The 57,671-nt window shown below is 51.5% G+C and carries 52 protein-coding genes and 1 pseudogene (1 of these 53 running past the window's edge); 26 read left to right on the top strand and 27 right to left on the bottom strand.

Features of this window, described 5'->3' with window-relative positions; translation table 11 throughout:
• A protein-coding gene (locus tag BS639_RS01350) for an aromatic alcohol reductase (RefSeq protein ID WP_084982035.1) crosses the window boundary here: on the bottom strand, positions 1 to 122 show its start. The gene continues 817 nt to the left of window position 1, outside the view; the window shows 122 of its 939 coding nt (coding positions 1–122); its start codon is at positions 120 to 122; the stop codon falls past the left edge of the window.
• Positions 123 to 204: 82 nt separating this feature from the next.
• Here BS639_RS01350 and BS639_RS01345 point away from each other — a divergent pair, with 82 nt between their 5' ends.
• The 3 genes from BS639_RS01345 to map all read left to right on the top strand — a co-directional run bounded on the left by BS639_RS01345 (position 205) and on the right by map (position 1,749).
• Positions 205 to 609 (top strand): winged helix-turn-helix transcriptional regulator, encoded by a 405-nt coding sequence (locus tag BS639_RS01345; protein WP_084982034.1) that lies wholly within the window; start codon positions 205 to 207, stop codon positions 607 to 609.
• Between the two features lie 154 nt (positions 610 to 763).
• On the top strand, positions 764 to 976 hold the full coding sequence (locus BS639_RS01340) for a ParD-like family protein (protein ID WP_084982033.1): 213 nt from the start codon (positions 764 to 766) through the stop codon (positions 974 to 976).
• Positions 973 to 1,749, top strand: a complete 777-nt coding sequence (gene map, locus BS639_RS01335) for a type I methionyl aminopeptidase (protein WP_084982032.1) — start codon at positions 973 to 975, stop codon at positions 1,747 to 1,749. The genes BS639_RS01340 and map overlap by 4 nt, the downstream gene beginning before the upstream one ends.
• 205 nt (positions 1,750 to 1,954) lie before the next feature.
• On the opposite strand, the gene BS639_RS01330 is transcribed toward map, so the two are convergent.
• From BS639_RS01330 to BS639_RS01315, 4 genes are all read right to left on the bottom strand, one after another.
• Positions 1,955 to 2,704: an SDR family oxidoreductase gene (locus BS639_RS01330; RefSeq protein ID WP_055783361.1), complete on the bottom strand. Its 750-nt coding sequence runs from the start codon at positions 2,702 to 2,704 to the stop codon at positions 1,955 to 1,957.
• 152 nt (positions 2,705 to 2,856) lie between these two features.
• On the bottom strand, positions 2,857 to 3,903 hold the full coding sequence (locus tag BS639_RS01325) for a bifunctional transcriptional activator/DNA repair enzyme AdaA (RefSeq protein WP_055783357.1): 1,047 nt from the start codon (positions 3,901 to 3,903) through the stop codon (positions 2,857 to 2,859).
• A complete protein-coding gene (locus BS639_RS01320; RefSeq protein ID WP_055783355.1) occupies positions 3,887 to 4,663 on the bottom strand; it encodes an isocitrate lyase/PEP mutase family protein in 777 nt (258 codons plus the stop codon). The genes BS639_RS01325 and BS639_RS01320 overlap by 17 nt, the downstream gene beginning before the upstream one ends.
• A 138-nt stretch (positions 4,664 to 4,801) precedes the next feature.
• Positions 4,802 to 5,419, bottom strand: coding sequence for a dTMP kinase (locus tag BS639_RS01315; RefSeq protein WP_055783352.1), 618 nt, complete (start codon positions 5,417 to 5,419; stop codon positions 4,802 to 4,804).
• Between the two features lie 461 nt (positions 5,420 to 5,880).
• Here BS639_RS01315 and sbcB point away from each other — a divergent pair, with 461 nt between their 5' ends.
• The gene (gene sbcB / locus BS639_RS01310) at positions 5,881 to 7,311 is read left to right on the top strand and encodes an exodeoxyribonuclease I (protein ID WP_084982031.1); all 1,431 of its coding nucleotides are present in this window, start codon (positions 5,881 to 5,883) and stop codon (positions 7,309 to 7,311) included.
• 158 nt (positions 7,312 to 7,469) lie between these two features.
• Here the strand turns inward: sbcB and BS639_RS01305 are convergent, their stop codons facing one another.
• Together BS639_RS01305 and BS639_RS01295 are read right to left on the bottom strand one after the other, a co-directional pair.
• The gene (locus tag BS639_RS01305) at positions 7,470 to 8,840 is read right to left on the bottom strand and encodes an APC family permease (protein WP_055783345.1); all 1,371 of its coding nucleotides are present in this window, start codon (positions 8,838 to 8,840) and stop codon (positions 7,470 to 7,472) included.
• A gap of 499 nt (positions 8,841 to 9,339) precedes the next feature.
• The gene (locus tag BS639_RS01295) at positions 9,340 to 10,764 is read right to left on the bottom strand and encodes a glutamine synthetase family protein (RefSeq protein WP_173882055.1); all 1,425 of its coding nucleotides are present in this window, start codon (positions 10,762 to 10,764) and stop codon (positions 9,340 to 9,342) included.
• Positions 10,765 to 11,185: 421 nt separating this feature from the next.
• On the opposite strand from BS639_RS01295, the gene puuD reads away from it, so the two are divergent.
• Positions 11,186 to 12,007 (top strand): gamma-glutamyl-gamma-aminobutyrate hydrolase, encoded by an 822-nt coding sequence (gene puuD, locus BS639_RS01290; protein WP_084982030.1) that lies wholly within the window; start codon positions 11,186 to 11,188, stop codon positions 12,005 to 12,007.
• Positions 12,008 to 12,033: 26 nt separating this feature from the next.
• Here the strand turns inward: puuD and BS639_RS01285 are convergent, their stop codons facing one another.
• The 3 genes from BS639_RS01285 to BS639_RS01275 form a co-directional block, all read right to left on the bottom strand.
• Positions 12,034 to 12,492, bottom strand: a complete 459-nt coding sequence (locus tag BS639_RS01285; protein WP_084982029.1) for an RES family NAD+ phosphorylase — start codon at positions 12,490 to 12,492, stop codon at positions 12,034 to 12,036.
• Positions 12,489 to 12,932: a type II RES/Xre toxin-antitoxin system antitoxin gene (parS, locus tag BS639_RS01280; protein WP_055783329.1), complete on the bottom strand. Its 444-nt coding sequence runs from the start codon at positions 12,930 to 12,932 to the stop codon at positions 12,489 to 12,491. Before parS ends, BS639_RS01285 begins: the two co-directional genes overlap by 4 nt.
• A gap of 67 nt (positions 12,933 to 12,999) precedes the next feature.
• Positions 13,000 to 13,887, bottom strand: a complete 888-nt coding sequence (locus tag BS639_RS01275) for a LysR family transcriptional regulator (protein ID WP_055783325.1) — start codon at positions 13,885 to 13,887, stop codon at positions 13,000 to 13,002.
• Between the two features lie 148 nt (positions 13,888 to 14,035).
• Here BS639_RS01275 and BS639_RS01270 point away from each other — a divergent pair, with 148 nt between their 5' ends.
• The 3 genes from BS639_RS01270 (at position 14,036) to BS639_RS01260 (ending at position 17,452) form a co-directional block, all read left to right on the top strand.
• Positions 14,036 to 14,704 carry a peroxiredoxin-like family protein gene (locus BS639_RS01270; RefSeq protein ID WP_055783323.1) on the top strand — a complete coding sequence of 223 codons (669 nt, stop codon included), beginning with the start codon at positions 14,036 to 14,038 and terminating at the stop codon, positions 14,702 to 14,704.
• A 274-nt stretch (positions 14,705 to 14,978) separates the two neighbouring features.
• Positions 14,979 to 16,460, top strand: a complete 1,482-nt coding sequence (locus BS639_RS01265) for a sugar ABC transporter ATP-binding protein (protein ID WP_084982028.1) — start codon at positions 14,979 to 14,981, stop codon at positions 16,458 to 16,460.
• Entirely contained in the window at positions 16,457 to 17,452 is a 996-nt protein-coding gene (locus tag BS639_RS01260) for an ABC transporter permease (protein ID WP_055783320.1), read from the top strand. Before BS639_RS01265 ends, BS639_RS01260 begins: the two co-directional genes overlap by 4 nt.
• 42 nt (positions 17,453 to 17,494) lie before the next feature.
• Here the strand turns inward: BS639_RS01260 and BS639_RS01255 are convergent, their stop codons facing one another.
• The 4 genes from BS639_RS01255 to yieE form a co-directional block, all read right to left on the bottom strand.
• On the bottom strand, positions 17,495 to 18,310 hold the full coding sequence (locus BS639_RS01255; RefSeq protein ID WP_084982100.1) for an ABC transporter ATP-binding protein: 816 nt from the start codon (positions 18,308 to 18,310) through the stop codon (positions 17,495 to 17,497).
• 26 nt (positions 18,311 to 18,336) lie between these two features.
• Positions 18,337 to 19,434, bottom strand: coding sequence for a FecCD family ABC transporter permease (locus tag BS639_RS01250; protein WP_055783317.1), 1,098 nt, complete (start codon positions 19,432 to 19,434; stop codon positions 18,337 to 18,339).
• 223 nt (positions 19,435 to 19,657) lie between these two features.
• Positions 19,658 to 21,133 carry an amino acid permease gene (locus tag BS639_RS01245; protein ID WP_055783314.1) on the bottom strand — a complete coding sequence of 492 codons (1,476 nt, stop codon included), beginning with the start codon at positions 21,131 to 21,133 and terminating at the stop codon, positions 19,658 to 19,660.
• Between the two features lie 130 nt (positions 21,134 to 21,263).
• The gene (gene yieE, locus BS639_RS01240; RefSeq protein WP_055783310.1) at positions 21,264 to 22,136 is read right to left on the bottom strand and encodes a DNA-binding transcriptional regulator YeiE; all 873 of its coding nucleotides are present in this window, start codon (positions 22,134 to 22,136) and stop codon (positions 21,264 to 21,266) included.
• 267 nt (positions 22,137 to 22,403) lie between these two features.
• Here yieE and BS639_RS01235 point away from each other — a divergent pair, with 267 nt between their 5' ends.
• The 3 genes and pseudogenes from BS639_RS01235 (at position 22,404) to BS639_RS01225 (ending at position 25,124) form a co-directional block, all read left to right on the top strand.
• Entirely contained in the window at positions 22,404 to 23,513 is a 1,110-nt protein-coding gene (locus BS639_RS01235) for a YeiH family protein (protein WP_084982027.1), read from the top strand.
• 110 nt (positions 23,514 to 23,623) lie between these two features.
• Positions 23,624 to 24,490, top strand: a complete 867-nt coding sequence (gene nfo / locus BS639_RS01230) for a deoxyribonuclease IV (protein ID WP_084982026.1) — start codon at positions 23,624 to 23,626, stop codon at positions 24,488 to 24,490.
• Positions 24,491 to 24,817: 327 nt separating this feature from the next.
• A pseudogene (locus BS639_RS01225) lies at positions 24,818 to 25,124 on the top strand (DUF1471 domain-containing protein).
• 274 nt (positions 25,125 to 25,398) lie between these two features.
• Here BS639_RS01225 and BS639_RS01215 read toward each other — a convergent pair.
• The 4 genes from BS639_RS01215 to fruB all read right to left on the bottom strand — a co-directional run bounded on the left by BS639_RS01215 (position 25,399) and on the right by fruB (position 29,819).
• Complete coding sequence (locus tag BS639_RS01215) at positions 25,399 to 25,923, bottom strand: AAA family ATPase (RefSeq protein WP_084982024.1); 525 nt, start codon at positions 25,921 to 25,923, stop codon at positions 25,399 to 25,401.
• Positions 25,924 to 26,036: 113 nt separating this feature from the next.
• A complete protein-coding gene (fruA, locus tag BS639_RS01210) occupies positions 26,037 to 27,737 on the bottom strand; it encodes a PTS fructose transporter subunit IIBC (protein WP_084982023.1) in 1,701 nt (566 codons plus the stop codon).
• 16 nt (positions 27,738 to 27,753) lie between these two features.
• Positions 27,754 to 28,692, bottom strand: a complete 939-nt coding sequence (gene fruK, locus BS639_RS01205; RefSeq protein ID WP_055783287.1) for a 1-phosphofructokinase — start codon at positions 28,690 to 28,692, stop codon at positions 27,754 to 27,756.
• Positions 28,689 to 29,819, bottom strand: coding sequence for a fused PTS fructose transporter subunit IIA/HPr protein (gene fruB / locus BS639_RS01200; RefSeq protein WP_084982022.1), 1,131 nt, complete (start codon positions 29,817 to 29,819; stop codon positions 28,689 to 28,691). The genes fruK and fruB overlap by 4 nt, the downstream gene beginning before the upstream one ends.
• Positions 29,820 to 30,267: 448 nt before the next feature.
• On the opposite strand from fruB, the gene BS639_RS01190 reads away from it, so the two are divergent.
• On the top strand, positions 30,268 to 31,494 hold the full coding sequence (locus BS639_RS01190) for a sugar efflux transporter (RefSeq protein ID WP_084982020.1): 1,227 nt from the start codon (positions 30,268 to 30,270) through the stop codon (positions 31,492 to 31,494).
• Between the two features lie 9 nt (positions 31,495 to 31,503).
• On the opposite strand, the gene BS639_RS01185 is transcribed toward BS639_RS01190, so the two are convergent.
• Complete coding sequence (locus BS639_RS01185) at positions 31,504 to 32,505, bottom strand: LacI family DNA-binding transcriptional regulator (protein WP_084982099.1); 1,002 nt, start codon at positions 32,503 to 32,505, stop codon at positions 31,504 to 31,506.
• 44 nt (positions 32,506 to 32,549) lie between these two features.
• Complete coding sequence (locus tag BS639_RS01180) at positions 32,550 to 33,131, bottom strand: D-lyxose/D-mannose family sugar isomerase (RefSeq protein WP_084982019.1); 582 nt, start codon at positions 33,129 to 33,131, stop codon at positions 32,550 to 32,552.
• A 216-nt stretch (positions 33,132 to 33,347) separates the two neighbouring features.
• Between BS639_RS01180 and BS639_RS01175 the strand changes: the two genes are divergently transcribed.
• The 5 genes from BS639_RS01175 (at position 33,348) to BS639_RS01155 (ending at position 39,518) form a co-directional block, all read left to right on the top strand.
• Positions 33,348 to 34,382: an NAD(P)-dependent alcohol dehydrogenase gene (locus BS639_RS01175; RefSeq protein WP_084982018.1), complete on the top strand. Its 1,035-nt coding sequence runs from the start codon at positions 33,348 to 33,350 to the stop codon at positions 34,380 to 34,382.
• 4 nt (positions 34,383 to 34,386) lie between these two features.
• The gene (gene xylB / locus BS639_RS01170; protein WP_084982017.1) at positions 34,387 to 35,904 is read left to right on the top strand and encodes a xylulokinase; all 1,518 of its coding nucleotides are present in this window, start codon (positions 34,387 to 34,389) and stop codon (positions 35,902 to 35,904) included.
• Positions 35,901 to 37,406, top strand: a complete 1,506-nt coding sequence (locus tag BS639_RS01165; protein WP_055783266.1) for a sugar ABC transporter ATP-binding protein — start codon at positions 35,901 to 35,903, stop codon at positions 37,404 to 37,406. The genes xylB and BS639_RS01165 overlap by 4 nt, the downstream gene beginning before the upstream one ends.
• A 75-nt stretch (positions 37,407 to 37,481) precedes the next feature.
• Entirely contained in the window at positions 37,482 to 38,459 is a 978-nt protein-coding gene (locus tag BS639_RS01160; RefSeq protein ID WP_407690296.1) for an ABC transporter permease, read from the top strand.
• Positions 38,460 to 38,510: 51 nt separating this feature from the next.
• Positions 38,511 to 39,518 carry a substrate-binding domain-containing protein gene (locus BS639_RS01155; RefSeq protein ID WP_084982016.1) on the top strand — a complete coding sequence of 336 codons (1,008 nt, stop codon included), beginning with the start codon at positions 38,511 to 38,513 and terminating at the stop codon, positions 39,516 to 39,518.
• Between the two features lie 58 nt (positions 39,519 to 39,576).
• Here BS639_RS01155 and BS639_RS01150 read toward each other — a convergent pair whose 3' ends face one another.
• The 5 genes from BS639_RS01150 to BS639_RS01130 all read right to left on the bottom strand — a co-directional run bounded on the left by BS639_RS01150 (position 39,577) and on the right by BS639_RS01130 (position 44,766).
• Positions 39,577 to 40,728 carry an ROK family transcriptional regulator gene (locus tag BS639_RS01150; protein ID WP_233427601.1) on the bottom strand — a complete coding sequence of 384 codons (1,152 nt, stop codon included), beginning with the start codon at positions 40,726 to 40,728 and terminating at the stop codon, positions 39,577 to 39,579.
• Positions 40,729 to 40,781: 53 nt separating this feature from the next.
• Positions 40,782 to 41,939, bottom strand: coding sequence for an N-acetylglucosamine-6-phosphate deacetylase (locus BS639_RS01145; protein WP_084982015.1), 1,158 nt, complete (start codon positions 41,937 to 41,939; stop codon positions 40,782 to 40,784).
• The gene (locus BS639_RS01140; RefSeq protein WP_084982014.1) at positions 41,932 to 42,708 is read right to left on the bottom strand and encodes a glucosamine-6-phosphate deaminase; all 777 of its coding nucleotides are present in this window, start codon (positions 42,706 to 42,708) and stop codon (positions 41,932 to 41,934) included. Before BS639_RS01140 ends, BS639_RS01145 begins: the two co-directional genes overlap by 8 nt.
• Before the next feature lie 18 nt (positions 42,709 to 42,726).
• A complete protein-coding gene (locus BS639_RS01135) occupies positions 42,727 to 44,250 on the bottom strand; it encodes a sodium:solute symporter family protein (protein ID WP_084982013.1) in 1,524 nt (507 codons plus the stop codon).
• A 261-nt stretch (positions 44,251 to 44,511) separates the two neighbouring features.
• Positions 44,512 to 44,766, bottom strand: a complete 255-nt coding sequence (locus tag BS639_RS01130) for a YkgJ family cysteine cluster protein (RefSeq protein ID WP_055783251.1) — start codon at positions 44,764 to 44,766, stop codon at positions 44,512 to 44,514.
• Between the two features lie 209 nt (positions 44,767 to 44,975).
• Between BS639_RS01130 and yeiP the strand changes: the two genes are divergently transcribed.
• Both yeiP and BS639_RS01120 read left to right on the top strand, forming a co-directional pair.
• Positions 44,976 to 45,545 (top strand): elongation factor P-like protein YeiP, encoded by a 570-nt coding sequence (yeiP, locus tag BS639_RS01125; RefSeq protein ID WP_055783764.1) that lies wholly within the window; start codon positions 44,976 to 44,978, stop codon positions 45,543 to 45,545.
• A 267-nt stretch (positions 45,546 to 45,812) separates the two neighbouring features.
• Positions 45,813 to 47,282 (top strand): mannitol dehydrogenase family protein, encoded by a 1,470-nt coding sequence (locus BS639_RS01120; protein ID WP_084982012.1) that lies wholly within the window; start codon positions 45,813 to 45,815, stop codon positions 47,280 to 47,282.
• Between the two features lie 34 nt (positions 47,283 to 47,316).
• On the opposite strand, the gene BS639_RS01115 is transcribed toward BS639_RS01120, so the two are convergent.
• Complete coding sequence (locus BS639_RS01115; RefSeq protein ID WP_055783244.1) at positions 47,317 to 48,045, bottom strand: GntR family transcriptional regulator; 729 nt, start codon at positions 48,043 to 48,045, stop codon at positions 47,317 to 47,319.
• A gap of 303 nt (positions 48,046 to 48,348) precedes the next feature.
• Between BS639_RS01115 and BS639_RS01110 the strand changes: the two genes are divergently transcribed.
• From BS639_RS01110 to yejF, 7 genes are all read left to right on the top strand, one after another.
• The gene (locus BS639_RS01110; protein ID WP_084982011.1) at positions 48,349 to 49,323 is read left to right on the top strand and encodes a CobW family GTP-binding protein; all 975 of its coding nucleotides are present in this window, start codon (positions 48,349 to 48,351) and stop codon (positions 49,321 to 49,323) included.
• A gap of 58 nt (positions 49,324 to 49,381) precedes the next feature.
• Positions 49,382 to 50,083: a phosphatase PAP2 family protein gene (locus BS639_RS01105; protein WP_084982010.1), complete on the top strand. Its 702-nt coding sequence runs from the start codon at positions 49,382 to 49,384 to the stop codon at positions 50,081 to 50,083.
• Between the two features lie 455 nt (positions 50,084 to 50,538).
• A complete protein-coding gene (gene mepS / locus BS639_RS01100; RefSeq protein ID WP_055783234.1) occupies positions 50,539 to 51,159 on the top strand; it encodes a bifunctional murein DD-endopeptidase/murein LD-carboxypeptidase in 621 nt (206 codons plus the stop codon).
• Between the two features lie 259 nt (positions 51,160 to 51,418).
• Positions 51,419 to 53,227, top strand: coding sequence for an extracellular solute-binding protein (locus BS639_RS01095; RefSeq protein WP_084982009.1), 1,809 nt, complete (start codon positions 51,419 to 51,421; stop codon positions 53,225 to 53,227).
• A gap of 10 nt (positions 53,228 to 53,237) precedes the next feature.
• Complete coding sequence (locus tag BS639_RS01090; protein WP_084982008.1) at positions 53,238 to 54,332, top strand: microcin C ABC transporter permease YejB; 1,095 nt, start codon at positions 53,238 to 53,240, stop codon at positions 54,330 to 54,332.
• On the top strand, positions 54,332 to 55,354 hold the full coding sequence (locus BS639_RS01085) for an ABC transporter permease (protein WP_084982007.1): 1,023 nt from the start codon (positions 54,332 to 54,334) through the stop codon (positions 55,352 to 55,354). Before BS639_RS01090 ends, BS639_RS01085 begins: the two co-directional genes overlap by 1 nt.
• Before the next feature lie 11 nt (positions 55,355 to 55,365).
• Positions 55,366 to 56,973: a microcin C ABC transporter ATP-binding protein YejF gene (gene yejF, locus BS639_RS01080; RefSeq protein WP_084982006.1), complete on the top strand. Its 1,608-nt coding sequence runs from the start codon at positions 55,366 to 55,368 to the stop codon at positions 56,971 to 56,973.
• A gap of 13 nt (positions 56,974 to 56,986) precedes the next feature.
• On the opposite strand, the gene BS639_RS01075 is transcribed toward yejF, so the two are convergent.
• Positions 56,987 to 57,334 (bottom strand): YejG family protein, encoded by a 348-nt coding sequence (locus BS639_RS01075; RefSeq protein ID WP_055783217.1) that lies wholly within the window; start codon positions 57,332 to 57,334, stop codon positions 56,987 to 56,989.
• Positions 57,335 to 57,671 lie beyond the last annotated feature (337 nt).

Below are 57,671 nucleotides of genomic sequence, written 5' to 3'. Positions count from 1 at the left end.
CTGATTTTGGTTGATGTTTGATTTCGCGCTTGATAACTCATCGCGCGTAACACGGCGATGCCGAGCTCTCCCGCACCAATGACTAAAACAGTATTTACAGATTTTTCGATTGAGTACGTCATAATGATCCCCTTTGTATTGCATCAGTCTGACATGTAATAAAAGCGGGATTCAATTAGGCACACTGATGATACCGGAGGTGAAATGGAGTGGAATAAGGAAGACTTACTGCTGTTTTCAAAGGTGGTATGTGAAGGATTAAGCGACGACGACGACGGGCTAAAGCGAGAGATTCTTACCCATGCTGGCAACCGCTGGTCATTAGGTGTGGTACATATTCTGGGCACCAGTGGACCTCTTCGGCATGCGGAAATAAGCCGCCGTCTGGCCGGCGTCACGCAGAGGATGTTGACGCGCACGCTGCGCCAGCTTGAGCGCGACGGCCTGATTTCACGCTGTGATTACCAGGAAAAACATCCACGCGTGGTTTATTCGGTTACCGATTTGGGCAAAGAGATGCTGATTCAAATGATGCCTTTGTGGCATTGGATAATCACCTCGGCCGACGATTTTCGAACTGCCAGAACGCGTTATGATGAGGCCCAATAAAAGCATCATTCTGACGATAACCATGACTAAATTTTAACCTCAACGTCTCGCGCTGCTTAATGTAGCGTAGGAACCGATGGCCATAAGTCTTCTTGCTTTAACCTCCAAGTGGCGGCAATATATGCTTCATATACGAATCATATACTGAGTATTTATGGGCATTGTTAATATTGACGATGAGTTGCACGATCAGCTGCGCCGAGCTTCCGGGGTGTCACTGCGCTCCATTAATGCTCAGGCGAGCTTCTGGATTAAGATAGGCAAGTTGTGTGAAACCAATCCCACACTCAGTTTCAATGACATCATGAAACTTGAAATGCGTTCTGCCGGTGTTTCAGCCGAGCCGCGATTAGTGAACGAATTATGATCAAACAACCCCATGAACTGGCGCTGCTTGCCGAATCAGGACGACTGCTCGCCTCAGTGTTTGAGATGCTGGATAAGCTGCCATTACAGGGCATGTCTACGCTGGAAGTCGATTCTCTGGTAGATAAGTTTATCACCCATGACCTTCAGGCTCGACCGGCAAGTAAAGGCCAGTATAACTACCCCTTCGTTCTTAACGCTTCCATCGATAATGTTATTTGCCACGGCGTCCCTTCTCAAAGCGATATTCTGCGTGAGGGTGCCATTGTCAATTTTGACATTACCCTCGAAAAAGAGGGGTATATTGCGGATTCCAGTAAAACTTACCTCGTGGGGGATGTCAGTGTAGAGGCGAGGAGATTAGTGCGAACAACTTATGAAGCCATGTGGGAAGGAATTTACCGGGTTCGCCCCGGCGCTTTTCTGGGCGATATTGGATGGGCAATAGAAAAGCATGCCAAGCGAAGTGGTTTTTCTGTCGTGCGTGAATTTTGCGGCCACGGCATTGGCCGTGAGATGCATGAAGAGCCGCAGATTTTACACTATGGCAAACGCAATACAGGTCTTGTCATGCGTGAGGGGATGGTGTTCACCATTGAACCTATGCTGAATCAGGGCGGAAGAAGCATAAAACAACAGGACGACGGTTGGACGATAACCACCCGAGACGGATCGCTTTCCGCACAGTTCGAACATACCGTGTCTGTTACCGCTACCGGCTTCTCAGTGCTGACTTTAGGTTCTAATGAAAAAGGGATGCTTAACAGACGTTAAGTGCAAAGTTTGCATTTTTTACTCTCATAACATCCTTCTCCTGAATACATTTCATAAAAATTTGCGGAGATGCAATAGGGAAATCACAACAAAATTTTCAGCGGTTGTTCCGCAATATAAGATGACCTCACGCCTGAACGATGCTCATGGACAGGCATCAGAGGTGACTCGAATTGTAAGGGAAGCAGCATGAAATACCTGAAAATTAAACGCCACCGCATAAGTCTATAAAACTGCCCGTGACGAATGAAGCTTCATCACTGAGTAACCAAAGAATTGCATTAGCGACTTCTTCGGGTGTTCCCCCTCTTTGCATAGGAAAGTTCTTTGCAATGCGATCGACTCTAGAAGGCTCGCCACCATCAGCATGGATATCCGTGTAAATACCGCCTGGACGAACGCAGTTTACGCGGATGCCGTCGGCGGCGACTTCTTTGGACAGGCCGGTGGTAAAGGTGTCAACAGCCCCTTTCGAGGCGGCATAATCAATGTATTCAAAAGGTGAACCACTTTTCGCTGCTCCGGATGAAACGTTCACGATAGAACCGCCAAAGCCGCCTTTGGAAAGTGACATACGTTTTATCGCTTCACGTGAGCAATAAAAATGACTCATCACATTCGTTAATAGCACCTGTTGGAAGCGCTCTCCCTCCATATCAATTAGGGGCATTTTTTGCTTCAGGATCCCCACATTATTGACGAGGTGGGTAATAACGCCAAGTTGACGATCAATGTCGTCGAAAACTTTTGTTACTTGATGCTCATTTGAAACATCGGCACGGACAGCAATACACTTCCCGCCTAGATTTAAAATCTCATCCCGGATGCAAAAAGCAGATTTTTCATCATTTATATAATTTAAACATACAGCGTAACCTTGTTTTGCAGCCAGTAACGCGGTAGCCGCACCAATGCCTCGACTAGAGCCGGTCACTAATAAAACTTTTCCGTTCATAATTTCCCTATTGAGCAGTATTGATTGGCAAAATAATTGAAAAGAACCAAATGATGGACGGTGGCGAGCAGAAAAACCTAACGTCAGTAAATGATATAATTTACAATTATTTAGTTACTCGCTATGTTAGCTATATGCAAGTATCAGTTCTTTTAGCGTTGTTTTCGTTCATGTTCAATAAGCCATTCTTTACGCGCAATGCCTCCGCCGTAACCTTTCATAGCCCCCTCTTTGCCGATGATTCTGTGGCAAGGAATAACAATGGCTATTCGGTTTGCTCCGTTCGCCGCAGCCACCGCGCGTACTGCATTAGGTTTTCCAATCTGCCTGGAAAGAGCTTGGTAGTGTGACGTTTGGCCATAAGGAACCGCGCGTAACCCCTGCCAGACGGAGCGTTGAAAATCACTACCTGGAGCATCGAGCGTGAGAGCAAACTGTTGACGCGTTCCAGAAAAGTACTCACTGACCTCTTTTTCCGCTTGTCGTGTATGACTATTTTCCCCTGACATTATTCGAGCATTCAGCAAACGTTGGAGGTCACGAAATTCAGTCTCCAGCATTCGGCGGTCAGTAAATTCCAGCAGGCAAACTCCACGTTGCGTGGCACAGACGAACATTGGGCCCAGCATCGTTGTAAAGCGGTGAATTAAAATTACCTGAGTCTGTTCAGTGGGAGCAACACCCGTGAGTTGCTTATAGGTATAACCAAAACCACTTAATGATTCATAGCCATTATCAAAAGCCACATCGGTGGCAGCACGCCCACTTTTTAGCTCCTGAAATGCGATATTCACCCGCTGCATTCGTTGAAATGCCTGGAAAGTAACACCGTGGTTTTGTAGAAACCAGCGCCGTAACCGTTCGGGGCTGATATCATGCTTACGTAGTACACCATCGGTTATTCGTGTTTTAGGGTTAGCGCGCAGGAGTTCAAGTGCTTGCTCGATAATCAAAGGAGCTGTGTACGCATTTTCAGTGGGTCGACATACTTTGCAGGGGCGAAAACCTGCATCCAGAGCAGATTTAAAATTTTTATAAAACTCGACATTTTCGCGTTTCGGTTTCCGCGCCCGACATACCGAAATACAAAATACCCCTGTCGTTTTGACGCCAACGAAAAACACCCCCGTGTACTCCGAAGCCCGCGCAAGTAATGCCTGATACCAGACATTGCACAAGGCATTATCTAGAACTTTCATCAATAAAAACTCCTGCAAATGTCTGCTGAGACTGGATGAGTAGCATTAAATCTTTAAGCTTTGATTGAAGGGCTGAATGAACGAAATTTCCCATAGAAATGCGACTTACGCCGATTTCTCCCAGCCTTTCGAATGTTGGGAGACCAGGCATACACATTACGTTTAAGGGCATATTAAGCTCTTTGGTCAGGGTCTCAATATCTTTTACTAACGTCAAACAGGGTACAAAAATCCCGTCAGCCCCCGCTGCTTCATAAAGTCGGCCGCGTAATAGCGTTTCTTGCAAAGCAAGTTCATGATTAAGCAGGTATGTATCGATACGGATATTAAGAAATAGTTGATAACTCTCTTCGTTTAACGCCTTGCGTATCTTTTGTAATGTATGGGTGAATGCTGCCGCATCATCAAGTTGCCTGACACCGTTAACAACTCTACTGTCCTCAAGGTTTATCCCCACCACCCCAAGCTGCGCGAGACGTTTAAGATGAGTCGTTATCTCCTCAGCTGTGCTGCCAAATCCCGCCTCTACATCAACACTTAAGGGTAGGTTACTGACGGATTGGATACGTGTGACGATATAGAGCAATTCATCAAAAGACATTGCTTGTCCATCCTCGTAACCCAACATCGCGGCAATCGCGGCACTTGAAGTACCTATGGCCTGATAGCCCGACTGTTGCGCCATAATTGCACTCGCGGCATCCCAGACATTGGCGATGAGTAATGGTTTATTTTGATTGTGAAGTTCTGTGAAGTTCATGCCTATTTCCTTTAATAAAGACAGGATGAATCTAGAACATCTGATGAAAGCCTCACAACCGAAAATTGGACAACCATTTTTTTACCTGGCGTGTAGAGACAGAATTCCGGCATGATAAATGCTCAACGAAACAGACGCCTATGGACATCCTGGCGCTCTGTAGATCTCAGAAATCACCTGCATCGTTGCGTCTTCGATGGTTCCTTCATTACGGCATAAAACCCAGCCCTGATTTGCAATTTCTCGCTCGAATGCCTTAGTACACGCGACATGCTCTTCCAGCCTATGAATCACCGTACTACTTAGCCCACGCGGTCGGGCCGCGGCCCTCGCCCATGAAATATCAGGCGCAGTAACAACCCCGACATGCAGGTCTGGCGTTCGCACGTTTCGTTCAATGTTAAGCGGTAAAATCTCTGCAAAGGGAACACTGCGGCGAAACGCGGCATCAGACGGATACCAGCGATCCATCAAGATAATGCTGTCCGGTGGCTGTTTAATCAGCACGTGCTGGGAAATCCAAGCACGGCTATCAGCAAAGCGCTGACAAATCTCCCATTCCAAATCCAGGGCGGGATGTCTGGCAAGCTTGTTAACGAGGGCCATTGTTTCCCCCCTGTAGGGATCGCTTTTTTTCTCGCAAAGCCGAATCACCTTTTTGTTGTCTGCCCTTAATACTTTCGCCATGGCCTCCAACAACGTGGTTTTGCCGGCTCCCTTAGGCCCATCCAGAGAAACAAACAGCGGACGACTCATTCTTTAAATGACGATTGATATAGGGTTTTTGTAAAGCTCAAATCTGGCAAAAGCATCTTACTTCCTTCGTATGAATAGCTGAGCACCCTCTTCGTTTGTTGAAGCCGCTTGGCGCATCAGCGCGAACTATTAAAAAAGTCATGATGAACATTCAAGCCATTTTTCTAACTGACGGGTCTAAAAACCCAGGATTTCGGCCGTTTATAGTCATTGTTCATTTGTTATGACCTGTGCGGTGTAGTTTAAACGAACCGCAAATACAGGCAATACCGTGCCAGCGTCGGTAACGCCTGTACTTACCGGGAACTCATGCAGATTCGTTGTGCCTAATGCCTTGTCACGGCGGTAACAAAATTGGAAGGCCATCCTGCCCAGAGATGATATCCTTACACTCAAACCCTCGTTCTCACACCGACATGTTTTCATAGACATTTAAAACCAGATTAAGGCCATAACCCGCAATGCGAGACAAAAGCGTTCAGCCAACATTTTACGTTCATGACTATGAAACGTTTGGCACCCATCCCGCCTTGGACAGGCCCGCGCAGTTTGCTGGCGTGCGCACTGACGCTGATTTCAATATCATTGAAGAACCGCTGGTGATTTACTGCCGCCCTGCCGATGACTATTTGCCACAGCCAGAAGCCGTGATGATAACAGGCATTACCCCGCAGCTCGCGTTGTCAAAAGGGTTAAACGAAGCAGAGTTCAGTGCGCAAATTCATCAGGCATTTAGTGTGCCGGGGACTTGTATCCTCGGGTATAACAATATTCGCTTTGATGATGAAGTCAGTCGCAATATTTTCTATCGCAACTTCTACGACCCCTATGCCTACAGCTGGCAAAATGGCAATTCTCGCTGGGATCTACTTGACGTTATGCGTGCCTGCTACGCCCTGCGTCCAGAGGGGATCAACTGGCCAGAGAATGAAGACGGCTTTCCCAGTTTCCGACTTGAGCATTTGACCCGCGCCAATGGCGTTGAACATGAAAATGCCCACGATGCGATGGCCGACGTGTATGCCACTATCGCCATGGCAAAAAAGGTGAAGCAGGCACAGCCTCGACTGTTCGATTATCTGCTTGAGCACCGCAACAAGCACAAGATTAACGCGCTAATCGATATTCCGACCATGGCACCGTTGGTGCACGTTTCTGGCATGTTCGGGGCCGCGCGCGGTAATACCAGTTGGGTAGCGCCGATCGCCTGGCATCCTGAAAATAAAAATGCCGTCATTGTCTGTGATTTGGCCGGCGATATGGCGCCGCTGCTGGAGCTCGACGCCGATCAGATGCGCGAAAGACTCTACACTCGCCGCGATGACTTACCGTCCGGCCAATCGCCGTTGCCTATCAAGCTGCTACACATTAACAAGTGTCCGGTATTGGCACCGGCCAAGACGTTGTTGCCTGAAAACGCCGAGCGATTAGATATAGACCGAGCTCGCTGTCTGCAAAATTTGCAGACACTGCGCCAAAATACGCAAATCCGTGAAAAGGTGGTGGCGCTGTATGCTGAAGCCGAACCTTTTATCGCTTCGCAGGACGTAGACGCAAGGCTGTACGATGGTTTCTTTGGCGACGCGGATCGCTCTACGATGCGCATCATTCAGCAAACTGCCCCAGAGAATCTTCCCGCGCTGGATTTACGCTTTCAGGACTCACGGCTTGAAGAGCTACTGTTCCGCTTTCGCGCGCGAAACTACCCCGCGACGCTTAACGACGACGAACAGCGTCGCTGGTTAACGCATCGAAGGGAGGCATTAAACGCCGATAAAGTTCAGGATTATGTGCTGCAGTTAGAGGCTATCTACAACCTGCATGAGGATGATGCGGAGAAAACGGCGTTGTTAAAAGCGCTGTTTGACTATGGCAAGAAGCTGGTGGGCTAATCCAATTCTTCACCAGTTAGGTCAGAATGGCCGAGATAAGTTTTAAAGAGTACCGTTTCAAACGATGCAGGGGACGTAAAAAATGCCGCAAATATGCGGCATTTTTATTATGGCAACGGTAGATATCACAATCTGGATATCACCGCTTAACATACTGATTAGATGACTTCTTCACTCATCTGCGGCGGCGGCTGACGGAAGCGACGCGTGATAAAGGCCAGATAAGACAGGCCAATCGCGCCCCACACCAGACCCAGCGTCATTGAGCTAGCCTCAAGGTTCAACCACAGCGCGCCGACGGTCAACGCACCAATCACCGGCAGCACGAGGTAATGAATGTGGTCACTCAGCGTGCGGTTACGTTTTTCACGAATATAGAACTGTGAAATGACCGAAAGGTTAACGAAGGTAAAGGCCACCAGCGCACCAAAGTTGATAAGCGCCGTGGCGGTCACCAAATCAAAGCTGATCGCAGAAAGCGCAACCACGCCAACCAGAACAACGTTAAACGCCGGAGTACGCCAGGTAGGATGGACAAAACCGAAGATTTTCTCCGGGAACACGCCATCACGCCCCATCACGTAAAGCAGACGCGAAACACCCGCGTGTGCAGCCATACCCGATGCCAATACGGTCACGCAGGAGAAGCACAGAATGACGAATTGGAACACTTTACCGCCCACAAACAGCATGATTTCCGGCTGCGACGCGTCCGGGTCGTGGAAGCGCGAAATAGTCGGGAAATAGAGCTGCAGGAAGTAGGACACCACCACAAAAATCACCCCGCCGATCAGCGCCGTCAGGAAGATGGCGCGCGGGATAACTTTATCAGCATTTGGCGTCTCTTCAGACAGGGAGCTGATGCCGTCGAATCCGAGGAACGAGAAGCAGAGTATTGTCGCCCCGGTTATCATCGGTACCGTATGCGCGTTTTCAGACCAGAACGGCTTGCTGCTCACCAGCGTACCTGCCCCTTCGCCCTGATAGACGCCATAAATCAGCAGTCCGACGATAAGCACCATGATAGCGACCTGAACCACCACCACTACGCTGTTCATGTTGGCAACCAGCTTGATGCCACGCAGGTTAAAGGCCGTCATCAGGCCGACCAGCGCCACTACCCAGACCCACGACGGGAAGCCAGGGAAAATCGCCTCAAGGTAGATTTTTGCCAGCAGGATGTTGATCATCGGCATAAACAGATAATCGAGCAGTGACGACCAGCCCACCATAAAGCCAACGTGTGGACTAATGGCCTTTTGGGCGTAAGTGTAGGCAGAACCCGCCGACGGGAAACGCTTAACCAGTTTGCCGTAGCTCACCGCGGTAAACAGCACGGCAACCAGCGCAAACAAATAGGCGGTTGCAACGTGGCCGTCGGTCATGCTGGTCACAATACCAAAGGTATCAAAAATGGTCATCGGCTGCAGATAGGCAAGGCCCATCATCACCACCTGAACCAGTGTCAGGGTGCGGCGAAGCTTCACGCGCGGTGCAGCTGAAGGAATAGCAGAATGATTATTCGACATGGGCGAGCCTCCCCTGACCTGCAACGTTCTGGCGTGCTATCGCCTGATTCAGCAAGGTACTGGGAAAACTTCGTAATTTACGACTCGATGATAAAAATGGGGGATTAAGCTTTACGTCATTGAGTTTTGACGCAAAGGCGGCCTGCAGTGGCGCGCAGCGGAAAGCAACACCGGAAGGTACCGGTATAGGTGTGAAAAATTGCCCCATCTTACATTTCCTCATAGTGCTGACCGTTATTAATTTGGGGTCGAGCACGAAATCTGGTTATCTATCCGGATCTGGGTCCGGCCTCTGTTGAATTAGTGTAAAAAACCATGCAAAAAAAATAACCGGCGCGTTTAGGCGTCGGTTATTTTGCATGTCCGCTATTTTGCACCAAATCTAGGCCCGATGACAAGATTTTGCGACCTAAAGTCGATAAATTCTTTTTGCCGTCGTGTTGAGAGCACGGCATCGCGTCGGCGGAAATCGTCCTTTTGGCGAATAAACCCGCCAATATCAGGCGTTTCTAAGCATCCAGTCAATTTCAGTCTCTGTGACTCGACGTTCAAACTGCAACAGCTCGTCTGACTTACAGGCGTGATAAACGTGACTAAAACGTTCACCCAGATATTTATGCAACGCTGTCTGCTGCTCAAACATCTGCAACGCATCGCTTTGACGAATCGGCAGCGGTGATCCCTCTTGCTCAAGGCCATTGCCCGTGACCGGTTCTGATAATGCCAGCGGATTATCAAGGCCGAACAGCACGCCCGCCAGCACCGTTGCTACCACCAGATACGGATTGGCATCGGCTCCCGCTACGCGGTACTCAACGCGGTGATTGTTGGTGTCACTGCACGGAACGCGCAGCGCCACGGTGCGATTATTATGCCCCCACGATGCCTGGGTCGGTACATACATTCCAGGCTGGAAACGCCTAAAGGCATTAACGTTTGGCGCCAACACGGCCATGGAAGCAGGCATCATGGCAATCATTCCCGCCAGCGCTTTTTTCATCAGCGGCGAGTCTTCACCCTGCTCATTCGAGAACAGGTTTTTGCCGTTATCGTCCAGTATGCTGAGATGAATGTGCATACCGCTGCCGGCGTAATCGTCATACGGCTTGGCCATGAAGGTAGCGTCCATTTCATGATTTTCCGCCACCAGCCGCACCAGTCTTTTCAGCGCTAACGCGTGATCGCAAGCGTTAAGGATATTGTCTGTGTGATGCAGGTTTATCTCGAATTGACCCGGGGAAGATTCCGCCACGGCGCCATCGGCCGGTAATCCCTGAATATGCGCCAGTCGGTCAATATCGTTTAATACGTCAGCAAAATGGTCGAGGTTGTCTACCGAGTAGACTTGGCTCTGAATATTACGCTCGTGGGTACCCGGGGTGCACGGCGGCTGTAGTGCTCCCTCCGCGTCCCGCTGCCTGTCGAGCAGATAGAACTCCAACTCTACCGCTACCACCGGGAACAAGCCCCGCTGGCGCAATGTTTGCCAGATATGATTCAGGACATTGCGTGGTTCAACGTCAAAGGGAGTGCCATCTTCGTCAAGCATAGTTAACAGCAGTTGCCCAATATGTTCAGGGTCTGAGGCAGAAGGTGAGAGCGTGCCGGGGACGGGGAGGCAAATTCGGTCGGGTTCACCCAGCTCCTGGCCAAGACCGGCTTCTTCAACCACGTTACCTAAAATATCCATGGCGAAGACGGAGGCGGGGAAATAACAGCCTTTTTCGATTTTTCGCAGCGCGGAGACGGGAATGCGTTTGCCGCGAAAACTGCCGTTTAAATCAGTAAGAAGTACATCGACGTGCTGAGTAATCGGGTGACGTTCCAGGTATTCAGTAACTTCGTCCTGGAACGCGCTACTTCGCGTTTCTTCACCGGGGAGGGCGAAGTTTTCAACTTCGATGTTGTTCGTAATAAGACTCATAGCTTGCATAGGATTTCCGCCGTTTGCATTTGACTGGCGTCAGTCACATCACCCTCATGGTGATGCTCGCCAAGGTTAATTCGCGCTATTCAATTGCTTTATTCCCGTAAGTAAAGGTGCCCGAAGGAAGGTAAAAATTTTATCTAAACTCAATCTTAAAATGTAAAAACAGTATAAATATAGACTATGTGACCGATTATTGAGCTGCTCCCCTAAAAAACAGCCATAAAAACCGCACATTCTATCAGGTCTTACTTCACCGCCAGCACCACAGTTACATTTCGTTTACATACTCGTTTGAAAACGCAGCAATGGGCTGTTAGATTGTTAAAATATTGAACAGGCGAAGTCACTTTTATTGAACGAATGCGGAACAATGGGAGGGCTGTAATCATTTTAATCTACTCATCGAGGCGGTAAAATGGACACTATTCCTTCCACGTCAGAATCAACCAAAATCCATATCGACGCGCCTAACGCGCCCTATCGCCCGCTTATTGGTGTGGTGATGTGCCAAAATATTATCGATGAAAATCCCGCGCTTACCGTGCATGAAAAATACCTTGATGCAATATTTCACGCAGACGGGTTGCCTATAGCCCTGCCGCATGAGCTGGCCTCGCGCGAAGGTGCTATCGAAAGCGTGCTGACGCGGCTGGACGGTATTTTCCTGACGGGCAGCCCAAGTAATGTCGAACCTCATCTTTATGGCGAGGAAGGCGTAGAACAATTGGCGGATCCGGGCCGCGACAAACTCAGTATTGCCCTTATCAAAGCCACATTGGCGCAGGGAATGCCGCTGTTCGCCGCCTGTCGAGGTATGCAGGAATTAGTGGTTGCCACCGGAGGGAGCCTTTATCGTAAAGTGCATGAACAGCCGGGCTTTATGGACCACCGCGAAGACATCGCGCTACCGCATGATAATCAGTATGATTTAGTGCATCCGGTTGATGTTAAACAGGGAGGATTACTCTCTGAGCTATTGCCCGAACATCCACGTTTTCAGGTCAATTCCCTGCACGGCCAAGGGGCAAAGCGTTTAGGGCCGAGCCTCACCGTGGAAGCGATCGCACCGGACAATTTAGTCGAAGCCGTTAGCGTACGCGCACATCCTTTTGCCCTTGGCGTACAATGGCATCCCGAATGGCACAGCCTGACCGATCCGGTGTCAAAACAGCTGTTTGAGTCATTTATTAACGCCTGTCGTCAGTACCGTGCGCGACAATCTGCAAATAATCGATGACGCTCACCCGATGACCTCTCCATCGGCTACTTGAGTCGCTCATCAAATTTGAATTCGATAGTCACCGCGCGAGTCACGACGGCCTGATAATCAGGGTGTTGAGGGTTCAGCAAAAAGTTATTCTCCACCGGCGATATTGCACTCGGAACACAGAGTGCAACCGCGCTGCCCGAACGTACCCATTGGTCGCCCATTTGGCTTAACGCTTCAGGAGCTTCAGAGGCATTCCAACCCGTTGGCAGCGACTGAGGATCAATGTTCTCAATCAAATCTTCGGGAACGTCGACTGCAAACAGGGTAAAGGAGTCCAACAAATTGGCAGCATGAAGGTGGACGAGTGTTTCAAGCATGGTCAGTGATGCCGTTTCGGACGCGTAAACCATGGCGGTGCCCACGCTATTCCACCTGCCGCCGACCTCTTTTGCGCCCTGCCCCGTCCACGCCGTTAACGAATATCGCGTTTTGGCTAAACGGTAGAGGATCACGAATAAATGCCATGCTCTATGCGGGTAATTAATTTCATCACCTCATAGGCCCCCGCCTCGGAGGCCAGTAAATCGGCAGGCGTTTTCCACGCCAGCGCCCGGCTCGGCTCATTCAACCATTTTTGCGCGGCAAGCTTGTCTCCATCAAACAGCTCGACGGCCTTGTCCATTACGCGAATAAAACGAACCAAACGTTCACTTTGGTCCGGACTAAAACGTGTTTTGATGTTACGGCTGAACGTGGTGCTGGGAATGCCTGTCATACGGCGCAGTTCTGCCTGCGAAATGGCGGCCCACTTAACGATGCGGGTGGCTACCGCGCCTTCAAGCCCTTCGTCAATTTTGCTCACCAGCAGTGCGCCATCGCTCACACTGAGGCCCACATTTTTCCAAATGCTGTCTACCTCTTTACCTGACATTGGCGGCGTGTACGTTTTCATTGAGTTCTCCCATTTGGTTGTTTCATTATTACCCTATGGGCATGAATTGTGCAAATTTCGGGCGAATTTAATCGTCAGAGGAGGTAACGATCGATTCGACAAAAGCAGCGAACTGACGCGCTTTGGCGCTGGCCATGCGGCCGTTGGGGAATACGGCCCAAAGATCGACGCTCGGCAACGCCCAGGCGGTCAGCACTTTTCTGACCGCTCCGCTTTTGAGTTCATCGGCAAACATCCAGTCCGAGGCGATGCACAGTCCCATGCTGGCCAATACGGCAGTACGCAGTCCTTCCGCAGCACTGACCCGCACTCTCCCTTGAACGGCCGTCGATGTGACCTTCCCATGCTGAGTGAATGACCACTGACTCGGTCCTGGGTGATAGATAACGGTTTCGTGCTCCGCCAATTCAGCCGGATTTCGAGGTTCCCCGGCTTTCTCCAGATAGGCCGAGGTCGCGATTACCGAGCGCGGGGACGTTGCCAGCCTGCGGGCAACCGCCGTGGAGTCGGGTAAGGGTCCCATTCGTAATGACACATCCACGCCTTCGGCAATCAAGTCAATGACGCGATCGTCGAGAATAACGTCGATATCCAGCTCTGGGTGTTCGCTAAGAAAACGAGGTAGATGGGGCATAACATGCAGCCGTGCAAAAGTCGTTGCCGCAGAAACCCGCAGTCTGCCTGATAACCCGCGTCCCGCTCCTCTGGCGGCCAACTCGGCTTCGTCAGCTTCTTCAAGGGCGGTTCGTGCCCGCTCGTAAAAACGCAGCCCTGCTTCTGTCACCGTAAGGCCGTGGGTGGACCGCGTCAGTAGACTGGTTTGCAAACGCGCTTCAAGTTGGGCGATCGTTTTGGAAACAGCCGGTTGGCCAACTTCGAGCTGCCGGGCCGCGGCAGAAAAAGATCCCGTCTCCACGACCCTAACAAAGGTCGCCATTGCCTGAAATCGGTCCATGTTATTCCTGATGAGAATAGCCGTTATCTCTTTAGCATATCTACCCTTCCCAACGTGCGCCATCCAATATTGCTATCACCAACGGGCACCCGCTTCGGGTACACGTGAAGTTCATTCTTGGTAATGCTTTTAATCTCAGGAGACAGTGATGACACTTCAAGCCAAACTCGACGCTTTCAAGGCAGATTTTGAAGCCGGCAAACCACCCTATAATCGACCTCATTCAGTGGTAGAAACCATGCACCGCGCTACCGCCGAGCTTATCGCCTCCGGCCAGGCCGAGCGCGCACTCAAAGCGGGGGATAAAGCGCCACTTTTCACGCTTAATGACCCACAGGGTATCCCGGTATCAAGTGCCGAGCTGCTGTTAAAAGGGCCGCTGGTGCTGAGTTTTTATCGTGGCGTGTGGTGCCCATACTGCAACATGGAGCTTCAGGCGTTACAGGAAACATTGCCTGAATTTGAGGCTCTGGGGGCCAACCTGGTGGCTATTTCTCCGCAGACTGCACCTAACAGCCGCAAATCTGTTCGTCAGAATAACCTTAGCTTCCCAATACTTTCCGACCCACACAACGCCGTCGCCGAAGCTTTCGGACTGCGATTCGCCATGCCAGATTATCTGATTGACGTGTACAAGGGGTTTAACAACGATTTACCCACCGTCAACGGCGATGCGAGCTGGACACTGCCCATGCCGTCACGCTATGTGATAGGCCAGGACGGCGTCATCCTTTATGCGGAGGTAAATCCTGACTACACCCGCCGCCCTGAGCCTGAAGATATGCTGCCGTCTCTGCGTCGCGCACGCGGTCTTTGAGTTTTTGCCTGACTAAGGCTAGCCCCCGCTTATAACCTCCCCCACCCTAACCCTTCTCAAAAATGGGTGCGGGGATAACACCAAAGCAAACGTCAGCTCAGCCCTTATGACTTTTTATTCCACCATATGCCGCTAAGTTTGTTGCTTAAATCCCTGCCTATGATACAAATTTCTGCTTAATTTTTTCAGTCATGGTTTCCTCACCAAATTATTTACTTTTTAACCTAAAGGCCTTCGCACCGTGAGTTCGCCACCGCTTTCTTCACGCTTAGAGATGCGTAATATCTCAATCTCGTTTGGTGGTTTTTCGGCGCTTCATCAGGTGGATTTCACTCTTGAAGGTGGCGCTGTGCAGGCTTTGGTCGGTGCCAACGGCGCGGGGAAATCAACGCTGATGGCCGTGCTTGCCGGGGCTTATAACCACTACAGCGGGCAAATCCTCATTGACGGTCAACCGGTGACCATCAGTCAGCCGCATCACGCGCGCGAGCACGGTATTCATCTGGTGCAGCAGGAAGTTGACGTCGCCCTAATACCCACGCTGAACGTCGCCGAAAATATAATGCTCGATGCGCTTTCAGAACCGGGTCATTTGCTAAAGTGGTCAAAAATTTATCAGCAAGCACAGACACTTACTGAACAGCTGGGGCTGAAAATTAACCTGCGTCAACGCATCGAAAACTGCACGCTGGCCGAGAAACAGCTGATTTTGCTTGCCCGTGCGCTGTCGCATAAATGCCGCTTCCTGATACTTGATGAACCGACTGCCCCGCTGGACCACGCCGAAAGTGAACGCCTGTTTACGCTCGTTCGCCGCCTGCGCGATGAAGGCATGGCGGTGGTGTTTATATCTCATCGCATTCACGAACTGCGCGATATTTGCGACCGAATGACAGTGCTGCGCGACGGGCGTCTGGTTAGCGACGACAGCATGCAGGGGTTGACCAACGAACACATCATCGAGAAGATGATTGGTCACCAAATTAACGATATATATCCCCCGCGTCGTGCGCCTCACAGCTCAGAAACGCTGTTAAAAATCCGAAGCCTGCACGACAAAGACAAGCTGCGTGATATCAGCCTGACGCTGCATCGCGGCGAGATCCTCGGCATCGCTGGTTTGGCGGGAGCGGGTAAAACAGAATTGTGCAAGGCGCTGTTTGGTGCATCGCCAAGTCAGGTCGAGCACGGTGAGCTTAATGGAAAACCCTGGAAGCCACGCGAGCCGTATCTGTCGGTTGAACAGGGGTTGGCGCTGGTGCCCGAGGAGCGACGCAAAGAGGGGATTTTTATCGATGATGATATTCCCATGAACCTCAGCGTGGTCGCCGACAGCAGTTTTTCTACTTTAAGCATCTTTAACCGCCGCGCGGCGTTGAGCTGGGCGAAAGAGATCATTAATCGGCTGGGCATCCGTGCGTCTGGGCCGCTACAGAAGCTGGCACGCCTTTCCGGCGGCAATCAGCAGAAGGTCGCCATTGGCAAGTGGTTGCGCAGCGAAAGTCAGGTGCTGATTTTCGATGAGCCAACCAAAGGCGTTGATATCAGAGCAAAACAGGACGTATTCAGGCTGATAGACGGTCTGGCGCAACAGGGAAAAGGCATTATTTATGCTTCGGGCGAGTTCGCCGAGCTGGTCGGACTGTGCGACCGAATTTTGGTGCTTTGGGATGGCCGCATTGTCGCCGAGGTGAATGCCGCCGACATTGATGAACAGACCCTTTTAGATTATTCAACCGGAGGAACCCCCGCGTGAGCAAAGACTTACCCCTGAACGCCCCCCAACCCTGGCGTCATCATGTTTTCGAATTTCTCTATAAATGGGGGATGTTGCTCACTGTCGTGGCGCTGATTGCGCTGTTTGGGATTGCTTCCGATAATTTCCTGGAAATGTCGAACATCATCAACATCATGCGATCAATTGCGATCGTCACGGTGATTGCCATTGGCGTCTCACTTTCACTGTCGGTTGGCGGGTTTGATTTATCGGTTGGATCCACCGCATCATTGGCCAATGCGCTGGTGATTTCAATGTTCGTCTGGCACGGTTTCGGCACCGTCGAAGCGATCGCTATTACCTTGACGCTATGTCTGTTGGTGGGTCTTTTTAACGCCTTTCTGATTGTTATCCTTAAAATTCCAGACATGTTGGCCACGCTCGCCAGCCTGTTTGTTATTCAGGGTGCGGCGATGACCTACAGCTATGGCGGCTCGATTACCGAAAATATGCTCTTGCCGAGCGGTGACATGGCGGAGGGGAGCGTTCCTGCGGTATTCAGCCTGTTGGGTCAAGTCCCAGTTATTGTGATTGTTATGCTGGTCGTGACGGTGGCAGTGCAGCTGTTTATGTCGCTGACCAAACACGGTCGACGCATGTACGCCATTGGCGGTAATCCACTGGCCGCGCGACTAGCGGGTATTCGTACCGCGCGCTATCGGGTGATTGCCTATCTGATGTCATCCGTGCTGGCGGGCGCCGGTGGCATTTTACTGGCTTCGCGCATTGGCTCCTCGCAGGTCAATGCCGGTGGCGGTTACCTAATGGACGCGGTAGCGGCGGCTTATATTGGTTTTTCACTGGCGGGCTCAGGTAAACCCAATGCGCTGGGTACGCTGCTTGGAGCGGTTATTCTCGGCGTGTTGCAGAATGGCTTAGTGATGCTGTCAGTGCCTTATTACGCGATGGATATTATTAAAGGGCTGGTGCTGGCGGTTGCGCTCGCGCTGACCTACATTCAGAAAAGATAGACAAAGAAACGCCGTCCCTCATGGTGAGAGGCGGCGTGAAAGTTACAGGCTTGGCGTGTCTACCAGGCCGTCAATCAAGATTTGCGGGGTTCCCTGCGAGCAGCGTTCAATTCGCCCTCTAACACCATACACTTTTGCCAAACTCTGGGCGGTAATCACCGCTTCTGGCTGACCGTCGGCAATCAACTGCCCGTCTTTAAGCATCAGCACATTGTCGCCGTGACGCAGCGCGATATTGATGTCATGCACCACCACCACGGTAATGATATTTCTTTTGCGCGTTTCACGGCGCACCAGATCCATCACGTGGAACTGATAATTGAGGTCCAGCGCGCTCAGCGGCTCGTCGAGCAGCAGTAACGAAGGCTGACGAATCAGCGACTGCGCCAAGCCCACCAGCTGCTTCTGGCCGCCAGAAAGCTGGTCAAGGTAGCTCAATGCCAGATGCTCAATGCCCAGTAGTTTGAGTAAGTCCATCACCTGCGCGGTGGTCTGCGATTGGTGAGAACGCCCTCCCGAGGCGCGCTGCGCGACAATAATTGACTCCAGCACGTGCAGATGCACGCCTGCGGGCAGCGACTGAGGCAGATAAACGACTTGCTCGGCGCGCTTGGAAAACGGCATTTGCATCAAGTCATGCCCGTCGAGGATCATCTCTCCCTGTGCGCGGTTTAATCCCGCCAGCGCACGCAGCAGCGTGGATTTTCCGCTGCCGTTGGGGCCAAGCAGTACGGTAATTTCACCGCGTGGAAGCTTGGGCACGTTTAATTCGCGGATCACCGCGCGCTTAGGGTAACCCGCGGTGAAATTGCGAATTTGCAGACCCTGTGCGGCGTCAATCGCGTGACGCTGAGGCATATCAATCACGTTATCGTTACTCAGGCTCATACGGTTCCCCTGTGACGCAAAATAATGCTCAGGAAGAACGGTACACCCACCAGCGAGGTCACAATTCCGACTGGGATGATAACGCCAGGTACCAGATTTTTTGAAGCAACCGAGGCGAGAGAAAGCACCAACGCGCCAATCAGCGCACTGGCCGGAAGATAGAAACGGTGATCTTCGCCAAACATCATGCGCGCGATGTGCGGCGCCACCAGCCCGATAAAGCCGATCGGCCCGACAAACGCCACGGCCAGAGCAGAAAGAATGCTGATGCGCAGCAGAGTGCCAAGGCGCAGACGACGCACGTCGATGCCAAAACTGACCGCGCGGTCTTCACCGAGGCGCAGCGCAGTAAGTTTCCAGGCACTTTTCATAGAAATCGGCAACAGCAGCAAGAATGCGCCCGCCATGACGGCAAGTTTTATCCAAGTGGCGCGCGCCAGACTGCCCATGGTCCAAAACACCAAGCCCTGCAGGGTATCTTCCGAGGCAATAAACTGCATCAGCGAAACCAGTGCGTTAAAGGTAAACACCAGGGCAATACCAAACAGCACCACGCCGGAGCTGGCAACCTGCGTCCAGCGGGTCACGCCGTCCAGCATCAGTGCGGCAAGCAGGGCAAAAATAAAGGCGTTGGCCGAGATAAACCACTGATCGGGAATGCCTGGAATACCAATATTCAACACGATAGCCAGCGCGGCACCAAATGCGGCAGCCGAAGATACGCCCAGGGTGAACGGGCTCGCCAACGGGTTGTTAAGGATAGTTTGCATCTCTGCGCCTGCCAGGCCCAAAGACATGCCAACCGCTACCGCCATCAGGGCATACGGCATGCGAATATCCCAAACAATAACTCGCGTACCGGCGTCCGCCGCCTGAGCGTGGAAAATGGTTTGCCATAGCGTGTCGAGCGATAACCCCGCAGGCCCCAATACAAAATCGAGCACCAGCGAGGCAAAAATAGCCAACACCAGCACCAACATCAATGAGAGACGACGGCGAAGAATCGCGTTATAGCGACCCATGACACTGCCATCAATGCCCGTTTCGTCTTTATGGCTGACAGTATTAAGGAGGGGATCGGTTGAAGCACTCATGTAAACTTGTTTCTCGCTTGGCACGGCGCGGTTAAAGGCCTGGATACATTACTGATGATAGGTAACAGTAATATAAACGATAAGTATTATCAATCCAGTATAAGGCTCGAGGGCTTTATGACTTACCGAAAAACGGTAAAAGTGGCGGTGAAGCAGTAACAAAGCATTACTTGGCCCCTCCCCCACTTTTTTCAGTGCGGGAGGGGATTAACGACGTACGCCGTTAATGCGTATCAGTTTCAGGGAATTCCATATCCTGATACTTAACGAATCGAGTGCCTTTGGTCAACTTGTAGCCAAACCAAATCACCAGGAACAGCGGGATACCCACATACGTTGCCGTCACGCCGTACCAGTCAATTTTATCCTGCAGGAATGCCTGATAGTTCTGGCCGAGTGTGATAATCAAACACAGTACGAAGGCAAAAATCGGCCCGAGAGGGAATAAACCCGCCTTATAAGGCAGTATTGAAAGGTCACGTCCCTGCGCCACAAAGCCGCGACGGAAACGGTAATGGCTGATAGCTATACCGAGCCAGGCGATAAATCCGGTCATGCCAGAAGTATTGAGCAGCCACATATACACCGACTGATTGCCGTACATTGAGCTAAAGAAGCACAGCGCGGCAATGACCGTGGTGGCGTAAAGCGCGTTACGCGGCACGCCGCCCTTCGACAGCTTGGCGAAAATACGCGGTGCTTTGCCTTCCGTCGCCAGGTTGTAAAGCATACGCGTTGACGCATACATGCCCGAGTTACCGGCAGAAAGTACCGCCGTCAGAATAACGGCGTTCATCACCGCCGCCGCTGAAAGCAGACCCGCATTGCGAAATACCAGGGTAAACGGACTGACGCCAATATCTTTTACATCATTACGCAGCAGGCTTGGATCGGTATAAGGGATGATCAGGCTGATCACTAGAATGGCCAGCACGTAGAACAGCAGAATACGCCAAAAAACCTGACGCACGGCGCGTGGAATATTTTTACCCGGATCTTCGGATTCCCCCGCCGCAACGCCGATAAGTTCGGTGCCCTGGAAGGAGAAGCCGGCTATCATTGCCACACCTATCATCGAGGCAAAACCGCCGGCGAAGGGTGCATCGCCAATCGTCCAGTTGTGCCAACCCGCCGTTTCACCGCCTTTCATAATGCCGAAAATCATCAACACGCCGACGGCGATAAAAATAATCACGGTCAGTACTTTAATCAGTGAGAACCAATATTCCGCCTCGCCGAAACCGCGCACAGAAATGTAGTTCAGCAGGAAAATAACACTCAGGAACAGCGCACTCCACACCCAGCCTGGCGTATGCGGGAACCAGTAATTCATCACCAACTGCGAAGCCACCAGCTCTACCGCAATGGTGACGGCCCAGTTGTACCAGTAGTTCCAGCCGAGTGCGAATCCGAAACCTTCTTCGACGTATTTGGCACCGTAGGTAGAGAAAGAGCCGGAAACCGGCATAAAGGCGGCCAATTCGCCCAGGCTGGTCATCAGGAAATAAACCATCAGGCCGATTATTGCATAGGAAAGCAGCGCTCCACCGGGTCCGGCTTGCGATACGGTTGCCCCTGAGGCAACGAATAAACCGGTACCGATTGAGCCGCCAATGGCGATCATGGTTAAGTGACGAGCCTTGAGCTCTCGACGCAGTGTGGGAGCCACCTGCTGATTTTTTGTATGCTGTTGAGCCATTTTTGCCCTATATCTGCGCGTCATGTCTGAATTTAGCCGCGGATTGTAGCAAAAACAGCTGAGCTGAATAGCAGGAACGCCCCATCATTAGAAGGCTTCATGATAGGCCGAGTATTATTAGCAAAACGCTTTATGCCAGCTCTTTGCAATACGTTAAAAAGCGCGATAAGGCGTTGGAAATGTGCTTTTGGCGGTGGTGGATCAGATAAAGTTTTCTGATAAGCGGCGGCAGAGGAAGTTTGATTTCAACCAGCGAACCGCTGCTTAATTGCTCGGCGATAACTCTGCGAGACAGACAACTGATGCCAATCCCATGTCGCACAGCGTGTTTGATGGCCTCTGAATTGCCCAACTCCATCACCAGATGAAAATCGGGCAGCTGCGACAAAAGCAGGTGGTCCAAGACTTCCCGCGTACCGGAACCGCGCTCGCGCAGGATCCACGGTGCTTCTGCCAGCATTTGCAGGGTCAGATTTTTTCCTGCCAGCGGATTATCCGGCGCGGCGAACACCACTAATTCGTCATCAAGCCACGACTGGGTAATCAGCTCCGGCATTCGGCACGGGCCTTCAATCAGGCCGAGGTCAACGCGGAAATCGGCCACGGCGTTAATGACGTCATCAGTATTACCGACGTTTAACTCAAGTGGGGTTTCAGGAAAGTCCAGCCGATAACCGGCTATCATGGCAGGCAACATATAGTTGCCGATGGTACTGCTGGCACCAATTTTGAGAGAACCGCTGTCGTGGCTGAACAAACGCTCAATTTCGCTGGCCTGCTCAAGCAGCGCCAACGCTTTGGGATACAATAAACGTCCGTGCTCATTGATAACCAAACGCTTACCCACGCGGTCAAACAGTTTAACCCCCAACTGCCCTTCTATATCGGCCAAAGCCGCACTGACCGCCGACTGTGACAAAGACAGAATAACGGAGGCCTGCGTGGTCGAGCCACTTTTTAGCACCTCGGAGAAAACTTCAAGTTGACGCAGTGTAATATGCATAGAGTCTCGTTATCGTTTACCGGATCAGGTGCAGTCCAGTAATTTGATTGATTCAAAAGTAAAAAGTGCTCAAACTTTCACACGCACCCCTCGGCCGAATCCGCTCCTCCCCTTATCAGTATAGCGCTAACCGCACGAGTCATTGGCGTTAGGTTGTCCTGTCATTCTATACCAGTTTTTTAGATTGGTTATAGGATTACAATCAATTTCACATTTATACCAACGATGGATAAGCTTATTCACAGGCAATCTAAGCGAGACATCATCATGAGCCACACTCTTCCTGAGCAGTTAAAACATTCACCGGCCCGCAGGACTTTTTGGCCTTCATTCTCTTTTGGACGCGTTTTACCGGGTTTAGTTCTTACGGCGGCGATTACAGCCCTCGCTTTGTGGTTAAGCCACTTTCAAACACTGAGCTCTCTCGGCCTCAGCGCCCTCACGCTAGCTATTTTAGTCGGCATGGTCGTGGGTAACACTTTTTACCCCGCTGCCCGTCCGCTGTGCGCCGAAGGTGTTAACCTGGCAAAGCAGAAACTGTTGCGACTCGGCATCATTCTTTACGGATTTAAACTGACTTTTATCCAAATAGCCGACGTGGGGGCATCCGGCATTGTCATTGATGCGCTGACCTTGAGCAGCACTTTTTTGCTGGCCTGCTGGTTGGGAAAACGTATTTTCGGTCTCGATAGCGACACGGCGATGCTTATCGGTGCGGGCAGCAGCATCTGCGGCGCGGCGGCGGTGATGGCAACCGAACCGGTACTTAAGGCTGAATCAGAGAAAGTGACCGTTGCCGTGGCTACGGTGGTCATTTTTGGCACGCTGGCCATTTTCATATACCCGTGGCTGTGGCAGTTAAATCTGCATTATCACTGGCTGCAAATAACTGCCTCCCATTTTGGCATTTATACCGGCTCCACCGTTCACGAAGTCGCCCAGGTGGTTGCCGCCGGACATGGCGTGACGCCAGACGCCGAAAATGCTGCCGTGATTGCCAAGATGATCCGCGTCATGATGCTAGCCCCTTTCCTGATACTGCTGAGCCTGTGGAAAGGCCGTCACCGCACGTCAGCGCAAACCGGTACTCCGGGCGAAAGCCTGTGGTCGAGCATGACTCTGCCGTGGTTTGCGCTGTGGTTTATCGGCGTGGCGGCCTTTAACAGTTTCGGCCTGCTGCCGCAAAGCTGGGTGCAATTTTTACTGACGCTGGACACCATTTTTCTCGCCATGGCGATGGCGGCATTAGGTTTGACCACCCATTTCAGCGCACTGCGTCAGGCTGGCGTCAAACCTTTGATGATGGCGGCATTACTTTTTGTCTGGCTTATCGTCGGCGGCGCAGGGATTAATTTACTGGTGCAACACCTGCTGTAATCCTCATAAAAAGGCGTAAATAGGAAGAGTTTTAACATTTATTGGCTGCCCCCTTGCGCATAAAGCAGTTATCATTCTGACCAATAGGACATAACTCAACAGGGGGTAACATGAAATTTGTAGGGGCACACGTCAGTGCGGCAGGCGGAGTCGATCAGGCAGTCTTGCGAGCACATGAGCTGGAAGCGACTGCATTTGCGCTATTTACCAAGAACCAAAGACAATGGCGCGCGGCTCCCCTGGCAGAAGATGTTATTGAACGCTTTAAGGCCGCCTGTCAAAAATATGGCTACGGCAGCCATCAAATCCTGCCGCACGATAGCTATTTGATTAATCTGGGTCATCCGGTTGAAGAGGCGCTCGAAAAATCTCGCGAGGCCTTTATCGACGAACTTCAGCGCTGCGAACAGTTGGGTCTGTCGTTGCTGAACTTTCACCCCGGCAGTCATCTGATGCAGATTGATGAAGACAAATGTTTAGCCACTATCGCGGAGTCTATCAATATTGCGCTCGACAAAACGGCTGGCGTCACCGCAGTGATTGAAAACACCGCCGGTCAGGGCAGCAATTTAGGTTTCCGCTTCGAACATCTGGCAAAAATCATTGCAGGTGTGGAAGACAAAAGCCGCGTCGGCGTCTGTATCGACACCTGTCACGCCTTCGCGGCAGGCTACGACCTGAGAACCCGCGAAGACTGTGAGCATACCTTCAAAAACTTCTCGGACGTGGTTGGATTCAAGTACCTGCGCGGTATGCATCTGAATGACGCCAAAAGCGAATTCAACAGCCGCGTTGACCGCCATAATAGTCTGGGCGAAGGCAACATTGGCAAAACGGCGTTCAGCTATATCATGGCCGATCCGCGTTTCGACAATATTCCGATGATCCTCGAAACCGTTAATCCGGATATCTGGATTGATGAAATTGCTTGGTTGAAATCACAGCAAAAAGCCAATGACGATGAAGCGGCAGCCTGATAGCGCGTATAAATAAACTTTTATTGGTTAAAAAGCCTGAAATTGATCGGGCTTTTTTTTATGCCCACAAAGGGTTCATCCCCTGCCCTGAATTCATGTCAAAAACACCCAACCTGTAACCAACTGAAAATATCATCCCTAAATATCGCGTTAAGTGTGGCAGAACTTTTTTTAACAAGTAATTAGCAATTAAAGCTAAAAATAGTTACACGAAAAGGTATTTATTAGTGCTGTGCCCGTTCAATAATTTAGGTGAGCAATCATTTTCTTTCATTGACGGTGCGGCTCAATACCCGATTCAGAAGATGAATAATAAGGTGTAATTTCATGAAAAACTTAGTTAATGATGTTTTATCCATATTCTCCCCTCAGGCCGTTAAGCCTGTTTTGATCCGCAGCGGATTATCACATCGTGAAATTGCCTCCCTGCAACCTGTAGGCGTGTCGTCGGTCAGTTGGGCAACGTCTGTTGAAGAGTTAAATAACGCATTTGTTAAGAAAGCGTTGGATGCAGGTGCCGTCGGGTACCATATTACTAATGTGGAATCGCATAAACCGGGTAACGATGGGCAGCATGTGATGGCGGCTACCGCGACCTTTTATAATATCAAATCATAAAGTGGCCTTTGGCTAATGTATCGACCAGATAATCTTCAGACAAAACGCCGCACTCCTGAAAAGTTTGCGGCGTTTTTATTAGGTTAATCGCTACTGAATTATTAGCATCACGGCTTAAACCAGCCAGCGGGGTTAAGTCCCGGAACACGCGCAAACTCTCTTAGATTATTAGTAACCTGCGCGGCGCCCGCTGAAATAGCATGGCCCGTTATAGCCGCATTATTTGGGCCGATACGCGTGCCAGCAGCGGCAAGCTGAAACTTGATTTCAGTGAGTGGTAAAAATGGGCCTCAATGTGCGTCGTGCACCACCAGGGTAAACCCCTCTTCCGCCGTAGGCTCAACGAAATAGCGCGTTATGAGGTCAAACTGCTCATCGGTAGCTGAAAAATCGTGGTTACCTGCTTCGTTTCGCGCCCGTAGACGGGCTTTACACACCTCATCCTCCACGTTGAGATAGTGCAACTGATGGTCGACATTTGACTCATTCACAATACTCATCATCCATTGGCGATTCGCCAAAGTATTGGCTGGGAAATCCAATACCACGGATATACCCGCTTTCAGCAGCGCAATGACGTGCGGCTTTATCGCATTTCTCAGCTTTGCCGAGCAGCGAATGTAATCGTTCACAGAGTGCATTTCATCGGCAAATAAATGCGCAAGCCAGCTGTCTTCACTAATAATCACGGTACCTGGTTGCGCCGCAAGCGTGGCCGAAAGCGTTGATTTACCTGAGGCAATTTTCCCACACAGCAGATGCAATGTAGGAGATTGAGAAAGTGAAAAGTGTTGAGACGTCTGGGCGTGAGTCATTATTTACCTCAGTAGATAGGAGTGAAAAATCGCGATGTTACTATCCTAACTCCTGCAAAAAAAAAAGCGCTGCTATTAAGCAACGCTTTTATTATTTTACTCGGCTACGTCAATCAGTTGGCAACGACTTTTGCAGCAATCGCGGCATCAGAGCGTTTAAGCACAGCATAGGACACGCCGGCCAGCACTGTACCGGCGATAATCGCCACCAGATACAGCAACACTGGCGTAATGGCACCTGGGATCAGCAGCACAAACAACCCGCCGTGTGGGGCCATCAGTTTCGCGCCAAAGGCCATTGATAACGCACCGGTCAAGGCACCGCCTGCGATACAGCATGGCAAAACGCGCATCGGGTCACGGGCCGCGAACGGGATCGCCCCTTCAGAGATAAAGCACAGTCCCAGAACCAGCGCAGCTTTGCCCCCTTCTCGCTCACCCTGCTCGAACTTGTGACGCGCCAGCAACGTTGCCAGGCCCATTGCCAGCGGTGGCACCATACCAGCAGCCATAATGGCGGCCATCGGTGCGTAAACGGAAGAGCTCAACAGCGCGACGCCAAACGCATAGGCCGCTTTGTTAACCGGACCGCCCATGTCGGTGCACATCATCGCCCCAAGAATAGCGCCCAGCAGAACCGCGTTAGCGGTGCCCAGAGATTGCAACCAGGCGGTCAGGCCCAACATGATTTTAGCAACCGGCGTACCGACCACGTAAATCATCACTAAACCCGTTATCAAGCTGGCAATCAGCGGGATAATCAGTATCGGCTTAAGTGCTTCCATACTCTGCGGTAAACGCAGTTTGGTGCTGATAAATCTGGCAACATAACCCGCCAGGAAACCGGCGATGATACCGCCAATAAAGCCTGCACCAGTGCTTACCGCCAGCATACCGCCGATTAAGCCAGGGGTCAGACCCGGGCGGTCAGCGATAGAGAAGGCAATAAAGCCCGCCAGCACGGGCACCATCAATGCAAAGGCTGAAGCGCCACCAATCTGCATTAGCGCTGCCGCCATCGTGCCTTTCACTTCAAAGGCCTTGATGCCAAAAATAAACGACAGCGCGATACACAACCCCCCCGCCACAACCATTGGCAGCATGTAAGACACGCCGGTCAACAGATGACGATAAGGGCCGGTGCCCGTCTCTTTTTTCTTGCCTGAAGAACTCTGCCCCTGCTTTTTAGGCTCGTACAGTTCGGCTTCAACCAGTGCTTTATCCAGTTCTTGTTTGGTTTTTTTCAAGGCCAAACCGGTGGAGGTGCGGTACATCTGCTTACCGGCAAACTTCTCGAGATCCACTTCAATATCGGCAGCGACAATGACCAGGTCGGCGGCCGCCACTTCTTCGGCAGTAATAGCGTTACCCGCCCCCACGGAGCCGCGTGTTTCAACCTTCACCCACCAGCCGCGTTTTTTAGCTTCAGATTCAATGGCTTCTGCCGCCATAAAGGTGTGTGCTACGCCGGTTGGGCACGCGGTAACGGCGACGATACGTTTTGGACCCGCCGCTGCCGGAGCTGCTGCTGTGGTCTGAACCGGTGCCTGATAAGGTTTGGCTTGCGCGACCGCACGCTCAAAGAAAGCATCAGGTTCACGAACGGCATCGGCCGCCTGTCCCAGATAAACATTTTTACCCGACAGTTGCGCTTCCGCCGGCACCGCATCACCTATCGCCAAGACCAGCTCAGCGTCAGCGGCGTGAGTGACAACCTGATGACCGGCTTTATCCGCGGCGGCGGCAAGCATCGTTTTGGCCAGATGAGCACTTGCCTGTCCGACCGTCTTATCTACTATCAGCAGCGTTTTCATTCTGTCTCTCCTGCTGTCAATTAAAAGGTTTCAGATCAACACGTGCCATCATCGCCGCTAACTGTGGGCGATCGGTGACACCAACATTGCTTTGGCTCACTGCCAGTGCCGCTACGGCGGTTGCCAGGCGCAGCGTGTGCTCGCTTGATTCGCGCATCAGCAATCCATAAATCAGTCCGCCCACCATTGAATCACCCGCACCTACGGTGCTGACAACTTCACAGGCTGGGGGCTTGGCAATCCAGGCACCGGAGGCGTTAACCCACAGCGCACCTTCAGCCCCCAGGGAGATAACCACGTGGGCGATCCCCTGGTCACGAAGAGCATGAGCCGCCTCAACGACGTCACTTAAATCGTTAAACTTGCGTCCAGCCCAAATCTCCAGTTCACGGCGATTTGGTTTAACCAACCAAGGTGCGGCTTTTAATCCGGCAACCAGCGCTTCACGGCTGCTGTCGAAAATAATGCACGGACACAGGCTGCGTAGGCGAGTCATCCAGTCGGTAAACGCCTGCGGGTCAACGCCTGCTGGCAGACTGCCGCACACGGCTACCATGTCGAACTGTCCTAGCCAACTCAGGGAATCATTAACAAAACGCTCCCAGTCCTGCGGGGTGACTTCAAATCCAGAGAAGTTGAAATCGCTGACTTCACCGTCTTTTTCAGTCAGTTTTACGTTGATGCGGGTACGGCCTTCTACTACCTGAAAACGATTGGCTATGCCCAGACTGCTGAACAGGTGCTGAAAGCCGTCCTGATTCTCTTTACCCAGAAAACCCCCAACGGTGACGTCGATGCCCAAATCTTTAAGCACTTTGGCAACGTTGATCCCTTTACCGGCGGCGTGCAGCCCAGCCGTTTGAACCAGGTTAACTTCACCCTTTTCGATTTCAGGGCAAAATCCCACCAGATCATAAGCAGGATTTAAGGTGATTGTTGCTACTCGACGGCTCATGCGCCCTCCCCGAGTCCTTCGGCAACCGCTTCGCCGATAGATTTCAATGCTAATTCAGCGTCTTCACCGCTGGCGGTAAAGCGCAGGCGATGTCCTTTTTTAACGCCCAGCGCCACGACTTTCATCAGGCTACGACCGTTGGCAGGTTTACCGCTGCCGTCGAGGTTGGTTACGGTAATATCGCTGTTGAACTGCTTGATGCAGTTAACCAGCGCCGTACCCGGACGAGCGTGAAGGCCATGCTCATTTCGAATGACGTATTCCGCCGTCAGCACTTCACTTTGCTCTTCTACTTCACTGGTCAGCAAAGCGAGAATGCCCACCGGATCGGCGGTGAGTAAACGATCGGCCTTGCCAGACTTCAGCAAATCACCGAGGTAGTTCAGCATGTTCAGTGGTTGATCATCGCTCACGGCAACGGTCAGCAGCAGCGCCACTTTTTGACCTTCGCTTTCGAAAGCGTTGGCAGCACGGCTTACGACAGCGGCGTTGCCCACGTTGCCAATAACGCTGTCGCTCAACCAGATACCCTGGCCGAGGTTCATCGGTTTACGGCTGATAACGTCGCTAACGAAAGCAGTATCAACGGCGCCAATTTGCTGTAGACGACCGGCGTTCAGAGCTTGCAGGGTAATCAGGCTGTCGGCCGCCACGTCCACTGCAATGAGTTGAGGGTCAAAGCGAAATTCAGCGGCGGTTTTTTCGCCCATCAGCAGACTGCGAAGTTCTTCTGCAGAATCCGTTTTTGCCAGCTGTTCAGCAACGCTTTCATCGCTGAGGACGTGGGTCAGCTGACGCAAGAGTGACAGATGCTCGTCTGAGCGCGCAGCAATGCCGATAACAATGTAAGCCTTCTGGTCGTCACCCCATGCAATGCCCTGCGGGAATTGGAATACTTGAACACCGGTGCTCAATACCAAGTCGCGCGTATCAGTTGTGCCGTGTGGGATGGCAATGCCATTACCCAAATAGGTTGAGGTTTGCAGCTCTCGGGCCAGCATTCCGTCTACATAACCTTCGCCTACGCGACCTGCTGCAGTAAGCGCAGCCGCCACTTGACGAATAGCTTCTTCTTTAGTGCCTGCGGCTGCGCCCAGGTGAATGTCTTGCTGTGACAACTGGAACATAATTCTCCTCTCCTGCTGAACTTGAATCGTTTCAGCTTTAATGAGAAAAAAGGAGCGTCGTCGGGTTAAATTTAATAACACAACAACGCTGAAACGTTTCAATCAGTCTCAATCTGCGCCGCTTATTTTGCAAGCATTGCGTGTTTTGGCGTTGCATTTTTATGATGCTACGCACATTTTCCCATTTTTAACTTTTATGAAGGCAATCCTGTCGGGAAAAAGCTGAAGCTGAGCTGACAGGCAAGCATCATCAGGCTGAAGCTTGCTGTACGTAGTGTAGTCTCTTCCTTACTTTTAGCATCCCGTGCGCTTTATGGCGTTCTTGGTTCAACGGCATTGAAACAGCAGGGTTTTGACGATCAAAACGGATGTTTATTAATTAAAACAGGCGTAAAATCCGCGCAAAATTTGTCCTTCTGTTTCCCCATTGTTCTGGTACAAGCCTAAAATGACAGTCTCTAGCACTTCCGCGCGTCGCCTTCGCCTGCCCGACATGACCTCGAGCGCTTTTTTGATTATTGCGTTTCTGACGGGCATCGCCGGTGCGCTGCAAACCCCGACCTTAAGCCTGTTTTTAAGCACCGAAGTCAAGGTTTCACCGTTTATGGTTGGGCTGTTTTTTACCGGCAGTGCGGTAATGGGGATTTTCGTTAGTCAGTTTCTTGGCACGTGGTCTGATAAAAAAGGCGACAGGAAAACGCTGATTCTTTTCTGCTGCATTCTCGGCGCGTTGGGCTGTGTACTGTTTGCCTTTAACCGCAGCTATTTTCTGTTACTGCTGGTCGGCGTATTGCTCTCAAGCTTTGGTTCTACCGCGAACCCACAGATGTTTGCCCTTGCTCGCGAGCACGCCGACAAAACCGGTCGTGAAGCTGTGATGTTCAGCTCAATACTGCGCGCACAGGTATCGTTGGCCTGGGTTGTCGGCCCGCCGCTGGCCTTTGCGCTGGCGCTAGGTTTCGGCTTTACCTTTATGTACTGTGCCGCTGCGGTGGCGTTTTTGCTCTGCGGGCTCATGGTGCGCTCTTTTCTACCGTCCATGCCGAAGGCGGTATTAACCGGCACCGCAACGTTACAAGCACCGCGTAATAACCGTCGCGATACGTTAATGCTGTTTGTCGCCTGTTCGCTGATGTGGGCGGCCAACAGTATTTATCTGATTAATATGCCGCTGTACGTGGTGAAAGAACTGCACCTGCCCTCAAAGCTGGCGGGTATGCTGATGGGCAGCGCGGCCTGCCTTGAGATCCCCACCATGCTGATTGCCGGGTATCTGGCAAAACAGCTGGGCAAGCGCCTGCTGATGCGTTTTGCGGTCGTCAGCGGAGTAATTTTTTATGCCAGCCTACTGTTTTTCACCGGCACGGCAGCACTGATTGCCATCCAATTACTGAACGCACTGTTTATCGGCGTTTTAGCCGGCATCGGGATGCTTTATTTTCAGGATTTGATGCCAGGACAGGCGGGTGCGGCAACCACATTATTCACCAACTCCACCCGCGTCGGCTGGATATTGGCCGGTTCAATTGCTGGATTAGTCGCCCAGTTTGCCAACTATTACGCGGTGTTTTACGCCGCGCTGGCGATGGTGGTGATTGCAGTGGCCTGTATTTGGCGTATTAAGGAGCCACTACAGGGTCCAGTTCACCCCGTTGAAACGCAAAAAGTGACTTAACGTTTATATTTATGGGATCACTTTCCCGCGCACGATCACTTTGCCTGATTTGCTGTCGTTGTCAGTCACGCGGCGAACGGCCAAATTAAGCGCCTGCCAGGCTATTTCCTGCAAATCATGTGATATGCAGGGAAAGTGGAAGCCGTAGATCCCTGCATGGGAGACCTCGTCGATGCTAAACAGTGAGACGCCCTTCATCAATTTCAGCTTATGTTCGATGCAGGCCTTGATAATTCCCATAGAAATCTGGTTATTACAGCCAACGAAGTAGTCCGGTGGTGCATTGTTGGCCAGCCAGCGGCTGGTCTCCTGCCAGGCTGCATCCATAAAGAAATCCGCATGCAGCACTTCTAACGAAGCCACTTTGCCCTGCAGTGCAGCCTGCAATCCCGTTACCCTCTCGCGTGCAACGTTGGAGTTTTCCGGTCCAGAGACTACCACGACGCGCTGCGCTTTTTGTTCTAACAACCAGCGACCGGCCTGTAAACCACAATCCAGATTATCGATGTATACCCCGCTGCAATGGCTAGAATCGAGTTCGCGGTCCACCAGCACAATCGGAATGTTTAGCGTCTCAAGACGATTAAGATATACAGGATGGTAGTGATGATCGTTAGAGATAACCGACAGAATGATGGCGTCAACGTTATAGCCAATCAATTTGTCGATAATGCGGTTTTCAGTTTCCTGAGATTCGTAGGAGTCGAATACCAGCGTGTCATAACCCATCTTCTGCGCTTCCAGCGTCATTAGGCGCGTTAACCCGCCGAAAAAAGGATTGGCCATATCTGGATTGACAATACCAATGGTCTTGCTACTTTTAGCCCGCAGGTTGCGCGCGGCAGCGTTGACCACATAACCGAGCTGTTCTGCCGTCTCACGAATACGTTGCAGCGTTTCCGGATGCACTTTATCCGGTTGTGAAAACGCCCGTGAGGCGGTAATTTTACTGACATTCGCTTGTGCGGCAACGCTTGCCAGCGTTGCCTTCTTTCCCCGCCCCACAGCCAAGTGCGACTCCTTAGTTAAAGCAATCATTTTGTATCATTTTTGAATCATGACAGATTTGTTGTCGCGATGCTAACGCTGTTTACCCCCTCCAGACGATTGACGCGCGAGTCGGTAAAAATATCCAGCTCATCGCGACTCTCGGAAGAGAATTCAGACACTACAGCCCCTTGATCTCCCGCCTGGAACCAATGACGCGTATTTGGCGCAATAGTGTATTGCTCACCGGCGCGCAGAAGAATGTAGCGCGTGCAGGTATACCAGGCCTCGCTCCCTTCGGGGACTTCACATGTCACCTCTCCACTCGCATCATTGAGGGTCAGATTTTCATCGTCGACAAACAGATAAACCTCTCCCCAGCGGCAGCGGAAAGTCTCCTGCTTACCGGGCGTACCGGCAAACGGCGGATGCAGATGTTCTGGGCAAGTCTGACGTGGGAACAGCACCAGTTCTTTCGCACAGTAGCGCGATGAGTTGACATAGGTTAAAAGCTGCAGGCCGGACGCCGGATAATCTGGTAGACCAAATGTCGCTATTTCAATACGTTGCTGTTCATCCTCGGTCAAGACAATCTCAGCCTGCTTCAGGAAATGTAAAGTGCGCTTTACTGCTTCTGTTGATGTAGTCATCGTGCCCTCTGCGTAATTAACGGTATCGATATCATTTAACCTGCCTTACCCCACATCATTCCGTGATCTCCATCGCTAATAGTATTTACAACAACCTACACTTGTTCACATATGTACAAAAATTTAACCAACATCACAGTTTTCCCGCCTTAATTGATTCAGGATTGGCCCATCAAATGATATCGATACCATTAAAATGACTTCAAAGGAATTCAGATGAAAGCATTAGTTTTGGCAGAAGCTGGGAAAATCGCGATTGAAGACAGAGACTTTAATGACGTACTCGGCGACAACGATGTGCAGATTAAAATTCATTCTGTGGGTATTTGCGGCAGTGACGTGCATTACTATCAGCATGGTCGAATTGGACCTTTCGTGGTGAAAGCGCCGATGGTGCTAGGCCATGAAGCCTCGGGTGTGGTGTTGGCAGTGGGTAACGCCGTGACTCATCTCGAAGTCGGCGATCGCGTGTGCATGGAGCCTGGGATACCTGATCTCAACTCGGCCCAAACCCGTGCTGGTATCTACAATCTCGATCCCGCTGTCCGTTTTTGGGCCACTCCGCCGGTGCATGGCTGCCTGCGCGAAACAGTGGTTCACCCTGCCGCGTTTACCTTCAAATTGCCTGATAACGTCAGTTTTGCCGAAGGCGCAATGGTCGAGCCGCTGGCTATCGGCATGCACGCCGCGACTAAAGCTGGAATTAAACCGGGAGACATCGCACTGGTGATTGGCGCGGGCCCTATCGGGGTGGTCACGGCGCTGGCCGCGCTGGCCGGTGGCTGTTCGGATGTGATCATCTGTGACCTGTTTGACGAAAAACTGGCGGTGGCGGCCAATTATGAAGGCCTGCATGCGGTCAATATCAAAACCGGCAATCTGCCCGATAAAGTGTCTGCACTGACCAGCGGTAACGGCGTGGATCTCGTGTTTGAGTGCAGCGGTGCAAAACCGGCGATCGCCACACTGGCAGAACACGCTGCGCCGGGTGCTACCGCGGTACTGATTGGTATGCCCATCGACGTAGCGCCGATGGATATCGTTGCCGCACAGGCGAAAGAAATCACCTTTAAGACGATTTTCCGCTACGCCAACATGTATCCACGCACCTTACGGCTGCTCAGCAGTGGCAAACTACGCGTTCAGCCTCTAATAAGCCAAACCTACAAATTTGTCGACAGTGTTGCCGCGTTCGAGCGTGCCGCCGCAGGACATGCCTCTGACATCAAGATTATGTTGGAAATGGAGTGAATGTATGACGCTCTATGCGGGCATTGACTGCGGTACACAAGGCACCAAAGTGGTGATTGTCGATAGTAAACAGGGTGTTATCCTCGGTGAGGGCAATGCCGCTCACCGTATTATCAGCGACTCCAACGGGCGTCGCGAACAGGAAGCCGCGTGGTGGATTGACGCGCTGGTTGAGGCATTCCACCAGGCAATCTCTCAGGCAGGCATCAATGCGCAGGAGATAAAAGCCGTCGGTGTTTCCGGCCAACAGCACGGTTTTGTGCCGCTGGATGAACAAGGCAACGTGCTGCACAGCGTGAAATTGTGGTGTGATACTGAAACTACCGCCGAAAATGACGCCCTGCTTCAGCAGTTGGGGGGCGTGCAAGGATCGCTGGATAAACTCGGCCTAATGGTGGCAACCGGCTACACAGCCTCGAAGATCCTCTGGTTCAAGAAACATCATCCACAATTATGGGCGCGCCTGCACACGGTGCTACTGCCCCACGATTATCTTAACTATTGGCTAACCGGCGAGCGCGTTACCGAATATGGTGACGCCTCCGGCACCGGTTTGCTCAACGTTCGCCTGCGTGAGTGGGACCGCAAAACCGTTGACCTGATAGACAACAGCGGCCGGTTATGGAACGCCCTGCCTGCGCTGAAAAATGCCGAGAGTTGTATTGGTACGCTGCGTCCAGAAGCCGCTGCAAGGCTGGGTCTCTCTGTTGCTACCCGCGTGTCGACCGGCGGCGGCGACAACATGATGGCCGCCATCGGATCCGGCAATATCGCGCCGGGTATCGTTACGATGAGCTTAGGCACCTCGGGAACCTTGTTTACCTGCTCTAATGAACCCGTCGTAGCGCAATCAGAAACCATTGCAGGCTTCTGCTCCAGCAACAACGGCTGGTTGCCGCTTATCTGCACCATGAATGTCACCTCGGCAACCATGTCAGTACAAACGCTATTAGAGGAAGATCTTAGCGGATTTAACACTCTGCTGGCGCAGGCTTCTCCCGGCGCAGGCGGCGTAGAAATGCTGCCCTTCTTCAACGGAGAGCGCGTGCCGCCATTGCCCCAGGCTCGTGCCAGCCTGCACAACCTCGACAGTGATAATTTTACCCGCGCCAATCTGTGTATGGCGGTAGTTGAAAGTGCCACTTACGGGCTGCGTTACGCCATTGAACTCTTCCGTCAGCAGGGCATAGAGATAAACGAGATCCGTTTGACCGGAGGCGGCGCTCGGAGCGCACGCTGGCGGCAAATTGTGGCGGACGTGATGGGCTGTCCAGTGGTGTGTCTGAGCATAAAAGAGACGGCGGCGCTTGGCGGTGCTATTCAGGCAATGTGGGCCACAACCTTGGCAGACAATCCTAAACAAGACAGCAAGACACTGTTAGCTGAACTTTGTCAGCACTTTGTTTCGTTGGATGCCAAAACGCACACTCGCCCAGACGCAGCTCGGCAGACGCAGTACAAGCTGCTTTATCAGCGTTATCTGCAACGCCTTCAACACACTTATCCGGAGGTGCAACTGTGACGCGCGATCCGCACACACAACAACCCGCTTATCTGCTGGAAGTCACCGGGGTTAAAAAAGCCTTCGGTCCGGTCGTGGCGCTAAAGAATGCCGAGTTCTGCCTGCGCCGTGGATCTATCCACGCACTGTGCGGCGGTAACGGCGCCGGGAAATCTACTTTCCTCAGCATTTTGATGGGTTTTATCAAACCTGACGGCGGCGACATTTTTATCAACGGTGAAAGGTGTGAATTTAATCATCCGAGTGATGCCTTAAAAGCCGGAGTTGCCATCGTGCAGCAGGAATTGAGCGCTATCCCCGACCTGACGGTTGCGGAGAATATTTGGCTCGGCCGCGAACCAAGGCGCTTTGGCTTTGTGGACTTCGCTACCCTTAATCAGCGCACCACTCTGCTGCTGCAAGAGCTTGATTTTCACATTAACGCGACAGAGAAGATGCGAAACCTGAGCGTCGCCGAGCAGCAGCTTGTCGAGATAGCTAAAGCGCTGTCACACGCCAATGCCGACATCATCATTATGGATGAACCGACGTCGGCAATTGGCGAGGAAGACGCGCAGAAAATCTTTCAAACCATCAAACGGCTGGCGGAGAAAGGCAAAGGAATTATTTATGTCTCCCACCGACTGTCGGAAATTTTTCAGATAGCGGACAGCTACACCATCTTCCGTGACGGTGCCTACATCCATGAGGGCTACCTTGCCGACATTACCCGAGAGCAATTGATTGAGCACATTATTGGCGGCGAGTACGACAGTGAGTTTGCCAAGTTCAACAAGCCCAGCGAAGACGTGATGATGGAGGTAAAAAACCTCTGCTGGCGCAACAAAATCAAAGATATCAGCCTGCACCTCAAACGTGGAGAAATTTTGGGCATTTATGGCCTGGTTGGCTCTGGGCGCACCGAATTTCTCGACCTGGTATTTGGTATCCAGCATGCCGACAGCGGCACCCTTCGTATTGGTGATAAAACGCTTGCTCGCCACTCGCCAAAAGAGGCCATCGGTTGCGGACTGGCCTACGTCACGGAAGATCGCAAAGCGACGGGTCTGGTGCTGTGCCGTTCGGTAAGCGAGAACATCAATATCTCGTCATTTGCAAACATAAGCCGCGCCGGCTTTATCAACAATAAGCAGGAGCAGGCTCGCACTCGCGAAATGATTAAACGGTTTAACGTCAAAACCCCTGATGGAGAACAGTTGGTCGGTAATCTCAGCGGCGGAAATCAGCAAAAGGTGGTACTCGGACGCTGGGCATTACTTGAGCCTGAGGTACTGCTGTTGGATGAACCCACACGCGGCATCGACGTGGGTGCAAAGAAAGAGATCTATCGCTTCATGTCAGAATTCGCCCTGAAAAATAAGGGAATTATTATGGTGTCATCTGAACTGGCGGAAATAATTGGTATGAGCGACCGTATTCTGGTGTTCCGCAACGGTCAGCTCGCTGGGGAGTTATCAGCGGCAAATGCGACCCAGGCCGAACTGATGAAGCTAGCGGTTTAACAGAGAGATAAAAAAATGAGTGCTACCCATTCTTTAACACCAAAGATTTCATTTTTGACCCGTAATAAACGCCGCATGCATAAATACGGCATCATCATCGCCTTCTTCGTACTGTGCCTGATTGTGGCGCTGACCGGCGAGTATCAAGTGGCTCAAGGTGCCTGGAGCAACAACTATTTCCTCAGCAATGAAAACATGTTGATCGTTCTGCGCCAGGTATCGATCAACGGCATCCTCGCGATCGGCATGACCTTTGTCATTATCACCGCCGGGGTGGACCTGTCGGTCGGATCGGTTCTGGCATTGAGCGGCATCGTCGCGGCGCGCTTTGCCACAAATAATGCAGGACTGGCTATAGGCAGCACGGCAACGGCGGTCATGATGCCGCTTATCGTCGCATTGGGTATCGGCATCGTCTGCGGGCTTATCAATGGCACTGTATTAGCCCGTTATCGCCTACAGCCGTTTATTGTCACCATGGGAATGCTCTCGGCAGCGCGTGGATTGACCCTGCTGACCACTGATGGGAATCCGGTTTCACAGCTCAACAGCGATTTCCGCTGGTTGGGTAATGGCTATATTGCCAGCGTTCCGGTGCCAGTCATCATCTTTATTATCCTGTTTGGCCTCGCCTGGATACTGTTGAACAAAACCCTCTTTGGCCGCTACATCTATGCCGTGGGCGGAAACCCGAAAAGTGCCCACACCTCCGGCATCAACGTTATCCGCATTAAAGTGCTGGTCTATACCCTTTGCGGCGCGCTGGCAGGCATCGCGGGACTGATTCTTACCGCGCGTACCGGTTCTGCACAGACCAATGCCGGCGCAGGCTATGAGCTGGACGCCATTGCCGCCGTGGTAATTGGCGGCACCAGCATGGCGGGCGGCGTCGGCACCATGGTCGGCACGTTCTTTGGCGTGCTGATTATTGGTGTGATGAATAATGGCCTCGACCTGCTCGGCGTACAGTCGTATTACCAGCAGATCATTAAAGGCGCATTGATTGTAGTGGCTGTATTGCTCGACCCTTCGCGTAAACAACAGCGCGATTAATAAACCCAAGCGCGATTAATAAACCTAAAACTACCCTACCAGGAGAACATAATGAAAATGACAAAAATTGCATTGCTCGCCTCGGCAATGATGATAGGAAGCATGGCGGTCGCTCAAGCGGCACCGATAAAAATTGCGGTACTGATGTACGGTAACAAAGCCGAATTTGTGCAACTGATGGAAAGATATGCCAAAGAGCATCCGGCGGTCAAAAGCGGCGAAGCCGTGCTGACTTTCTACGATGGGCGCTACGATGCGTCAGTTCAGAACGATCAGGCCGCCACTGCCATACAAACTCGGGCCGATGCGATTATCGTCAATCCGCTGGATTACGAAGCGAACGTTGATATCGTCACTAACGCCAACGATGCCAAAATCCCGGTGGTAGTGACCAACGCCCGTCTTCACACCGATGCCATGACGTCCGAAGTCGTCTCAAATGATGAGCTTGGCGGCTATCTGGAAGCCAAATCCGTGCTGGATAGACTCGACTGCAAAACGCATAAAGTGAATGTTGTTATCCTCGAAGGTCCGAAAGGCGGCAGCGGCGAGATTCAGCGTGGCAAAGGTAATGATAAAGCCATCGCCGAATGTGGCCCAGGTCAGGTCACCGTGCTTGAGCGTAAAACGGCTAACTGGTCACGTGCTGAGGCACAACCGTTAATGGAAAACTGGTTGCAAAAACACCGTGGTAAAATCAACGGTGTGATTGGTCAGAACGATGAAATGGCACTGGGCGCCATTGAAGCGATTAAAGGTGCGGGTCTGAATGTGAAAGATTTCGCGATTGCCGGAGTGGACGGCGTTTCTGATGCTATTCATGCGGTACAGGCTGGCGAAATGGTGTCCATTCTGCAAGATGCCAAAGCGCAAATGCAGGGTGCTATCGACGTCGCGCTGCGTGCGGTGAAAGGCAGCAGTTATCAGCCGCAGTCTGACATCTGGAAGCAGTATGCAAAAGATTTGCAGTGGGACGGCGGTACACAAAAACACTACTTCATCCCGTGGACCACAGTGACGACAGAAAACGCACAACAACTGTTAGACGCGCGTAAATAATTACCCGCCCTTCTCCTCTGCCGGTCAACGTCGGAGGAGGAGGTAGACCTTAGGTAAGTTAAGTCAGAGATACCTGTTCGAAACGCTGTAGCATCGCCAACGCCAAACCCTGAGCAGGATTAAGCCTTTCTGCCACAAAGGTAATCTGCGTACGGCTAAAGGGAAAAGTTAGCGTAAATTGCCGTGTCGCCGACAGAGTATTGTCGACGAATGAAGGATGAATATTATACGGACAATCAATCAGTAATGTCTTCGGGTTGACCAAGTGCACTATCTGGCTAAGCGCCTTGCCTAACAGGCGGCCTGATGCCGCCATTACCTCATCGACAATCTCTGCAGATTGCTGACGCGTGTCCCAGCTTAATCCCGGCTGGCGCTGTTCCAACTGGCGGTTAATCGCCGAAAGACCAATCAGCGATTCCAGACACCCCGGCTGTCCGCATGAACACAGCGGCCCTTCAGGTAAGACAGAGAGATGACCCACCTCGCCCGCCGTCCAACTGCCCCCGGAATAAACCCCGTGTTCAGTCAGTAGCGCGCCACCGATGCCCTCGCCAATGCGCAAATAAAAGCAGGCAGCATGCTCACTGGCTATTTCGCCCTCGCGGGCAATAAGCGCCGCCGCCTTCACATTGTTCCAAACGCTCACCGGAACCGAGCCAGCACAGGTTAACAAAGGAAGCAGGCTGACTTCTCCCCAACCAAGGTGCGATGAGATGTGCAAAATACCCTGCTGCTGGTCAATAATGCCGGGGAAACCCACCCCAATACCTACCAAGTCCGGCCAGTCCAGAAGCAACTGCCGACAGTGGTGCATTATTTCGCTCAGTACGGCCTGAGGATTAGACGTATCAAGCGTAAGGGTTTTTTCATCGATGATTTGCGAGAAAAAATCACAAACCATCCAGTGCAGGCGGTGACGTTCAATCATGATACCGGCGGCTTTAATTGCCGAGGGTTTCAGCGCCACGTGAATTTTAGGTCGTCCGATGCTGTTAGTTTGTACCACGCCCTGCTCTTCCACATAGCCCAGCGCAAGCAGGTCATCAACTATCAGGGAAATAGTGTTTTTGCTTAACGCCAGCGCGCGTGAAATATCCAGACGAGAACTGATTTTCTGCTGGCGGAGATAGGCCAACACACGTTTTTCATTATACTGGCGCAGCAGCGCGGGTCCTTTGCCTGGGTCTTTCATGTCATGACTTTCCATCGCTCTTTGCCTTAGCATTGCATTATTACATGACACCGGATCCGCAGGTCAAACTATTCACCGCGCCAGACTTCAGCCCCTTGTTTGTAGGTTGCCACCAGTTGAAGCGTATTCCCCTCCCCTGACCGTAACATAATGGCATCCAACGGTGCACCGACTGCAAGCCCCTGTTGAACGGGCAGATTCAGGCTTAATGCCGGACGAATTGAAGCCATATCAATCGCCTCCGCCAAGGGAACAATCGCGTTTTTAACCAGTGTATTGACGCCGTGCAATAGCCCCTGCACCGATCCAGCCAGCAGCGCGGGATTGTTTGCCATCGACAGCCTGCCTTCGGCACTTAATACCACCTCACCGCCGATGTGCGAATGATAACAACCCGGCGGCATACCGGCGTGGCTGGTGACATCACTGACCAGCATCGCGCGCCCATTTTTGGCACGGATAAAAACTTTCAGCACCGACAGTGGTAAATGTTCCCCATCGGCAATCATTGCGCACCAGAGGTCGTCCTGCGCCAACTGCTCCCAAATATAGTTGGGATGGCGAGGCAATGTCAGATGCGTACCGTTGCCAAGATGCGTGGACATTCGCGCCCCCGCCTCAACAGCCGAAGCGATTTGCGCGGCGCTGGCGGCCGTATGCCCAATGGATACCACGATGTTATCGGCGACGCACTGGCGAATAAAATCATCCGCCTGCGGCCATTCCGGGGACAGCGTAATTAAACGAACACGCCCCTGAGCGGCTTTCTGCCACTGCTGAAACAACGCCCAATCAGGGGCTTTAATATGGGCAAGCGCATGTGCGCCTCGCGGACCCTCCTGCGACGATAAAAAAGGCCCTTCAAGATGAATACCGGCAACAGATTGTTCAACAGCCGGAAACTGCTGACAGGCGCGCGCCAGCGTTACCACCATCTGTTCAATTTCATGTCCGTCATTGGTAATAACCGTTGGCAAAAAGGTCGTTACGCCCTGCTGCCACATAGCCCGCGTCACCTGCTCGACCGACTCTTCGGCGAAAGGATACGTATTGAAGTCAACGCCACCGAAGCCATTGACCTGCAAGTCCACCAGCCCCGGCGCAATAAATAGCAGGTTTTTTTCCTCAGCTATTGGGTGTATATGGCTGATAACGCCTTGATGCGCGGTGATTTCAATCGGCTGCTTACTGCGGTAATCCCTGCCACGCAAGGTTATCTTATGCATTCTCCAACTCTCCAAAACCCTCGATATCGGTATAAAGGGTGCAGGAAGGATGCGTGCGTAACACCGTGGCAGGACAGGCAACCGACTGCGGCGCGGTCAGCGTTTGCGCAATCGCCCAGTGCTTATTTTTTCCTGGCACCATGCAAAACAGACGCCCCGCGGCCATCAGGGTTGGAATCGTTAGCGTCAGTGCGTGCGTCGGAACGGCATCAAACGTTGCAAAACACCCGTCGTTTACTTGCTGTTGTCGACATATCGCGTCAAGTTCGACCACTTTCATCAGCTTATCGTCATTAAAATCAGCCACCGGCGGATCGTTAAAAGCCAAATGACCATTCTCGCCAATCCCCAGGCAGACCATGTCTATCGGTGCCTGTTGCAGCAGGTTGGCGTATTGCGCGCACAGCTGCTGGAGATCACCTGAGGGCGGGATCTTGTGAACGACGCCCGGCCTGACTTTATCGAACAAATGCTCGGTCAGATACTGACTGAACAGAGCGGGAGAAGTGGCGGGCAATCCGACATACTCATCCATATGAAAAGCCTCTACCCGTTCCCAGTCGATATCGTCTGCCTGGACGAGATGCGCCAAAAACTCGTTTTGCGACGGGGCGGCAGCAAAAATAATCCGCACCTTTTTTTGCTGCGCCAACCGTTGCCGCAAATGTTGAGCGGCATCGGCGGCAGCGGATTGCCCCATCTCCTGTCGAGTTCCAAAAACTTCTACATTCAGGCGATTGGCTCGTCGCGTATAACGTGGTGATATCATATATTAACCTACTGTAATTTATCGTGATTCAGTTTGATAAGCGGGTTTGGTTTTTGCTACAGGCAGGTCCTCTACTTGATCCTGGTTCAGTGCATTCAGCAATGTATCGACTTCAGTACTGACCGGAGTGCGGCGCAGTAATCCCCCCATCGTAAAAACAGCCAGTGAGAGCAAGACAGGGATCGCGACCACCTGAGTGGTGCTCATGTCAGAGATAACAAATTTCACTAGGAAGAACGCGGATACACCGGCCGCCCATGACGTGATGGCGGCAGCTGACCCACATTTGCGAAACCACGGCAGCAGGCCAAGCAGCATCGGGATAGAAATGGGTCCCACCAGTCCGCCGAACCAAACGATCAGCAGCGTCAGTACGCCTCCAAAACGACTGGCATTAACGGCGATAAGCAGGGTTGTCAGAATGAATAACACCACAATAATGCGGGCAACCAGCAGCGACGATTGCCCCTGCCCAAACTGTTTCGGGAACAGCACTGGCAAAATATCACGGGTGACCACGGCAGTTATCGCATTGGAGTCCGAAGAGGTCATGGATAAGGTGTGCGTAAACATCGCCACCAGCACCAACCCAATCAGGCCGTTGGGTAATAACTGCATCGCCATAATGGAGTAAGACTGCGCAGGATCGGCAATGTTCGGGAACAGCAGCGGTGCAGCCCACATTGGATAAAATAAAATCAGTGGCCAGACAAGATAAAGCACCGAAGAAAGCAGTGCTGCCTTTCGAGCATCCTTACCGCGCGGTGAGGCAATAAAACGCTGAGCCAGATTCCACGTCCCCCCGTTGTAACTCAGCGTGTAAATAACGAAATAAGCCAGAATAAAGCCCATTGAATAAGGACCGGCAACGATGTCGGTATGGCCTGCGGGTAACCTGTCCCAAATAGTCAGCAGATTGCTAAAGCCGCCGAGGTGAAATGCGACGGCCACCACCATCACAATCGCGGCAATAAACTGTACGATAAACTGACCAAAATCATTACAGGCATCGGCCCACAGGCCGCCCAGTACGGTATAAAACAGACACAATAGGCCCGAGATGCCAATCCCTATTAGAGGATCAAGTCCGGTAAACACATTGATAATAATGGAGATGGCGGCCCATTTTGCGCCCACGTCAAAGGTTTTAAGGAATACGCCACTCCACGCCAGAATCTGCTGGGTAGGCACGTTATAACGGGTTGCAAGATACTCCATCGGCGATTCGATATTCATATGGACTCGCAGGCGTGCCCAACGCGGCGCAAAGATAACCGAGCCAATAAATACCGCAATAGAAATGGGGAACGCCCACCAAAAGTAAATGGTCAATCCGTACTTATAGGCTACCGCCGCATAGGCGACAAACACTGCCGCGCTGTAACCCGACATATGGTGTGAAATACCCGACAGCCACCAGGGCATTTTCCCCCCAGCGGCAAAGAAATCCCCTGTGTTGCCTACTTTACGCATAGCCCACAGCGTGGTCATTACAATCATCAACGCATAAAGCGCCATGACAAAATAGTCTATCCCGTTCATCGTTAACTCCGGAGGCAAAGCTGCATTGTCGAAGTCCGGCGGGAAAACTTGCCGGTTGCATAATTAATCCTAATTAAGGACTAATTAAACCTAGCACGCCGAAAGAGGGTTTAAATGTGATCTAAACCACATATTCCCCCTGTGTTTCGCAGAGTGAGATATGACTTTCTTATGAAGTAGAGGTGGGTCAAAAAATCATCAAAGAAATGTTCACGCCAAGTCGGCTTGGGTTAAGAGAAAATGTACTCCGCGTGATTTGCTCTAAGGTGCCGTCTCTTCTTCAAGCTTGATCAGATAGGTGAGCGCATCCTCTCGATGTGTAAAGCACATCTCTCGACTCGCCTGCAGGCTGGCACAAACTCTCGGTCGCAGCGGCGAAGTAAAAATCTTGCACTGAAAGTTATCGGCAAGCTGAACGCAGCGCGTGTTGGCGGGTTTGCCGTTTGGCATGCCCGGGATCGGGCTAGAAATTGAGGGCGCGATACAGCACGCACCGCAGTCTGATCGACAGTCCATCGGTAGCTCCCCTATGGGCTGCGAATTGGCATGTAAACTCTGTTATCAGCAGACAATAGCAGTACGGTGAAATGCTCACCAGTTAAATCGCCAATTACGCCTTTTGGCTCCCTTTTCATCACTCTTTTTGCGCTATCTGCTTGCCTGAAATGAACGGCGCGAGTAACGTGTCGCCCATTATCCAAACTTTTTGCAAACAGGTTATTTTTATGGCACGTGCTAATGAAATTAAACGCGGCTTCGTTGTAAATTACGACGGTAAATTGCTGCTGGTAAAAGATATCGATGTTCAAAGTCCAAGCGCACGTGGCGCAAGTACATTGTACAAAATGCGCTTCTCGGACGTACGTACTGGGATGAAAGTGGAAGAACGTTTCAAGGGTGACGATATCATCGATACCGTCACGCTGACCCGCCGCAGAGTGAACTTCTCCTACGTTGACGGTGACGAGTACATCTTTATGGATGACGAAGATTTCACTCCTTATACCTTCAACAAATCTCAGATTGAAGAAGAGCTGCTGTTCATTCCTGAAGGTGGCCTGGCGGGTATGCAAGTACTGCTGCTCGACACTCAGCTGCTGGCGCTTGAGATGCCGCAGACGGTTGATCTGGAAATCGTTGAAACCGCACCGGGTATTAAAGGTGCGTCGGCCAGTGCTCGCAACAAGCCAGCGACTATGACCACGGGTCTGGTCATTCAGGTGCCAGAATATCTGAGTGCCGGTGACAAAATTCAAATTCATATTGCCGAACATCGCTATATGGGTCGCGCATAAGGCCGGGCAATGCCCTCACCTGTTGTCATAAAGGGCGCTACGGCGCTCTTTTTTTTACGCCTGCCATTTTATTGCCCTTGATAGAGTTTTGATCCGCCTCACAAATGCGGCCTAATATTTGGACTTACCAATTTTCATTGCTGTCATATCACTTTACACTGAGCGCATGACTAAACGGCTCATATCGACGTTAATAATCCATTAAATCGTTCTCTGAGTGCTTTTGGCCTGACCAATTTATTCTTGCTTGAATGTGATGGAGTCAAAATGAACAAGATTTCCACTGGCGCTTTGCCCGCTGAAGTTCAACTACCTCAATACGACCGTCAGGCGCTCAAAACGCGCATCGTGCACATTGGTTTTGGTGCCTTTCACCGTGCCCATCAGGCGCTCATGACCGACCGCGTACTGAATCAACAGGGAGGCGATTGGGGAATCTGCGAGATTTCGCTGTTTGGTCGCGATAACTTGATTCGGGCGCTGCGTGAACAGGACCACCTGTTTAGCGTGCTGGAGAAAGGCGCGACAGGAAATCAGGCCATTATCGTTGGCGCGGTGCGTGAGTCGATGCACGGCAGAATTGAAGGCATCGAGGCTATTGTTGCGAAACTGGCAGAGCCACAGGTGGCCATTGTTTCACTGACGATCACCGAAAAAGGCTACTGCATTGAGCCGGTTAGCGGCAAACTCGATTTACAGCACCCCGATATTGTGAAAGATCTTAACGGCGGATCGTCACCGGCTACCGCACCAGGCCTGCTGGTTGAAGCGCTGCGTTTGCGCCACCAGCGTGGATTGCCTGGCTTCAGCATTCTTTCCTGCGACAACATCCCCGAAAACGGTCACGTGGTCAAAAACGCCATCCTCGGCCTGGCGCAGGCAAAAGATCCGGCATTAGCCGCTTGGATCCACGAGTCGGTCACTTTCCCAAGTACGATGGTTGACCGCATAGTTCCCGCACTCACCGAAGAGTATGAGACTGAAATCAGCGGCGCATTAGGCGGCATTGACGACCCGTGCGGTATCGCCTGCGAGCCTTTTATTCAATGGGTTATCGAAGACAATTTCGTGGCGGGCCGTCCCGCCTGGGAAACCGTTGGCGCACAGCTGGTCGATGACGTACTGCCGTTTGAACAAATGAAATTGCGCATGTTAAACGGCAGCCACTCGTTTCTGGCCTATCTCGGCTATCTGGCCGGTTATCAATTTATTAATGTCTGCATGGAGGATGACAACTATCGACGTGCGGCGTATCAGCTGATGCTGGAAGAGCAGGCGCCAACGCTGAGCGTGTCCGGCATTAACCTGACAACCTACGCCGACAGCCTGATCGAGCGCTACAGAAATCCGTCGCTCAAACACCGCACTTGGCAAATTGCGATGGACGGCACGCAAAAGCTGCCACAGCGTATGCTCGACTCCTTGCGCTGGCACCTGCAGCACGGCGGTGATTTTGCTTGCCTGGCGCTGGGCGTTGCCGGTTGGATGCGCTACGTTGGCGGCGTTGACGACGCCGGTCAGGCGATTGAGATAAAAGATCCGATGGCGGCCAAGCTGCGTGAAATCGTTGAGTCCACTGCGGACGGTGAAGAGCGCGTACTGGCACTGCTGGGGCTTAAAAGTGTATTTGGTGACGCATTGCCCGCCAATCAAACGGCAGTTGACGCCATTCTGCATGCTTATTCAAGTCTGCAAAATGTAGGGGCGAAAGCTAGCGTAGCGAAACAGGTCAAATAAACGCTTTTACCTGACGTTGGGCAATCATCGCCCGCTAGTCATTCAGACTGGCGGGCACTGAGCGAAACAGATAGCCGTCAAACGCCGGATCTTCCGCATCTGAAATCTCAAGCAGTTTGCTTTTCACGTTTTCAAGATGCTGCCACATCGCCTGCTTGGCGGCTTTTGGCTCACGGCGCAAAATAGCCTGCAAGATTTGCTGATGGTCGTTCAGCCACAGCTCACTGTAATTTTGGTCACCCACGTGCTGATGCAGCCCTTGCCACATCGGGCTGTGCTTTCGCACCTGCCACAGTTCGTAAACCATGTTGGCGAGAACGCTATTTTGAGAAGCCTGCGCCAGCAGCGTATGAAACAGCTCATCGGCGCTTTCATCAATAATTCCGCGCGATACAAAGCTCTTTTCAAGCTCAATGGCGTCGCGCATTTTGAGAATATCAGCCTTAGTGGCCTGCACGGCTGCAAAGGCCGCCACTTCACTCTCCAGAAGCTGTCGCGCCTGTAACAGCTCGAACGGGCCGTAGCCGCTATCACCAAAGGCCGGGACCTCGGTAGAGGGTTCAAGCACATAAACGCCGGAGCCTTTGCGCACTTCCACAACCTTCTCAAGTTCAAGCATGATCAGTGCCTCACGTACTACGCTGCGGCTGACCGAAAAACGCTCGGCAATATCACGTTCAGGAGGGAGACGGTCACCCGGCTGATGCTGGCCGGAAGCAATGGCCTCACGCAACTGATTACCGATTTCCTGATAAAGCCGCATGGTGTCCTCTCTCTGGTGTGCAATGGGGAGAAACAGTATACCACGCAGTAGGTTAGCGTTGTATTTATGTCATGATCCTGCGTATCGATTCAGGGTGCAATGCCTCGGTGACCAAGCCTGAGTGAGTCATTGCGTTATCCGCATTGCGTGTAGAAAAAAGAGCTGTCCAAGTAGATTTAGCAGCAATTCGCTAGATTTTCTTTTTCTGGGGGAGCATCTTATGGCGACCAATATTTCGATAAATCATCCGCATACCGTGCAAAACGGCTTAAAAAATATGTGAATCAGCATAAGGATCTCATCATGACAAAAACAAATTTGATCACCGGTTTTCTCGGCAGTGGAAAAACGACCACCGTTCTTCATCTGCTGGCCAACAAGCCGCAAAATGAAAAATGGGCTGTGCTGGTCAATGAGTTCGGTGAAATCGGCATCGACGGCGCACTGCTGGCCGACAGCGGCGCGGTGCTCAAAGAGATCCCCGGCGGCTGCATGTGCTGTGTTAACGGCTTACCGATGCAAATAGGCCTGAATATGCTGCTTAAGCAGGCTAAACCCGACAGGTTACTTATTGAACCTACCGGTTTGGGCCATCCTAAACAGATCCTCTCTCTGCTTACCTCCGACGTTTATCAGTCATGGTTAACGCTCAATGCTACGCTTTGTCTGCTTGATGCGCGCCAGCTCGCTGACCCTCGCGTGGTAGCGAATGAAAACTTCCGCGACCAATTGGCCGCCGCAGACATCATCATTGCCAATAAGACCGATGCCTATACTGACAGCGATAATCTGGCGTTAGCGGACTGGATGGGTACTCAAGATCCGGCGCTAAGAGTCGAAAGCGTCTCTCAAGGGAAAATTAATCCTAATTTGCTCAATGAACCGCGTCGCAACCAGCGCGAACTGCCCGACGGTCAGCATCATCATGCCCATCAATCAAAGCAGGGGCTCGCCGCGTTAAGCCTTCCTGGGCACCAGCGTTGGCGGCGAGCACTCAATGAGGCCGGTGGCTACGCCAGCTGCGGTTGGATTTTTGATGGCGACACTATTTTTGATACTGCGGGATTCCTTGACTGGGCGCGACAGGCTCCGGCTGAAAGGGTCAAAGCCGTAGTACGTATAGAAGAGGGAATTTTAAAGGTAAACCGTCAAGGCCAAGACTTGAAGATTGAGACATTGCCGGGGGCGCCTTTAGACAGCAGAGTTGAGATAATATCTCGAGATAAAACCGACTGGAATGCACTGCAATCCATTTTGTTGAAGATTCGTTTAACTTAGCAGGCTTACCGTATCGGCCGTAACGACTTCTTAAACAAATTTGAATAGGTTTAGTTCTATGTTTTGCCGTAATTTACCGATGATACTGCTGCTCAACGTGCTGGGTATTGCTTTATTTTTATCCTTTTACCTGCCGGCTAACCACGGTTTTTGGGCACCTATCGACTCGTCGATATTTTTCTATTTCAACGGTCACCTGGCCACCAGCAAGACGTTCCTGCATATTGTTGCCGTGACCAACAACCGCGCCTTTGACGTCTGCTCACTGCTGGCGATGGGTCTGCTGTATTTTTCTTACTATATAAAGGAAGACAGCCAAGGCCGCCGCCGGACGGTGATTATCGGTATCGTGATGTTGCTTACAGCCGTGGTGCTTAACCAGCTGGGGCACCAGCTGCCTGTCGCGCATAAGAGTCCGTCGCTAAGCTTCGAGCACGTGAATCGCGTGAGCGAATTGACCGGCATTCCGACCAAAGACTCCTCAGGTGACAGCTTCCCGGGCGATCATGGCATGATGCTGATGGTCTTCAGCGTATTTATGCTGCGTTATCTCGGCAAACGCGCATTCGCGATTGCCGTCTTGATTACCGTCATCTTCTCAATGCCGCGCCTAATGATCGGTGCACACTGGTTTACCGATATCATGGTCGGTTCATTGTCAGTGGTATTGGTCGGCGCAAGCTGGTGGTTAATGACCCCAGCAAGTGACATGCTTGTCAATTGGCTGGATAGAAAACTGCCGAAAAGAGCCGCTAAATAAGTTTTTTTAAGAAAATACTTATTCTCGGTGACATAGCTTTTCATTATGGCCCGGACGACATTTACATGTTGCCGGGCCATTCTCTTTACCGTGAATGTAAATAGGCGAAAACGGAATATTGCTCACAGCCCGCATTCTGCTGCGCTTTTAAGCCAAATGAGCACAATACTTACTCACCGACTTTTACATCAATAGTTACATTGCTTTACATCATTATTTCTTATTAAAAAACAGATAAAACCTCTCGCATTCCCCCAATCATTACGGTAATCTCGACCTCGTTGCACAGAAATGTGGCATTAATGGTCTGATTCCAATTAAAAGTGTGTTGTACCACACAATTTCCTGGCTAAGCCTTTGCCCAAGCTGACAGCAACAGATAATCTCGCTTGGTTTTTGGGCAATTTGATAACGAACTTCGGTTTCGTTAAGGACAGCAAGGGAAAACAACATACATGGTCAAGTCTCAACCGTTTCTGAGATATGTACTGCGGGCCTTACCCGCAATTGGCGCGGCAATTTTACTCTCCGCGTGTAGTGGTACTCATTCTTCGAACACAGAAAACGCACAAACTGAGATGCATGCAGTTAAAGACAAAGATGGTCTTTTACTTCAATCCTCTCAGGATGAATTCGAAGCAATGGTTCGCAACGTCGATATTAAATCCAAAATTATGGATCAATATGCAGACTGGAAAGGCGTTCGTTATCGGTTAGGTGGTGACAGCAAGCGTGGTATCGATTGCTCAGCCTTCGTTCAGGTAACATTCCGCGAACAATTTGGTATGGACTTACCGCGTTCAACCTATGAACAGGAAGATACAGGTAAGAAGATTCAGCGTAACAAGTTGCGTCCAGGCGATTTAGTCCTGTTCCGCGCTGGCTCTACCGGTCGTCATGTAGGTATTTATCTCGGTAACGATCAATTCGTTCATGCTTCTACAAGCAATGGCGTAATGATTTCTAACCTTAATGAAGCTTATTGGACGTCTCGCTATCGTGAAGCAAGACGCGTACTGAGTGGCTCAAGGCCAAACAGCAGTACCGAGAGTATGGCGACTGCAATGCTGCAATAGCAGCGAAAACAGAATTCACTCTTGTTGTCCAAGCCCAGCGAATAGAAAAAGGCCCTCTTCTGAGGGTCTTTTTTTATGCTCACGGCTAAGCCCCCCGCCCCTCAGCCTTTATCGGCACGCCTCGCTGTTTACCCGCTATTTGTCTTGGGGCTGCGCGTAATCTTGTGATACAACAGCCAAAATGGTTGTTTTTCTACTATCAATCTATGATTGAGTTATCACAGCGTCAGCGGCGCCAAACCAGGAGTTAACTTTCAGGATGTTTCCTCGCGCACTTACAGCTCTGCTACTGTCTTTGATAGGATTTTGTGCGCACGCCGAATCGATAGAGGACGGCTACGCCTTTTCAATTTTAGGCTCCCCGAAATACCTATATAACTTCAGTCATTTTGATTATGTTAATCCTGCTGCCCCCAAAGGCGGAAGCATTACCCTTTCAGCCATTGGCACCTTTGACAATTTTAATCGTTTCGCCTCTCGCGGTAACGCCGCGGTGCGTAGCGATACGCTTTACGACAGTCTTTTCACGCCTTCCAGCGACGAAATTGGCAGCTATTACCCACTCATTGCCGATTCGGCGCGCTATGACAGCGATTTAAAATGGGTTGAGGTAGAGATAAATCCGCGCGCCGTTTTTCAGGACGGCAGTCCAATCACCGCCAAAGACGTGGCTTTTACCTTCCACAAATTTATGACTGAGGGCGTGCCGCAGTTTCGAGTGGTGTATAAGGGCGTGGTGGTTAAAGCGCTTTCTCCGCTCACCGTGCGCTTTGAATTCCCGCAGCCTAATAAAGAGCAAATGCTCGGCCTACTGGGTCTGCCCATCATTTCGCAAAAGTTTTGGGAACATCGAAAATTTAACGAACCGCTGTCAACGCCACCGCTGGGAAGTGGCCCTTACCGCATCAGCGCCTATAAGCTGGGTCAATATGTTACCTACTCGCGCGTCACTCACTATTGGGCGGCGAATTTGCCAGTTAACCGCGGGCGCTACAACTTCGATACCATTCGCTACGACTACTACTTGGACGATAACGTGGCTCTCGAAGCCTTTAAGTCCGGTGCTTTCGATTATCGCAGCGAACCTTCTCCCAAAAATTGGGCCACGCAGTATCAGGGGACTAACTTTACCCGTGGCTTAATCATAAAGCAGGATGATAAAAACCAGGCCGCACAGGATACGCGCTGGCTGGCTTTCAATATTCATCGCCCTATCTTTCAAGACCGACGCGTCAGAGAGGCGCTGACGCTGGCCTTTGATTTTGACTGGATGAACAAGGCTCTGTTTTACGGCGCTTACAAGCGCACTACCAGCTACTTCCAGAACACCGAGTATGCGGCAGTAAACTATCCCGACGCCGCAGAGCTGGCGTGGCTGGCCCCCCTGAAAGGCAAAATCCCCGATGAGGTGTTTAGCCAGCTTTATCAGCCCCCGCACTCAGACGGCAGTGGCAGTGACAGGGAAAATTTGCTTAAGGCTACTGCATTGCTGAAAGAGGCCGGATGGACAGTAAAAAACCAGCAGTTGGTAAACGACCAAACGGGCAAGCCCTTCACCTTTGAACTGCTGTTACCCAGCAGTGGAAACTCTCAATACGTGCTGCCTTTCCAGCATAATTTGCAGCGACTAGGCATTAACATGACCCTGCGTCAGGTCGATAATTCACAGTTCACCAGCCGATTACGCAGCCGTGATTACGATATGATCCCCACGGTGTATCGCGCCATGACCTACCCCGGCACTGACTTGCAGATTATGTGGAATTCAAAATACATTAACTCCACCTATAATGCGCCCGGTGTATCAGACCCGGCAATCGACCAGTTGACCGACGCGGTGGTCGCACATCAGGGCCAGCCTGACGCACTACTTTCACTGGGACACGCACTTGACCGGGTTTTAACCTGGCACATGTATATGATCCCGATGTGGTATTCCAACCGTGACCGCTACGCTTACTGGGACAAGTTTTCGATGCCCGCCATTCGCCCACCTTATGCTATAGAGCTAGACAGCTGGTGGTTTGACGTCAACAAAGCTGCACGTTTGCAAGCGGCAAAAAAATAGGGAGGCGACAATGACTGCATATTTACTTCGTCGGCTCCTGCTGGTTATTCCCACGCTGTGGGCCATTATCACGATTAATTTCTTTATTGTGCAGATTGCGCCCGGCGGTCCAGTAGATCAAGCCATCGCGGCCATTGAAATGGGCCAAAGCAGCGGATTACCCGGCGGTGGGCAAGCCAGCGGTAACGGCCATGCCAATGCAGGTGTCGGCATGGTCGGAGACAGCCAGTATCGCGGCGCTCGCGGCCTCGACCCGGAAGTGATAGCCGAAATAACCAAGCGCTTCGGCTTCGATAAGCCGCTGCATGAGCGGTATTTCGACATGCTCTGGCGTTATGCGCGTTTTGATTTCGGCGACAGCCTGTTTCAAGGTGCCTCCGTGATGCAGCTGGTGAAATCCAGCCTGCCGGTTTCAGTAAGCCTTGGGCTATGGAGCACGCTCATCATTTATTTGGTGTCGATTCCGCTAGGCATTCGCAAAGCAGTAAAAAACGGCAGTGCATTTGATACCTGGAGCAGCACGATAATCATCATCGGCTACGCGGTTCCCTCGTTTTTATTCGCTATTTTACTGATCGTGTTTTTTACCGGCGGTAACTATTATGACTGGTTCCCGCTGCGCGGCCTGACCTCGGCCAATTTCGACACGCTGCCCTGGTACGGTAAAATTACTGACTACCTGTGGCATATCACCCTGCCGGTATTAGCAACGGTGATTGGCGGCTTTGCCACGCTGACCATGCTGACTAAAAACTCGTTTCTGGACGAGGTACAAAAGCAGTACGTGGTCACCGCGCGCGCCAAAGGTCTCGACGAAAATAAAATTCTTTACCGCCATGTGTTTCGCAACGCCATGCTGCTGGTTATTGCCGGCTTCCCTGCCACCTTTATCAGCATGTTTTTTACCGGCTCACTGCTGATTGAAGTGATGTTCTCACTGCACGGTCTCGGACTGTTGGGCTACGACGCCACGCTGCAACGCGATTTTCCGGTGATGTTTGGCACGCTGTACATCTTTACCCTGATTGGCCTACTGCTCAATATCATCAGCGATATCACCTATACGCTGGTCGATCCACGGATTGATTTCGAGGGGCGTCAATAATGGTGCTCAATGCAATCAACCGCGCGCGCTGGGCTCGCTTTCGTCAAAACTCCCGTGGCTTCTGGTCGCTGTGGATCTTTTTAATCCTCTTTTTGCTGGCACTGTTTTCCAACGTCATCGCCAATGAGAAACCGCTGCTGGTTAACTATCAGGGACACTTTTACCTCCCGGTGTTGTTTAACTACAGCGAATCAACCTTTGGCGGCAAACTGCAAACGACCACCGATTATCAAGACCCGTTTGTGGTTAAACAGCTTGAAAGCCACGGCTGGGTAATATGGGCGCCACTGCGCCAGAGTTTTAATTCAATCAACTTCTCAACCGACAGCCCTTTCCCCTCACCGCCTTCGCGCCACAACCTGCTTGGCACCGACAGCAACGGCCACGACGTACTGGCGGAGATTCTGTACGGATTGCGAATTTCGCTGCTGTTTGGCCTGATGCTCACCCTGCTGTCTTCGGTGATGGGTATCGTGATAGGCGCAACGCAGGGCTACTACGGTGGAAAAATCGACCTCTGGGGGCAAAGATTGATTGAAGTTTGGTCAGGCATGCCCACACTTTTCCTGATAATTATGCTATCGAGCGTGGTGCAGCCCAACTTCTGGTGGCTGCTGCTCATCACGGTACTTTCCGGCTGGATGGTGTTGGTCGGCGTAGTGCGGGCCGAGTTTCTGCGCACCCGCAATTTTGATTACATCCGCGCCGCACAGGCTATGGGCGTAGCTGACCGTACAATTATGCTGCGCCATATATTGCCCAACGCCATGGTGGCTACGCTAACCTATATGCCGTTTATTCTCTGCGGTTCGATTACCACCCTGGCTTCTTTGGACTTTCTGGGCTTTGGGCTGCCGCTGGGATCGCCCTCTTTAGGTTCGCTGCTGCTTGAAGGAAAAAATAATATTCAGGCACCGTGGCTGGGGATAAGCGCATTTATGGTTCTCGCCATATTGCTGTCTCTGCTTATTTTTATTGGTGAAGCGGTACGCGACGCTTTTGATCCCAGTCAAACCCGTTAGGACGCCCAACCATGACACATTCACCACTGTTATCGATTAAGAACCTGGATATCGCCTTTCGCCATGAAGGCCAGCTATCAGGCGTAGTCCATGACCTCTCGTTGAATATTGCGCCAGGTGAAACCCTGGCGCTGGTCGGGGAGTCCGGTTCGGGTAAAAGCGTGACCGCCCTATCCATACTGCGCCTGCTGCGTGCGCAGTCGGTGGTATATCCTAAAGGTGACATTCTGTTTGAAGGTCAGAGTTTGCTCCACGCCAGTGAACCCGCGTTACGCAAGGTGCGCGGCGATCGGATTGCGATGATTTTTCAAGAACCGATGGTGTCACTTAATCCACTGCACTCGATAGAAAAACAGCTGGCAGAAGTGCTGTCGCTGCACCGGGGCCTGCGTCGTGAAGCGGCAAGAGCCGAAATCATTAAGTGCCTTGACCGTGTGGGCATCGCTCAGGCGGCGACCAGGCTAAGTGACTTCCCGCATCAGCTCTCTGGCGGCGAGCGGCAGCGCGTGATGATTGCCATGGCGATATTAACCCAACCCAAACTGCTGATTGCCGATGAGCCAACGACCGCGCTCGACGTGTCAGTGCAGGCACAAATTCTCGGCTTACTGCACGAGCTCAAGCATGAGCTGGGCATGGCGATGCTGTTTATCACCCACAACCTGCGGATTGTGCGTTCCATCGCGGATAACGTCGCGGTGATGAAGGACGGACGCTGCGTGGAGTACAACACCCGTGCTGCGCTGTTCTCAGCCCCCCAGCATGCCTATACCCAACAGCTGTTACAGGCAGAGCCCACAGGCAGCCCGCTGCCCGTGCCCGACAACAGTCCCGTGCTGCTGCGCGTTGAAGATTTGGGTGTAGGATTCCCCGTGCGGCGTGGGCTGCTGAGGCGCACCGTGAGCACTAAGCAGGCGCTCAGTGGCCTAAGTTTTAGTTTACGTCGCGGCGAGAGCCTAGGGCTGGTGGGAGAGTCTGGCTCGGGTAAAAGCACGACCGGCCTCGCGCTCCTGCGTCTGCTGTCTTGCAGTGGAAAAATCGAGTTTGACGGTCAGCCACTGCATACTTTTAACCGCCGTCAGATGCTGCCGTTTCGCAGCCGGATACAGGTGGTTTTTCAGGATCCCTATTCGGCACTGAATCCGCGACTTAATGTGATGCAGATAATCGCCGAAGGACTCAAAGTGCATAAACGCCTGACGGACGAACAGCGTGAGCAACAGGTTATCGCCGCCATGCAGGAAGTAGGACTTGATCCACAAACGCGCCATCGTTACCCGACTGAGTTTTCTGGCGGCCAGCGGCAACGTATTGCCATTGCCCGCGCGCTTATTCTTCAGCCAGAACTGGTTATTCTTGATGAGCCTACGTCCTCGCTCGATAAATCAGTACAGGCGCAAATTCTTGAGCTCCTGCACAATCTGCAACAGCGCTATGGCCTTTCTTACTTATTTATTAGCCATGATCTGCAAGTAGTCAGAAGTCTTTGTCACCAGGTTATTGTATTACAGAGAGGAAAAGTGGTTGAGCAGGGAGAGTGTGAAACGCTGTTTACCCGGCCGGAACAGGCCTACACGCGGCAGCTTTTGGCGCTAACGAGGGTGACTGACGGTCTATAACAACCGACAGCCTTTAGAATGGATAGATAGCAGATACAGACACAGATTCGGCAATGGCAGTGCCAATGTTCTTAAGTCGGCACATGGTGGCGCTTTCGTCGTCACATTTAACAAACAGGCAAAGTTCCCCCTCGCACTCAACGATATTACTCTCTACCTGAATTTCTCTCAGTGAGAGGTTCAAACCTTGCAAAATCTGACGGGCACTTTCCCCTTCAGGACTCAACAGCTTGAGTCCGACGAGATTACTGTCTTCATCGCCTGGCAGCGGGATAGCTTCCACTTTTATCCCCGCAAAGCCAGAGAGCCAGCGATAAGTATGCGGCAGTCGGTGCACAACTGAAAAATGTTCACTATTCACGGTAGTCCCCAGAAACTCTTCAACAATCAATTAACATCAACAATAAATTCACAAATATGCAACGCATGAACCAAGGTATAACGCAGAACCGCCGTTTTTGCCTGCTAAATCGCTTCAATACAACCAGATATTTACATACCATTAACTATTTAAGTACAAAAAAGCCAATTATGATTACTTTTTGAGCTCATAGACTTATTTTTGAGATCAGAGTCGCACTTTGAGTCATTTGTAACCCTTTATGAGTCATTTCTCAATCGATTTCAACCATCGCAGTTACCTTTTTGACTCCAAAATGTCACATAATTTAAACAAAGTGATTTATTAATAAATTTTA

It is taken from the genome of Rouxiella silvae, from assembly GCF_002093625.1.
Taxonomy (GTDB): domain Bacteria; phylum Pseudomonadota; class Gammaproteobacteria; order Enterobacterales; family Enterobacteriaceae; genus Rouxiella; species Rouxiella silvae.
This window is presented reverse-complemented; position numbering and strand designations above follow the sequence as displayed.

Coding starts and splice junctions, on each gene's coding strand:
- mepS (WP_055783234.1), top strand. CDS start 50,539: ATGGTCAAGTCTCAACCGTTTCTGAGATATGTACTGCGGGCCTTACCC.
- sbcB (WP_084982031.1), top strand. CDS start 5,881: ATGCGAGACAAAAGCGTTCAGCCAACATTTTACGTTCATGACTATGAA.
- BS639_RS01325 (WP_055783357.1), bottom strand. CDS start 3,903: ATGAAAGTTCTAGATAATGCCTTGTGCAATGTCTGGTATCAGGCATTA.
- BS639_RS01095 (WP_084982009.1), top strand. CDS start 51,419: ATGTTTCCTCGCGCACTTACAGCTCTGCTACTGTCTTTGATAGGATTT.
- BS639_RS01295 (WP_173882055.1), bottom strand. CDS start 10,764: ATGAGTCTTATTACGAACAACATCGAAGTTGAAAACTTCGCCCTCCCC.
- BS639_RS01320 (WP_055783355.1), bottom strand. CDS start 4,663: ATGAACTTCACAGAACTTCACAATCAAAATAAACCATTACTCATCGCC.
- BS639_RS01330 (WP_055783361.1), bottom strand. CDS start 2,704: ATGAACGGAAAAGTTTTATTAGTGACCGGCTCTAGTCGAGGCATTGGT.
- BS639_RS01145 (WP_084982015.1), bottom strand. CDS start 41,939: ATGCATAAGATAACCTTGCGTGGCAGGGATTACCGCAGTAAGCAGCCG.
- parS (WP_055783329.1), bottom strand. CDS start 12,932: ATGAAAACGTACACGCCGCCAATGTCAGGTAAAGAGGTAGACAGCATT.
- BS639_RS01130 (WP_055783251.1), bottom strand. CDS start 44,766: ATGGACTGTCGATCAGACTGCGGTGCGTGCTGTATCGCGCCCTCAATT.
- BS639_RS01235 (WP_084982027.1), top strand. CDS start 22,404: ATGAGCCACACTCTTCCTGAGCAGTTAAAACATTCACCGGCCCGCAGG.
- BS639_RS01085 (WP_084982007.1), top strand. CDS start 54,332: ATGGTGCTCAATGCAATCAACCGCGCGCGCTGGGCTCGCTTTCGTCAA.
- BS639_RS01180 (WP_084982019.1), bottom strand. CDS start 33,131: ATGACTACATCAACAGAAGCAGTAAAGCGCACTTTACATTTCCTGAAG.
- xylB (WP_084982017.1), top strand. CDS start 34,387: ATGACGCTCTATGCGGGCATTGACTGCGGTACACAAGGCACCAAAGTG.
- puuD (WP_084982030.1), top strand. CDS start 11,186: ATGGACACTATTCCTTCCACGTCAGAATCAACCAAAATCCATATCGAC.
- BS639_RS01105 (WP_084982010.1), top strand. CDS start 49,382: ATGTTTTGCCGTAATTTACCGATGATACTGCTGCTCAACGTGCTGGGT.
- BS639_RS01265 (WP_084982028.1), top strand. CDS start 14,979: ATGCGTAATATCTCAATCTCGTTTGGTGGTTTTTCGGCGCTTCATCAG.
- BS639_RS01255 (WP_084982100.1), bottom strand. CDS start 18,310: ATGCCTCAGCGTCACGCGATTGACGCCGCACAGGGTCTGCAAATTCGC.
- BS639_RS01135 (WP_084982013.1), bottom strand. CDS start 44,250: ATGAACGGGATAGACTATTTTGTCATGGCGCTTTATGCGTTGATGATT.
- BS639_RS01120 (WP_084982012.1), top strand. CDS start 45,813: ATGAACAAGATTTCCACTGGCGCTTTGCCCGCTGAAGTTCAACTACCT.
- BS639_RS01270 (WP_055783323.1), top strand. CDS start 14,036: ATGACACTTCAAGCCAAACTCGACGCTTTCAAGGCAGATTTTGAAGCC.
- fruA (WP_084982023.1), bottom strand. CDS start 27,737: ATGAAAACGCTGCTGATAGTAGATAAGACGGTCGGACAGGCAAGTGCT.
- BS639_RS01250 (WP_055783317.1), bottom strand. CDS start 19,434: ATGAGTGCTTCAACCGATCCCCTCCTTAATACTGTCAGCCATAAAGAC.
- BS639_RS01160 (WP_407690296.1), top strand. CDS start 37,482: ATGCATAAATACGGCATCATCATCGCCTTCTTCGTACTGTGCCTGATT.
- map (WP_084982032.1), top strand. CDS start 973: ATGATCAAACAACCCCATGAACTGGCGCTGCTTGCCGAATCAGGACGA.
- BS639_RS01155 (WP_084982016.1), top strand. CDS start 38,511: ATGAAAATGACAAAAATTGCATTGCTCGCCTCGGCAATGATGATAGGA.
- BS639_RS01305 (WP_055783345.1), bottom strand. CDS start 8,840: ATGTCGAATAATCATTCTGCTATTCCTTCAGCTGCACCGCGCGTGAAG.
- fruB (WP_084982022.1), bottom strand. CDS start 29,819: ATGTTCCAGTTGTCACAGCAAGACATTCACCTGGGCGCAGCCGCAGGC.
- nfo (WP_084982026.1), top strand. CDS start 23,624: ATGAAATTTGTAGGGGCACACGTCAGTGCGGCAGGCGGAGTCGATCAG.
- yeiP (WP_055783764.1), top strand. CDS start 44,976: ATGGCACGTGCTAATGAAATTAAACGCGGCTTCGTTGTAAATTACGAC.
- BS639_RS01150 (WP_233427601.1), bottom strand. CDS start 40,728: ATGGAAAGTCATGACATGAAAGACCCAGGCAAAGGACCCGCGCTGCTG.
- BS639_RS01190 (WP_084982020.1), top strand. CDS start 30,268: ATGACAGTCTCTAGCACTTCCGCGCGTCGCCTTCGCCTGCCCGACATG.
- yejF (WP_084982006.1), top strand. CDS start 55,366: ATGACACATTCACCACTGTTATCGATTAAGAACCTGGATATCGCCTTT.
- BS639_RS01345 (WP_084982034.1), top strand. CDS start 205: ATGGAGTGGAATAAGGAAGACTTACTGCTGTTTTCAAAGGTGGTATGT.
- yieE (WP_055783310.1), bottom strand. CDS start 22,136: ATGCATATTACACTGCGTCAACTTGAAGTTTTCTCCGAGGTGCTAAAA.
- fruK (WP_055783287.1), bottom strand. CDS start 28,692: ATGAGCCGTCGAGTAGCAACAATCACCTTAAATCCTGCTTATGATCTG.
- BS639_RS01175 (WP_084982018.1), top strand. CDS start 33,348: ATGAAAGCATTAGTTTTGGCAGAAGCTGGGAAAATCGCGATTGAAGAC.
- BS639_RS01115 (WP_055783244.1), bottom strand. CDS start 48,045: ATGCGGCTTTATCAGGAAATCGGTAATCAGTTGCGTGAGGCCATTGCT.
- BS639_RS01275 (WP_055783325.1), bottom strand. CDS start 13,887: ATGGACCGATTTCAGGCAATGGCGACCTTTGTTAGGGTCGTGGAGACG.
- BS639_RS01315 (WP_055783352.1), bottom strand. CDS start 5,419: ATGAGTCGTCCGCTGTTTGTTTCTCTGGATGGGCCTAAGGGAGCCGGC.
- BS639_RS01110 (WP_084982011.1), top strand. CDS start 48,349: ATGACAAAAACAAATTTGATCACCGGTTTTCTCGGCAGTGGAAAAACG.
- BS639_RS01090 (WP_084982008.1), top strand. CDS start 53,238: ATGACTGCATATTTACTTCGTCGGCTCCTGCTGGTTATTCCCACGCTG.
- BS639_RS01245 (WP_055783314.1), bottom strand. CDS start 21,133: ATGGCTCAACAGCATACAAAAAATCAGCAGGTGGCTCCCACACTGCGT.
- BS639_RS01215 (WP_084982024.1), bottom strand. CDS start 25,923: ATGACTCACGCCCAGACGTCTCAACACTTTTCACTTTCTCAATCTCCT.
- BS639_RS01340 (WP_084982033.1), top strand. CDS start 764: ATGGGCATTGTTAATATTGACGATGAGTTGCACGATCAGCTGCGCCGA.
- BS639_RS01140 (WP_084982014.1), bottom strand. CDS start 42,708: ATGATATCACCACGTTATACGCGACGAGCCAATCGCCTGAATGTAGAA.